The following is a 57306-nucleotide window of genomic DNA, read 5'->3' as shown; positions in this document are numbered from 1 at the left end:
CCCTCTGCCGGACCAGCCCAGGTTACGTAGATTCCACCCAGGTCTGGGTTTTTCAGCAGCATAGCATTGGCAATCTCTTCGGCGCGCGCAGGATCAGAAATGCCTTGTTCTGCAACGATTGTGATGTTCGGATAGTCGTTCTCAATCGTGGTCTTGAAAGCGTTGTCGCGCTGATTGGTCACATAATAATCTGCGTCGTGATAAATCCATCCAACTGTTCCTTCATTGCCCATGGCAGCCGCAAGCGCATCCGCCGCTTGTTTGCCCATCTGAAACAGGTCATCCGTCACGATTGCCGCATAGTCGTCCGGGTGCTTGTAGCCGGCCGGCAGGTTCGAGAGGAAACTTAGGGCAACTCCGGCCTCTTTTGCCTCTGCAAATGCTGCGGCAGAGGTCACCGGGTCCAGAGGAAGCGACAGAATGATATTGGGCGATTTGGCCATGACCGTCTCGATATCGCTACGTTGTTTTGCAGCATCAAATCCTGCGCTTGTCACGGCAACGACCTCGATCCCCAGACGCGCAAATTCATCGCTGGCACCTGCTGTTACCGCATTCACAAAGTCGGATTGGTCATGCCACAGCAAAGCAGCTGAATATCCAGCATCTTTCACCTTTTCGACATCATCATCAGCGACAACAACCATTGATGAAGGGGTGGCACTTTCCCCCGCTGGACCGATGGTTTCGGCGTATAAGCTGCCCGCCAGCGCGAACATCGCGGTAGCGGCAAATGTGCTTCTAACAAGTGACATGTTTGTCCTCCTCAGTTTGGATGCATTGCGAGCGTGTCCGACGCACCGAACTGCGCTATGAAAAGCGCAAAAGCCCGGACGGCGGCGAGGTATTCTTCGACCTCAATTCGTTCTTCAAAAGTATGCGCCACGGCGATATCACCCGGTGCGCAGTAAACGGTTGGACAGCCGATCTGTTCTGTTAAAAATGGCATCTCAGACCAGTAGGGCGCGCCGCCGATTTCTACATTTCGGGACAGAGTTTGCTGTACACAGCTTTGCAACAGGCGAACCGCCTCGGTATCGGGGTCGTTTTCAACTGGTGAGCCGCCCTTGGGATGATCACGACCGGCTGGGTAGTCGATGCACACCTCTATACCTGTAGGTAGGCGATCCAGGCCAAGCGCTGTTTCCAATGCTGCCACTGCATCATCAAGCATTTCGCCAGGTCTAAGTTTCCGGATCAGTGAGAGCCTGCATTCTCCGGGCACTGCGATAAACCCGCCGCCATTGATATGCGTCACCAGAACAGAAGAGGCACCGACAAGGTCATGACGCGGGCCCGCGTTCAGTTCTTTTTCATGATCCCAGATTTTCGACAGAAGCGTATGCGTTGCTTTCAATGCATCGACCCCCAATTCGGGTCGGCCGAAATACGCTGTTTTTCCAGTTATCGTGATCTCGGCGATAAAGAACCCGATCTGGGCAGAATAAATGTCCAAACTCGTTGGCTCGACATAGATCGCGAAATCAGGACGGGGGATTTCGTCGGACTTGATACGTCCAACCAGATCTTTCGCCCCGGCGCTAACGCCGCTGTCAGGTTCACCGCTTTCTTCGTCACCGATGAAGGCAAAGGTCAGACTGGCTGAAGGCATAACGCCAAGTTTTTGCAGCAGGCGATACCCGGCAATCGCAGCGCAAATCCCACCCTTGAGGTCGCTTGCCCCACGTGACCAGATGTGCCCGTCCTTTTCGGTCGCGCCGAATGGATTTTTGCGTGCATCGTCTTCCCAATATTCCTCCCAGCCCCGGACATGCACAGTATCCGTATGGCCCAAAATCATGAGGTTGGGTCCCTCCACAGAAGCAATTCCCCAGACATTTTCGCGTTCACCCGCGAAACAGCCCCGTCCGGTATTCAGGCCCAGGGCCATAAGTTGCTGGTCCAGAAAACGCGCAAAACGTGTTTCATTGCCCGTCACGCTTTCGATGGACAGGGCATTGCGCAACAGAGTTAGGTCTGCATCAGCATCCTGTTCTTGACGCAAGCGTTCTGAAAGAGCCTTAGCGGTCATGACATACTTGCCTTGAAGGTATCGAGCGCTGGAGGTGGTACGTTGATCTCGGCACCTTTCTGACCCTCGGCGAAAAGAGAGATATGTAAATGCGACAGGGCTATAGACACACCTCCGGCAAGGGCAGCATGCGGACCCAGCTTTGAGGGCTGGATCTCTATTTCACGGGGGTAGCACTGGGCGGCAAAGCGTCTGATCCGGTGCATCAACTCGTCACGCGCGCCGATAGAGCCCCCCATCACGATAAGGGACGGATCAAGGACCGCTACAATCGACGCCGAAGCCCGCGCGATCTGATAAGCGACATTGTCCAGCGTTTGCTCGGCTGCTTTGTCGCCGTTATTGGCAGCCTCAAAGATCGCAGGAACTGAGCAAGTTTTGCCCGTAAGCATCCTGTATTCGCCAATGATTGCATCGGTGGCGGTTACGCGTTCCAGCGCGCCTATAGTATGGCTTTCCTTTGCAATCGGATCGGCACCAAAGGGAAGAAAACCTATTTCGCCAGCTGCACCAGATGCGCCACGCAGCAAAACACCTCCGACGACGATTCCGGCACCAATTCCGGTTCCGACGGAAACGAAGACCAGATCATCCTGGTCGCTTCGATGATCCATCCAATGCTCACCCAGAGCGGCAAGGTTGACGTCATTTTCGACAAGGATTTCTATCCCAAGCCGTTCGTTCAAAGTGCCAGCAAGATCAATCTGATCCAGCCCGGTTATGTTAGGCGCCATCAGAACCGCGCCGCTCTTGCTGTCCGGCACGCCTGGGACACCGACGACAGCTATTTTCAATTCGCCTGACGGGCATTGGGGATCGTCTGCGGTTGCGCGAACCATACGGGCAACCTGATCGACTACTTGTCTGCCGCCGCTTTGTTCTGTCGGCTCTACGCGTTCGGCCAGAACGCGACCGGTCAGATCGCATAGTGCGACCCTGATCTTTGTTCCACCCAGATCGACGCTGGCGACCGTTGCCGCATCCGGAGCGATTTCATATACCACAGCGCGGCGTCCGACATGCCCCTCGGTCTGACCGACTGTCCGCACCCAGCCATCGCTTTCTAGGTTTCCGACAATTTCCGAGATTGTCTGTTTCGAAAGACCGGTCAGCTTCGACACGCTGGCGCGCGAAATGGGCCCATAGGTCGCAATCGCCTGAACGACCGCACTTTGAGACATTCGTCGAGAGATTTTCGTCTGCGTTGCCACGTCGATTCCATTTATTCGTTCTGTTACCGAACTAAATATGGAGTGCGATTTGAGTCAACCCCGTTTTTCTGCGCTAAAGCATGAAATACGAAAAATGAGCCTGCTGCGTCCGGGTCGAATTTTGGCTAAAGGCTTGGAAACCGTTCTGAAAATTGGTGCTGGGTCGGAAGGTTTGGGTAAGGGTGCCCGAACCAGAAAGAATCTGATTGCGGGCTAAGAAAACCGGCTTATCCCAAGATGGTCTCGATCTTTTCAAGGGTCGCAATATTTACAGCCACGCCTTGTGTGGCCGATGCGACGCGTTTTGCGCGTCGGCCATCGCCAGGCAAATGTGCATCGTCTTGCGATCGAATGGCGCCGACGAGTTCCTCGATGCCCTGAGCAAAGCCACCCGACGACGATGTCGCCACAGGGTCGATCGCAATGAAAAACTGTCCGGTCTTGGGCGGACCGCCAGCGGTTCCTGAAAAGGGCGAGGCGTTGATGCCCAGAGTGGCCCCTGTAAGAGCGGCCGCCATAACTTCGGTCAGAAGGGCCACACCGACGCCCTTGTACCCACCAGAAGGTGCCATGGAGCCCTTGAGGCCCACATTGGGATCAGTGGTCGGGTTGCCCTCGGCGTCCAATGCCCACCCAACGGGGATCGGCCTTCCTTCTCTGGCATGTTTCATGACCTCGCTCTTGGCGATTGTGCTGGCGCTTTGATCGATCAGCAGGGCGGGTTGCCCATCTGTACCGGGTACGGCAACGGAAAAGGGGTTGGTCCCTACAACCGGCTTTGCGCCACCCGATGGCGCGATCGAGGCTGGCGCGTTGGTAAAACCAAGCCCGACAAGCCCGGCCTGTGCCAGACGATAGGTGTGATAGCCCAGCACGCCGCAGTTATAGCTGTTGCAGATGCTCAGCACGGCAACGCCCTGTTCGCGCGCAGCGGTGATCAGCGTCTCATACCCGAGATCGATAGCTGAATGGGCAAATCCGGTTGCGGCATCTACGGTAACTACACCTGGCTTGGGCCGTGTCATGACCGGTTTGGCAAGACCGTCGACCTTGCCACATTGGACATGCTCACAATAGATCGGGATATAGGCCAGCCCATGGCTTGCCACGCCGTCCGCCTCGGTTGCCGCGGTCGCAACCGCCAGCGGGCGGGCGTTCTCCGGTGAAGTCCCCGCAGCAACAAGCGCGCGAAACGACAGGTCTTCGATTTCGTTCAGAGTAAGGGTCCGGGTCTCGGTCAAATCAGTACCTCATCAGTCATTATCAGAAAGCCCGGCCCCTGCACCCAGCAGGCGGGATTCCTCGGTTGCGGGGGCATAGGTGCGGTGGGCAAAGCGATTCAGCGTTGCCCAAGCCTGATCAGTCGGGGCGGCGCGGGTCTGATGTTGGCGGGGGCCTGTGCGCTGTTCCCCCAGCGAAACCACCACCCTGCGCGCCTGGGCGGGTAAGGTATCTGGGGTCGACACGGAATACCCATCACATGCCGCCAGATGCCCATCACAATCAAGCACCACACAGCCCTTGAGTTCACGTGCCGCATAGGCAGCAAAGGGCAGTAACAGGGCAGGGATTGCAATGTTGGCCATCTCAACCGGTCCGGCGCGCAGCTGTTCGGCACAATCCGACAGCAAGGTGCCAGTGGCCAGAGGGCACAAAGCGCCCTTGCCCTGCCATGGGCCCTGCATCGCATCTGGTCTGTGATCTGTCGGCGCCGCAGCCAAACTCAAATCCAGCAGGTGGGCCAGCTCTGCCGTCCCGTCCAGCCCATGCCCGCACAACCAGCGTGTGGCCTTGGCGGCCTCCTCTGCCAGGCCCCAGGCATACCCTGCCCCTCGGGCAGCGCGTTTAGAGGTGGCTTCGATCTCGTTCAGTGAATAGGTCATTGCGGCAACTCCGGATAAACCCACAGATCGGCATTTTCCGGCGTTAGCTCATCAGGATATGGTGCGCCGGAATACATGCAGATCCGCACCCAGCGGTCCGACCGGGGGTCAAAATGCGTTGCCCCAAAAAACGACAGCTTGGCCCGCAGCATGTCGATAGGCAGGACAGCGGCGCTAATCGTGTTGTCGTGGATTTCACCATAGGGGGCTACTCGGCTCATTTGAGCGCGGCGCAGGGTGTGGCGATGTTCAGGATGGCGCAGCAGAAACTCTGCAACGGAGGAGCGAGTATCCCATTCGGCAAGTGCCTTAAACGCCATCGCGGCGTCACGGGCCGGGGCAAGGGGCTGTTCGTAACCGGCTATCGGTTCCTCAAAGCGCTCACCCAGTCGCGGCTCCAGCTTCTCCTCGGAGACATACCAGGCCCGCGCACAGTTTTCCGCTGCGTTCCAATCCAGATCCAAGGCCCAGCCAAAACTGTTACTGATCAGATCGCGCGCAGCGCCTACCGACATTGATCCATCAATCACATGGGCACTTGAATTACTGTCGGCCATACAACAGCTCAGCCCATCGACCAATTCGCCATAGGGCTCAAGGATAAGCGAGGCGAGCAGTTCCTGGCCCTCCTCGCTCAGCGCGGATTGCGACCACAGGATCAACCGATCCCAGGGTTGGTTCTGCGTCAGATCATCCCTGTCCAGATACCCAGAGATAGCCTGCAGATCGTTGTTGAGCGCCGCCAGCTTATCGCGCTGGACCGGATGCTCAGACTGCCACCAGGACATCGAGAGTTTGCTACGATCATAGATGCCACGGAATTGACGGGCCTCATCTTCCGAGGCGCTCAAGAGCGACCGTACACGGGCGATGGCCTCCTCTCGCGCCATGATCCAGTTATTGAACAAGATCGGATGGTTGACGATGAACGGGGCCATGCCCAGACCTGTGGAATTGCCAATGCCGAGCCAACTGGCGATCTGCGGATCTAACTGCGCGGTTTGATCGCCGCCCTTCACTTGAGCCATATGCTGCACCAGATCGCGCACAAAGGTCCGGGTCAGGTAGACCGACAACATCTCGGTCTGGAACGGGCCGTTGACCTCGGGGCGACTGGCTGTTTTCTCGCGATCTGCAGCCCCAAACTTGCCGGAACCATACACGGCGGTTGTCCGCATCAGGTAGCCAACCTGATAAATCTGCTCCAGATCAGGTTGTTGACCAGCGGCCAGACGGTCGACCACATGTGCCCACAGGCGGACTGACCGGTTGGCGCGCGACAATGACAGTTCTGACTCGCTGACGCGACCGGCCTCTTGCACTGGTACGTTTTGCGACAGGCGGTGAATATCATCCGCCGTCGGAATGCCGTCAAATAGCGCGAAGGTGGCATCCCAGGCCTCGGCGATGACCCGGTCCGAGCGTTTTTCGGGCGGCAGATCATGGGCAAACGCCACAAGAGAATATGCGTGATCAGGGCCTTGCGCGGTATAGACCGCATGGCCGACGCCGTGTTCGTCAATCTCGAACGCAGGGCGGGAAAAACTCCAGTTTTCCTGCGCCATACGGCGGGTCAGTTGCCGCATAAAGCTGAGACGGCATTGATGCAGCGATCCCAGCCGCGACAGCCGCATGACCATCGCGGGATCACGTCTGACATTTTCAGTCTGCACGCGTGTATTCATAGTGTTACCCTTGTGGGACGAAGTTCTCGGCGAAGAACTGATACCAATTCCTGCCCATGATCCCGGCCACTTCGTCATCGTTCAGGCCGGTCGCGCGTAACCCTTGTTCGATGTTCCCAAAATCTCGGTTGTCCTGAAACCAGCCCGGCATGGGCGGAAAGCCTGGTGCCGAAGCGGATCCCTCGCCATAGTCGATTTCCTTGGTCCAGCGGCCAACCCGCATCCATTCCACAATGCTGTCGGGTTGATCCTGACACAGGTCTGTGCCGATCCCCAGATGCTGCGCGCCGTATTTGTCGACGGCGCGTGCGATCATCTCGCAAAAACTGTCCAGCGTGCAGTCGGATTTATCTTTCAGATGGTGAGGATAAACCGAAAAGCCAAGCATCCCGCCGTTTTCCGTCACCGCACGAATGACATCGTCGCGCTTGTTACGCAGCGCGGGCGACCAATCATACGGGTTCGCGTGTGTGATGGCTATGGGACGCTCGGACAATTCAGCGGCCTCGATGGTGGAACGGTCCGCCGAATGGCTCATGTCCACTACAAGACCTACGCGGTTCATCTCTTTGATCACCTGCTTGCCCATACGGGTGATGCCTGTGTCTTCGGCCTCATAACAGCCGGTCGCCAGCAAGGACTGGTTGTTATAGGTCAGCTGCATGAAACGGGCGCCAAGATCGTGCAGGATTTCGACTAGCCCGATATCGTCTTCGATGGGCGAGGGGTTCTGAAAGCCAAAGAACACAGCCGTCCGGCCCGTTTTACGAGCCGTATCGATATCGCTGGCCCAGCGCCCTTTCATGATCAGGTCCGGGTATTGTTCGAACCAGCGGTTCCATTTCTCGAAATTCAGTACCGTTTCGCGAAAGTTCTCGTGGTACGAGATGGTGACGTGGATCGCGTCCACGCCCCCGTCACGCAGTTGGCGGAAAATCTTTTCCGACCAGTTGGCATATTGTAGCCCGTCGATCCGCATCACACGGGGCCCGCGCTGATATAGGCGGTTTTGACCGTGGTATAGAACTCGGCCGCAGCCTTACCCTGTTCGCGCGGCCCGTAAGAGCTGTCGCCGCGGCCGCCAAAAGGCACGTGGTAATCGGTGCCTGCAGTGGGCAGGTTCACAGTCACAACACCAGTGCGCGCATTGCGACGGAAATGCGTGGCGCGGGCCAGCGATTTGGTCACGATGCCCGAGGTCAGGCCAAAGTTGGTGTCGTTGACGACGCTCAGCGCTTCGTCATAGCTGCCAACCTTGATGACACTGGTCAGGGGCGCGAACATTTCTTCGCGGTTGATGCGCATGTCGTTGTTGGTGTTCAGAAACACGCCCGGCGACATGTAGAACCCGTCATGAGGCATCTCCAGCCGGGTTCCGCCACAGGCCAGCTCGGCCCCTTCGGATTTGCCCAGATCAACATAGGCCAGGTTTTCGCTCAGCTGCTGTTGGCTGACGACGGGACCCATCTGCACGCCTTCCTCCAGCGCGTGGCCGACCTTCATCGCTTGCGCACCGGCCACCAGCTTTTCGACAAACGCGTCATGGATACCCGCATGCACAACAAGGCGCGAAGACGCCGTACATTTCTGTCCGGTGCCGCCAAACGCTCCTCCCAATGCCAGAGTAACGGCCAGATCCAGATCGGCATCGTCCATCACAGCCAGCGCGTTTTTTGATCCCATTTCCATCTGAACTTTGGTCAGGTTCTGGATGGCGGCTGCTGCGATACCCTTGCCGACCGGGACTGACCCGGTAAAGGAAATTGCATTGACCTTGGGGCTTTCGACCAGGCGTTGCCCGATGCTGCGCCCCGAACCCATGACCAGACTGAACAGACCTTTGGGGATGTCCTGACGTTCGATGATTTCGGTCAGTGCGACAGCGGATGCCGGGGTGATGTTGGCGGGTTTCCACACAACCGCGTTGCCATAGCACAGTGCTGGAGCAATCTTCCACGAGGCAGTCGCGGTAGGGAAGTTCCATGGGCTGATGATGGCGACAACGCCGACAGCTTCGCGGCGAACGTCTACTTCGATATCGGGGCGCACAGAATCTGCGTTCTCACCGATTTGACGCAGGCATTCAGCTGCGTAGTAGGTAAAGAACTGCCCGGCGCGGAACACTTCGCCTTTGCCTTCGGCCAGCGGCTTGCCTTCTTCGCGCGCCAAGAGCGTACCCAGTTCTTCGGCCCGGGCCATCATTTCATTGCCGATAGCGTTCAGAACGGCTTGCTTCCGTTCGATGCCATAGGCGGCCCATTCAGCCTGTGCAACACGGGCTTGATCCAGCGTCGCCTCAAGCTGGTCAGCGCTGGCCTGTGCAAACATGCCGACCAGATCGCTCAGGTCCGAAGGATTGCGGTTTTCGATTTCAGACTCACCTGCCAGCCATTCGCCAGCAATCAGATTCAGTTGTGTCACGTTACGCCCCAGTGCGATTTCATTTGACCTAGGATGGATTTTTTGGCGAACATCAGTCAAACTCAATTAAATGAAACAAATTGCAGAAAAACTGAAGTATGGCGATCAAGATTGAAACACTGCGCAGTTTTTGCACGGTTGTGCAGACTGGTAATCTGACCGAGGCCGCCGACCGTCTTGGACGAACGCAATCGGCGGTGTCGATGACGCTGAAGCAGCTTGAGGAGCACCTGGGTAAGAAGCTGTTCGAGGGAGAGCGCAAAAATCGACTGTCAGAAGTGGGTCGGCAGGTTCATGATTTGGCTTTGAAGCAGGTCAGACAGTTCGATCAAACAGTTCAGGATATCGAGGCAATAGCCAGCGCAGAGTACGGCCTGTTGCGGATCGTGTCTGTGCCGTCGGTGGCGGCTCTTGCCTTTCCCAAGGTGCTGAGTCACATGAATAGCCATTTCCCCGATATCAGGATCGAGCTCCGCGATACCGATACACAGCAGGTACTGGACGCGGTTGTGCAAGGAAAAGCGGATATCGGCATTGCATCCGGATATCTTGCGCTAAACGGGGTCACAGCCACGCCCTTGTTCGAAGACAGGTTTGGGGTGGTTTGCACGGCTGCTCACCCGCTGGCACAGCAATCGGAGATGCCAACCATCGAACAGGTGGCTTCGGTTCCCTTCATACGCAATGCTCTGTGCGATCTGGTTCAGTCCCCGCGGTTTCACGCGGCGATTTCGAAGGCCGGTGTGACCATTCAGAACACCCATTCACTGATCGCATTGGTGCGCACCGAGGAATGGGTGACGGTTTTGCCGCAAACCGTTGCACGGTCTCTTCCTGAGGCTATCGTCTTCCGTCCTATAGCTGATCTCGAAGATCAAAGGCAGGTGTATCTTTATGTCTCGCAACGCTCGCGCTTTCAAACGCTGACGGACGCGTTTGGGGACTTCATCCTGAAGCAGGATCTTGTACTGGGATCTGAGGACTGACTGGATAAAATCTGTGCCCCTGTCTGAGATGGCGCCGCTTAGGGGATATTGATGGCAGACAAGCCCACTCAAGAATCGGCTGCACCTATTTCAGGCGTCATATCGATCAAGATCAGAATAAACCGAAACTAATATTCGAGAAAGACGCATATATCGATTTGTGGCATGTTGTTCTTGATGGGTCATGTGTCGGCATGTTTGAATTTTCCTGTCAAACCGGCGCGCCCGGTAACTGGCTAAGAAAGGGGGATGGAACGTCATCCCGATGTCGTTTGACAGGCGTACCGCTGCCCAGAGGGTAAGAAGAACAGCGCCTCGAACGCCCAACACGGAGAAATAATATGAACAAACTCACTATGTTACTGGGAGGCGCGTCGATGATGGTCGCTGTGCCTGCTTTTGCTGCTGACATTGTGATCGGTGTGCCGAACTGGCCATCGGTAAATGCAACAGCGCACATTCTAAAGGTTGCGATCGAACAAAATCTGGGGCTAGAGGTCGAGCTTCAGAATGGCACCAACCCGATCGTGTTCGAGGCGATGGATTCCGGCGCCATGCACGTACACCCCGAAGTGTGGATGCCGAACCAGCAGAACCTGCATGACACCTATGTAACCGAAAAGGGTACAGTTACCTTCAATTCCAATGGCGTTGAGGCATTTCAGGGAATGTGTGTCGACAAGGCGACCGCTGATGCCAATGATATCCGGTCCATTGACGACCTGACCAATCCTGACATCGCGGCACTGTTCGACAGCAATGGCGACGGGCAGGGCGAAGTATGGATCGGTGCCCCCGGCTGGGCGTCGACCAATGTCGAGAAAATCCGGGCCAAATCATATGGCTATGACCAAGTCATGGAACTGACCGAGATAGACGAAACCGTCGCCTATGCGAACCTTGATAACGCGATCAAAGCGGGTGAGCCTTGGGTGGGTTTCTGCTATACGCCGCATTACGTGTTTGAACTGCATGATCTTCAGATCCTGGAAGAGCCAGCCTATGACGCGGCAAAATGGAATGTCCTGCAGCCCACGGATGATCCGGATTGGCTGGAGAAATCCGAAGCAGGTGTCGCCTGGGATTTGGCCTATCTGCACCTTCACTATGCCAAATCTCTTGAGGATGAGTACCCCGAGGTTGCTCGGCTGTTGTCCAACATGAAACTGGATACTGCCGCTGTCTCGGCCATGACTTATGCGCTTGTCATAGATGGCAAAGAGCCGCTCGCATATGCCGAAGAATGGGTCGGTGCGAACGAAGATGCGGTTCTGAACTGGATGTCAGAGTGATCGGTAACGCTCGGAACTGAATTACAGATAGGCCGCCGGGAATGCCTGGCGGCCTGTTTTGCATTGAAGGGGCAAGTATGACCGAAACAGTCGTTAAGCTGACAGATGTCTGGAAGATTTTCGGTGCGCGGGCAGAGGAGGCCATGACCGCAGTACGGGATGAAGGGATTGGAAAGCCTGAAGTTCTTGAAAGGTATAATTGTGTGGTCGGCGTACAGGGTGCGTCTTTCGAAGTCCCGCGCGGCGAAATCTTCTGCATTATGGGTCTTTCGGGATCCGGGAAATCCACGCTGGTGCGCCACGTGAACCGCTTGATCGAGCCGACCTCAGGCAAGATCGAGATTCTGGGCCAGGACGTATCCAAAATATCCGAGGCTGAGCTGCGCCGTATCCGCGCGCAGCAGATCGGGATGGTTTTCCAGCATATGGCGCTGATGCCGCACCGATCTGTCAGAGACAATGTGGCCTATCCTTTGGAAATTCGAAAAGTGTCCAAATCCAAGCGCTGGGCAGTCTCGGACCATGCGCTGGGTCTGGTGGACCTGACCGGGTACGAAGATCGCCTGCCCAAAGAATTGTCGGGCGGGATGCAGCAGCGTGTTGGAATTGCCCGCGCCCTGGCCTCTGATCCGGAAATCCTGTTAATGGACGAGCCCTTTTCTGCGCTCGATCCGCTGATCAGGCTGCAGTTGCAGGACCAGTTCAAAGCGCTGGTCGCCCAGTTGCAGAAAACCACATTGTTCATCACCCATGATCTGGACGAAGCTATCCGCATTGGCCACCGGATTGCGATCATGAAAGATGGTGTCATCGTTCAGATCGGCACACCGGAAGACATCGTGATGAATCCGGCTGATGACTATGTGCGCGAGTTTGTTCAGGGCATATCCAAACTGAAACTTGTCAAGGCGCATTCAATCATGGAGCCACTGGACAGCTATTCCGGCCCGACCGACGGCGCGCCGCGCGCGGATGAGGGGGCCGATCTGGATCAGTTGATCGACCTGGCTGTCGACACGGACCTGCCGGTGATCATCACCGATGCAGGACAGGACGTGGGCGTCGTGACCAAACCGCGCCTGCTGCGCGGAATTCAGGGGGGCAAAAATGACTGATGTAACCACCGAAGTGAAAGTCACCGCCGCCTCGGATATCGAGGTCGACCATGAGGCACTGGATCGGTCCATTCACGAGTTTGCTGGTCCGAATGGGGACTATTACGTCAAGGCGTTTCACAAGATCCATGATGCAACCAGCGCGGTTCCGAATACGTTCAATCTCTGGGCCGCGGTTCTGGGGCCATTTTGGTCGGCATCGCGGGCGATATGGGGGATGTTCTGGACCTTCCTGATCCTTGAAATCATCGCCTGGGTACAGATCGGGCGCGGTGCCTGGGGCAACCCGGGTGCTGATATGGCGGAACGTGCCGAACGTCAGCAAGCGCGCGCAGACGAGCTGTTGGCCCGGGCGGCTGACGCGACAGAAAAGGCCGATATCGACCGCTTTACCAAGCTGGCAGAGAACATCCAGAAAGCCGCCGATACCAGCTTTGGAAAAGCCGCGGCCGCGCAGTCTGAAGCGCTGAGCATCATGATCACCGGATTGCTGATGCTGCTGGTCTTCAAACTGGCACAGGGCTTCTATGCCGACCGCGTCTATGAAAAACAGTATTCAAAATGGCGGACCGATCCGGACAGTACCGAAAGTGGCCAGTCCAGGCGAAATATGGTGCTGGGTGCTGTGCTTGTTGCGGCGATTGGGCCGTTGATTGTCTACAAATTCACGGTCAATGCCTCGCTGGCCATGTTGGATGCATTCCCTGAAAAAGAAGTGTCCGCACTGATATTGGGTGAGGGCGGCGGGACCTTGTTTTCAAACCTTGCAAGCTGGATGGAGGCGCAGATAGATGCGGCCGCTCTTGCTGGCGGGGACGTATTCGATGGGATTGTCGCTGGGGTTCGGTCGGTTCTGGATGCCCTGACCATTGCGCTGATCGGGTCGCCTTGGCCGGTTGTGATGTTGGTGATATGTGTGACGGCTTGGCGGGCTGCAGGCCCCCGAGTGGCTATCTTCACGGCGTCTTCATTGGCCTATATCGCCTTGCTGGGATATTGGGATGTGGCGATGGAAACTGTGGCGCTGGTCGGTGCGGCGGTGCTGTTATGCGTTGTTTTTGGCATTCCACTGGGCATTTGGTTTGGCAAGTCCAGGCGTGCCTACCGCGCGGCAGAGCCCGTGCTGGACTTGATGCAGACTTTGCCGGCCTTCGTCTATCTGATCCCGATTATCGCCTTCTTTGGCACCGGCAACCCGCCCGGCATTCTGGCAACGATCATCTTTGGCATGCCGCCGGTCATCCGACTGACCGCGCTGGGCATGCGCGGAGTGCCCGACAGTATCAAAGAGGCTGCTGTGGCTTTTGGGGCCTCGAAATGGCAGCTGTTGAAGGATGTCGAGATACCTCTGGCCTTGCCGTCGATTATGACCGGGGTGAACCAGACCATCCTGATGTGCCTATCGATGGTGGTGATCATTTCGCTGATCGGTGGCGGAGGGCTGGGCAAGGAAATCCTTGAGGCGTTGCAATACGCAGCCAAGGGTCCCGGCCTGTTGGGCGGCTTTGCCATTTTGTTCCTTGCTATGGTCATGGACCGTATTGTTCAGGGCGCATTCCGGCGAGAAGACGAAAGAATCTGAACTTCTATGCCCTCGGCCCAGGCCGGGGGCATTTTTTTACCGGAGGATGAAATGGTCGACCGCTATGAGCAGTCCATGATGGACAATTTGTACTGGTGGGGCATACCGACGATGTTTCGCTGCCCCAATATCGGACCCGAGGGGCAGGATATTGCACTTGTTGGTGTGCCGCATTCGACCGGAAACGGGACAACCGAAAGGGATCAGCATCTGGGCCCGCGCGCCTTGCGGAATGTCTCGGCGGTACAGCGCAGGGTCCATTCGGTTTTTGAGATCGACCCCTGGAGCCGCGCCAAGATTGCCGATGTCGGCGATGTACCCTTTCCGCGCGCCAACGACAACGAAGACTGCATCGAACGCATTACCGCCTTTTACAAGGACATAGATGCGGCAGGTGCGCGCCCGGTATCCGTTGGCGGTGACCATTCCATTACCGGCGGGATCGTACAGGCGCTGGGATGTGGGAAGCTGGCCGGAGGAGAGCCGATTAGTTTTCTGCATCTGGATGCCCATACGGATGTGTTTACAAAGGTCGATCACTTTTTGGGTGCAAAGAAATCGGCAGCCCATTGGGGGGCTTATCTGGCCGATCAGGGGCAGGTTGATCCAGCCCGTTCGATGCAAATCGGCCTGCGAGGCCATCCGCGCAGCCTGGACTGGCTGCAGCCTTCTTACGACTATGGGTACAACATCGTCACCATGCGCGAATTCCGTCAGCGCGGGCTTGCAGATGTAGTGGCGCAGACCAAAGAGGTTCTAGGCGAACGACCGGTCTATATTACCTTCGATCTGGATTGCCTTGATCCGACAATCGCTCCGGCGGTTTCTAATCTGGAACCGGGCGAAAAGGGGTTCGATATTGATGAGGCCGTGGGTATCCTGCGTGCCGCGCGCGGTTTGAACATTGTCGGCGGTGACGTTGTTTGCATGATGCCGACTAAGGACAGCCCCAACAACATCACCGCCCTGACCGCGGCGGCGGTGATGTTCGAGATGATCTCGATGATTGCCGAAAACACCGGTTAGCGGCGGGCGTCTACGGCCTGTGCCAGAACACACAGTAGCTCGAACATCAGTGAGATGCCCAGCCAGGCCGTGCCCCCAGCGGCATCGAAGGGGGGCGCGACCTCAACCAGATCAGCGCCGACCAGATTGACGCCGCTTAACTGGCGGATCACCTGCTGCGCCTGAAAACTGTTCGGCCCGCCGATCTCTGGCGTGCCGGTACCGGGGGCATAGGTGGGGTCCACAAAGTCGATGTCATAGGTGCAATAGGTCTGACCTGTTCCGACGATCTCCCGCACCTCGGCCATGACATCGTCAATGCCGCGGTCGAACAGTTCTTCGATGCGGATGATGCGGATGCCCTGTGCCTCGGCCCAATCGATATCGTCTGTGTTATAGGCCGTCCCGCGTATGCCGACTTGGACAAAGCGCTTGGGGTCCACAAGGCCCTCTTCAACGGCACGACGAAACGGTGTGCCATGGGTGTATTTGTAGCCACCGAAATAGCTGTCGAACAGGTCGGTGTGGCTGTCGAATTGAATAAGGCCTAACGGCTCCGACTTGGCCAGAGCACGCAAGACGGGCAGGGTGGTCAGGTGGTCGCCGCCCGCGGTTAGCGGCGTTATGCCCCGTTCGGTCAGATCGTCATAGAAAGACGTGACTCGGTTCATGGTGTCTTCGATGTCCACCGGGTTCGGCGCGACATCACCCAGATCGGCGCAATTCACCATAGTAAAAGGGGCTACACCGGTGACCGGGTTCATTGCGCGGATCATGGTCGAATAGTCGCGCAACTGCCGAGGCCCATGCCGCGCGCCTGGGCGGTTTGTGGTGCCACCATCCCACGGGATCCCGATGATCCCAATATCAACTTCGTTGATCCGGTCGTCCTTGGGGGTCAGTTCGGGAAGGCGCATGAACGTGGGGACACCAGCGAAACGCGCAAGCTCCATTGCCGAGACCGGCTGAAAGAAGGGATTTGTCATGAGGGCCTCATCTGAGTGTATGTGCTGCAAGCCTACTGGCTAGAGTCGGTCGACGTAAGTCTAATAGAGAATGCGAAACCGTCTGCGGATTTCAGCGTCCTGTTCTTCGGTCAGGTATTGCGGATGATGTCGTGCCAGGATGTCCTTTGCGTGCCGGCGGGCAACCGTCCACGCATCCGCGGCGCCTTCGATCTGCCATGTCCGGGGTTCGTTCCGGTCAGCCAGCGCTGGATAGAAGTAGTCCCGTTCCATCGCAGCATAGGTGTGGGCGCTTCCCAGAAAATGACCGTCGCCCAGTACCGCATGACAAATGGCGTCGAATCCCAGGTTTTCGTCGGTCACTTCGATGCCGCGCAAAGCGCGATAGGTGTGAGAGTGCATTTCGTCGTCAAGGACGAACCCTTCGAAACTGACGCCCAGCAACGAAGCGGTCATGCCCGAGCTTTCGTAGATCAGATTGCCGCCAGCCAGCGCCGCAGCGAGCGAGGTCATTCCTTTCTCGGCCCCGTACTGTGCGTCGACAGCTTTGGCATCAGTCATCGAGGCGGCCACTCCCGAAGGCAGCCCCAGCGCGTTGGTGATCTGCGCCGACGCCGCGTTCAGGATGGCGGTCTCACCGCTGCCGCCTGCGAAAGAGCCGGTGCGCAAATCAACGATGAAAGGCCAGTTGGAAAACACCATCGGGAAGCCGGGTTTGATCGCATTGACCATAACAAGGCTGGCCAGCGTCTCGGCCAAAGATTGCGCCAGAAACCCGGCGAGTGTCGCGGGTGCTGTGGCGCCCGCCTGTGCGGCGGTAATGCAGGACATCGGGATATTATGTGCGATACATTCATAGACAACATCCACCGCATCCTCGCCATAGCGCAGCGGTGAAATCACAGGGCTGATATGGGCCTTCAGAAACGGCCGCTTGGCGAACTCACCCGGCCCGCCTGCAACGATGTCGAGCATTTCGACGATCGGGGCCACATGTTCGGCAAGGGTAAACGACGTGGCAATCGGTTTGGTGGTATTGCGAACCAGAGCGTAAACCGTGTTCAAGTCCAGATCGAAAACATCGGGCAGATCAGTCGCGACACAGCAGCGCGTGAACCAGCTGACATTGGCCAGCGTATCCTGAAGTCGCGTGAAATCATGCAGATCGGCCAGCGTGGAGGGGCGATAGTGACCGCTCTCCAGATCCAGCGTCTGCACCGCCGCACCGCCGGTGCCAAAGAACACACGATTTCCGCCCACTTCGATCGAGCGCGCTTCGTCCCGGCCATGAAACGAGAAAGTCTTGGCAGCGGACCCAATAGCGTCTTCAACCATGTTTCGAGGAAATAGCAGCCGCCCTTGCTGTCCGGATTGTGCACCGGCTGACCGCAGATCGTTGGCCAGCCTGTCCGGGACCTCGCCCATGCCCAGAGTTTCCAGCAGCCTTAAGGCGGTATTGTATATTTGTTTGACTTCGGACTGTGTCAAAGGTTGAAAGCGACCACCGGCTTGACCGGGGGGGCACGGATCTATGGCGGGCTCTGCTGCGCGTTGCGCAAGACGCGCATTTCGACCGCTTCTTTTACTGCCCTTTGACAACGCCCAATCCTTTTCCTGTCAGAATTCCCGGAACCGTAAAGGGCGATGCGGGGTCTCTGCAAAAGGGAAATGCGCCTTTCAGAATCCTCAATCGTAGTTTCGATTTTTCAGCACAAGCCATTCGTAAGCTGTTGCGAAGACCCGTTTTCAGCAAAACCTATTGGGGTTCAGAGGAGCAAAGCCAATGAAGTCGCGGACAAAAGTAGTGGTAATTGGTGGCGGGATCGCTGGGTGTTCAACGCTGTATCACCTGACGCAAGAGGGATGGACAGATGTTGTCCTGGTCGAGCGGGACGAGCTGACCTCGGGCACCACATGGCATTCCGCGGCGCAGGTGACGAATTTCGGAACAAACCAAACCATGGTTGGGCTGAAATCCCATTCGATCAAGCTGTACCATGACCTGGCTGCCAACCCGGACTATCCCATCAACTATCACCACGGCGATGGCGGGATCAGGCTGGCGAATACCGAAGCGCAGATGCAGGGATACCGCCATTTCGCGTCGATGGCCCGGGGGATGGATGTCCATTTCGAGGTTATTGATGCCGAAGAATGCGCTCGGCGGCACCCTCTGATCTCGACCGAAAACCTAATTGGCGGGCTGTGGGATCCTTTGGACGGGGATATTGATCCGGCTCAGCTGTGTCAGGCGTTGGCCCGGGCTGCACGTTTGGCCGGGGCCGAGGTGTACCGGAATACCCCGGTTGTCGGGTTGACCCAACACAAGGATGACACCTGGACGGTGCAGACCGAACACGGTGATATCGACTGTGACATCGTGGTGAATGCCTGCGGATATCGTGTGAACGAAGTGGGCGCCTTGATGGGGGTGCACCACCCCGTGGCCTCGATGGAGCATCAGTATTTTCTGACAGAAGATATTCCTGAAATCCGCGATGCCGGCCACCGAATGCCTTTGCTGCGATGTCCGATCAGCGATTTCTACTGTCGACAAGAAAAGAACGGCCTCTTGCTGGGGTTCTATGAACAGGGCTGCAAGACCTGGGGCATGGACGGGATCGATCCAAATTTTGTCAATGCACTGTGCCCGGACGATCTGGACCGTGTCTCGGATGTGCTGGAGGGCGCTTTTGCCCGGATGCCTGCTCTGTTGGAGGCCGGGATTCACACCGTCGTCAACGGGCCGATCACCTACACGATTGATGGTGCGCCGCTTGTCGGGCCGATCCCGGGCAAGCGCAACGCCTACTGTATCATCGGCCTGCGGGCGGGGTTAGGTGAGGGCGGTGGCCACGGCTGGTTGCTGGCCCAGCAGATTGTGCATGGAGAGGCCTGTTATGACACCTGGTGCCTGGATCCGCGCCGGTTCACAGACCACGCGAATGTGGAGCTGACGGCACTGAAGGCAGTTGAGGATTATCAAAACGAATTTCGCTTTCATCTCCCGCATGAACACCGCTCCGCGGGGAGGCCTGCTAAGACCACTGCTTTGACCCCGGTTCTGGCGGCCGAGGGCGCCGAATTCACTGTCGTCAATGGATGGGAAAGGGTGGATTACATCAAGCCTGACCCCAGCTTTGAACCGACCCTCAGTTTCGATTTTGACGAAACCTATGATCTGGTCGGGGCCGAGGTGGCAAATGTTCAGTCCAATGTCGGATTGTCCGAGGTGAATGGTTTCAACCGTATCGAGATTACCGGCGCGGATCGGCATGCCTTTCTGGATCGTCTGTTTTGCGGTGCTGTCACGCGCCGCGACGGCAGGGTTGGGCTGGGCTATCTTTTGAACCATCACGGGATGGTCAAAGCCGAAGCGACTGTGGCGAACCTGCCCGCCAGCGATCGCGGCCCTGCCCGGGTCTGGTATGGCTCGGCGGCGGCAAGTGAATTCCACGATATGGATTGGCTAAAGCAGAACCGCCACCACGATGAAGACGTGCATTTACGCAGTCTGACCAACGACTGCACCATTCTGATCCTTGCCGGCCCGAAATCACGTGATGTGCTGGCGTCCTGCGCGCGCGGTGATTGGTCCCCGGCAGCTTTTCCATGGCTGAGCGTCAGGGAGTGCTTTGTTGGCTTCGCTCCGGCAACGGTAATGGCGGTGAGTTTTTCTGGCGAACTTGCATATGAAATCCACGTTCCCAACCCTTCGCTTTATAGCGCATATCTGGCGCTGCGGCGGGCTGGAGAGCGCTTCGGCCTCAAGCTGTTTGGCGCTCGGGCGATCGACTCCATGCGGATGGAAAAGACGTTCCTGCACTGGAAGGCTGATTTGATCACCGAGTTTGATCCTTTTGAAACAGGTCTGAATCGGTTTGTGAGGTTGGAAAAGGGCGACTTCATCGGGCGCGATGCCCTGCTGAACCGTGATGCTGATGGGCCGCGCAGAAAACTCGTGCCGCTCCGGTTGGAAACCGAACAGGGATCTGCCCATGCCGGGGCTTCGCTGATGCTGGGTGACACGATTGTCGGAACAATCACCTCGGGCGAGTGGGGGCACCGCACCGGCCTCAATCTTGCCCATGGATTTGTCGATCCGTCACTTGCAGAAATCGGGTGCAAGATTGAGTTGGATCACTGTGGAATACGGGTCAACGCAACGGTGATCGCACCTTCGCCCTATGACCCGGACCATAGCAGGCTCCGGGCTTGACGCAGAACGGGCTGCAAGTTCATCATTGCAATGAGGGGCGTTCTTTGTTTCGCTAGTTTTGATGTAATCGAAACAACGGACTGTAAATGTGCCAAAGTCGCTAAGCCTCCGCTGGCTGGAAGTTTTTCAGTTGGTCGCAAAGTCAGGATCGATCCAACAGGTCGCATCGGAAACCGGTTTGTCCATCAGCACAGTTTCCAATCACCTACGAAGCCTTGAGACCGCGTTGGGCATTGATTTGGTGGATCACGGGCGTCGTCCAATGGGTCTGACACCTGCCGGTGAAGTCTATGCGCGCCATGTCCGCGATGGGCTGATCGTTTTGAAAAAGGCCGAGGCGGAGATCCGGTCGGGTAACTGGCGCCATGCGACGGATTTGAGGCTGGCACTGATTGATGATTTCGACAATCAAATCTCGCCAGACTTGTTTCGGTTTCTTGCGCATGCTTTGCCGCGCTGCAGTTTTCGGCATTTCACACGCCCCAGCCATGAGATCATTGCCAAGTTACAGGAACACAAGCTGGATGCAGGGGTGGCGACCCGACCGTTCGAACGGACCGAGGGCCTGATCGAATACCCGTTGATGCGCGACCCTTTTATCGTTGTTTTGCCCGGAGCGTTCAGTGGCATGCCCGAGGAGATGTTTTCATCAAACGCAGAATTGCCGTTGCTGCGCTATTCGCGTGATTACGTGATCGGCAAGCAAATTGAGATACAGCTCAGGCGAGGTAAATTTGATCTGCCCAACAGGTTCGAACTGGAATGCAATCAGTCAATCATAGGATTGGTCGCTGAAGGCACCGGTTGGACCATCACCACGGCCGCAAGTTTTCATAGGGCCCACAGATTTCACGACCAAGTTCGGGTGGTGCCATTTCCTGGCCGAAACTTTGTAAGAACAGTGTCTTTATTCACGACCGACGTATACCCCGAGACCACTTCGAAGCTAATCCAGAGAGCGATGGGAAAGCTCATCCGTCAACATTTTACCGACCCGATGTGCGCAAGTCACGCCTGGTTGAAAGGTGAGTTTCGCACCATGGAAAACGAGGCCGCCTGAAGTCAGCCGGGTCGCCCCAGCGATTGGCGTTCGACCAAATTGGTTCGCAACTGTACATTGCAACTTTCGGTGGGCTTTTCGATCAATCCAACCAGTTCCAGCGCAGCCCGTCGACCCATTTCCCGATGTGGGACATGCACGGTCGTCAAGCCTGGATCGGTGATCTGCGCCAGTTCGATATCGTCGAACCCTGTGACGGAGACGTCCTGAGGAACTCTAAGCCCCATCTCCTTGGCCCGGCGCGACGCACCGATAGCCAGAACATCGTTCCCGCACAGCACCGCTGTTGGTCGATCTTGCCGAGACATCAGACGGGAAAACGCCTCTGCCCCGTTTTCGATTTCATATGGCGTTTCTACGATCGTCAGCTGGTCATTTGGGATGTTGTTGCGGCGCATTGCTTCTTGCACCCCTTCGATCCTCAGTCGGGCACGGTCGTTTCCGGTGCTGACACCAGAAATCATACCCAGGGTTCGGTGACCCAGCTTGATCACTTGATTTGCCAGTTCGGCCATGGCCGCACGGTTGTCAAATCCGACCGAAGGGACTGGTGCGTCTGCCTGAAACGACCAGGCTATCAGAACCGGAATCCTGCGCTTTGCGAGATAGTCATAGATCCGCGAGTCTCGATCATGCCCGATCAGCAGCAACCCATCCGCCCCCCGTGCGACCAGGTTGCGTATCTGCTCTTCTTCGATCTCAGGCTGATAGGCCGAACTAGAGACAAGCAGGGTATAGCCATGCTGGCGCAGCTCTTCCTGAAAGGCCTGAAGTCCACGCGCAAAGATCGCGTTTTCCATGGTGGGAATGATGGCGCCGATGGTGTGCGACCGTCTGGCAGCCATAACACGTGCGGCAAAATTCGGCGTGTATCCCAAAGCGTCAACGGCAGACTGAACCCGATCACGCGTAGCCTGCACCACCAGGTTCGGAGAATTGAGGCAACGTGATACCGTGGCGGTCGATACGCCCGCGAGTTTCGCAACATCCTCCAGGGTCGGTGCAGTTTTTGCCTTTGGCATTGTCAAACCTGAAATTTGATTTTGCAAATATGTGTAAGCTCTGCGCCGTTCAGGTGAAAGCGAAATGTAACCGCTTACAGAGATTGATTGCTTTGTCGCAGGCAAACCGGTGCCGGCTTGGCTCAGGAAAATACCAACCCGTCGCGATTTTGTGGTTGGATATTCAGAATGTAGAAACTTCAAGTATAAAATATTTTTACTTGAAGGGATGCGCCACCTGGTCTAGCGTTTCAGGTAAAGCTGCGAATGGGGGGAAGGTAACGATGCGTGTTGCATGTCTCGGCGGCGGGCCGGCTGGCCTCTATTTCGGGATTTCAATGAAGCTCCGCGATCCGGATGCCGAAGTGGTTGTTATCGAGCGAAACCGCCCGGATGACACCTTTGGCTGGGGCGTCGTGTTGTCAGATGAGACGCTGGATAATCTTGCAGCCAATGACGCAGCCAGCGCGGCGGTGATACGTAAACACTTTGCCTATTGGGATGACGTAGCACTTGTGCATAAAGGTCAGCGCACCGTGTCCAGCGGCCACGGATTTTGCGGGATCGGACGCAAGCAACTGCTGCTCATTTTGCAAGACCGAGCGCGCGAGCTTGGTGTCGAGATGCGCTTTGAGACCGAGGCGGCATCAGCCTCGGACTATATGATGAACTTCGACGTCGTTGTGGCTTCGGACGGGCTGAACTCCAAATCACGGGCCGAGTTCGCAGATGTTTTTCGACCCGATATAGACCAACGACGGTGTCAGTTCGTCTGGCTGGGTACGCATCAGAAGTTTGACGACGCCTTCACCTTTATTTTTGAGGAAACGCCAAAGGGCTGGGTCTGGGCACATGCCTATCAGTTCGACCGGGATACGGCGACTTTCATCGTGGAATGCTCGCAACAGACCTTCGATGCTTTTGGGTTTGGTGAGATGACCAAGCAAGAGTCCATCGCTTTGTGCGAAGACATTTTCAAAGATCATTTGGGCGGCCATCCCTTGATGAGCAATGCCAGTCATATCCGCGGCTCGGCCTGGCTGCGGTTTCCTAGGGTCTTGTGCGAAAAATGGAGTTACAAAAACCTGGTATTGCTGGGAGATGCCGCAGCGACTGCACATTTTTCCATTGGCTCGGGAACAAAGCTGGCACTGGAAAGCGCTATAGCGCTGGCTGACTTCCTCCATAAAGAAGATACGCTTGAAGCGGCTTTCGCGCGGTATGAGGACGAGCGTCGTCTTGAAGTGTTGCGCCTGCAATCGGCAGCGCGGAACTCGGTCGAATGGTTCGAGAATGTCGAACGTTACCTCGATCAGGATTCGGTTCAGTTGAATTACGCGATGCTGACACGGTCTCAGCGGATCAGCCACGAGAACCTGCGCCAACGCGATGCCAACTGGCTGGGGCATGCCGAGGCATGGTTCATGCAACAGTCTGGGGGCGCGGTTGATGGTCCGGCCCGGCCCCCGATGTTTGCGCCATTTCGCCTGCGGGGGATGCAGTTGAAGAACCGGATCGTGGTGTCACCCATGGCGCAGTACAAGGCGGTTGATGGGTGCCCGGTTGACTGGCACCTGATCCATTACGGTGAAAGGGCCAAAGGTGGCGCCGGGCTGGTATACACCGAAATGACCTGTGTCAGCGCCGAAGGCCGGATCACCCCAGGATGCCCGGGGCTTTATGAGCCCGAACACGAGGCCGCATGGGCTCGACTCACCGAATTTGTCCATGCGGAAACCGACGCCAAAATATGCTGTCAAATCGGCCATTCGGGCCGCAAAGGTTCAACCTGCATCGGGTGGGAAGGAATGGACCAGCCGCTGAAGGAAGGAAACTGGCCTTTGATATCAGCTTCGGCGATCCCTTGGTCCGACGGTAACGCTGTGCCCAGCGCGATGGATCGTGCAGATATGGATAGGGTCACGTCCCAATTTGTGACCGCAACCCGGATGGCAGATCGTGCTGGGTTTGACATGATCGAACTGCATGCGGCGCATGGCTACCTCATCTCGTCCTTTATCTCTCCTTTGTCGAACACGCGCGACGACATGTATGGGGGCAGTCTTGAAAACCGTATGCGTTATCCGCTTGAAGTTTTTTCAGCTATGCGGTCGATCTGGCCCAAAGATAAGCCGATGGCGGTGCGCATTTCTGCCAATGACTGGGTCGGACCTACTGGTGTGACGCCGCAACAAGCTGTGGATATAGCGGCGATGTTCGATGCGGCGGGTGCAGATATAGTGGATGTTTCCGCCGGGCAGACTTCGACCGATGCCAACCCGGTTTACGGCCGTATGTTCCAGACCCCTTTCGCGGACCGCATTAGAAACGAATGCGGCATCAGTACTATGGCGGTGGGGAACATCTATGAAGCCGATCACGTAAATTCGATTCTCATGGCCGGTCGTGCGGATCTGGTGTGCCTTGCCCGGCCTCATCTGGACGATCCGTACTGGACCTTGCACGCGGCTACGGCGTTGGGGGACCGGCAGGAAACTTGGCCCCGCCCCTATGAAGCCGGGCGGGATCAGGCTTGGCGCCTGGCAGATCGCATGGCGGAAACGGCGGGTGAAGTATGAAACATGTCGTCATAACCGGCGGCGGCACCGGCGTTGGTGCGGCTATAGCCCAAGATTTCGCGAATGGCGGAGCAGTCGTTACCATTTTGGGCCGTACAGAGGCCAAGCTGCAGCAGCAAGCTTTGCCGTATGTCCTTTGTGATGTGACCGATGACAAGCAGGTCCTAGCTGCTATTGAAACAGCACGGGCAGAACGCGGCCCAATTTCAATAGCGATTGCGAATGCCGGCGCGGCCCATTCGCTTCCGTTTCATCGGATGACAGCCGATGATCTGCGGACCCTGACGGATGTGAATCTGGTGGGTGTTTTCAATCTTTGGCAGGCGGCTTTGCCTGACATGCAAGCCGCAGGAGCGGGCCGTCTGATTGCCATCGCGTCCACCGCCGGATTGAAGGGCTATCCTTATGTTTCCGGCTATTGTGCGACAAAACATGCGGTGGTCGGGCTGACGCGGTCTCTGGCGGTCGAACTTGCGGCGACGGGCATCACCGTCAATGCGGTTTGCCCGGGGTTTGTGGAAACGCCGATGTTGGATCGCTCGATTGCGAACATCGTCGAGAAGACGGGAATGAGCGCAGAAAATGCGGTGAAAAGCCTGAAAAAGATAAACCCACAGGGTCGTTTCATCCAGGTCGAAGACGTAGCAGGTGCCGTGAGGTGGTTGTGCTCGGATGCGGCAAATTCAGTCAATGGCCACGCGCTTAGCCTGTCCGGAGGCGAGATATGAACCCAAACCCGCTTCAAGCACCATTGGAAGATCCATCCAAAGAGAGGTTGCGGTTATGGCTGCGGCTGCTCAAGACCACGCGTGGCATCGAGGCGGCACTAAGAGAGAACCTCAGAGTAGAGTTTGACACGACACTGCCGCGTTTTGACGTGATGGCAGCCCTGTCGCGGTTCGAAGATGGGCTGAAGATGAGCGAAATCTCGGGTGCGCTGCGCGTTTCGAACGGGAATGTGACCGGAATCGTGGATCGGCTGGCTGATGACGGCCTGCTAGTGCGCGTACCTGTGCCTGGGGATCGTCGTGCCCATCGCGTACGCATGACACAAAAAGGATGCGAGGAATTCGCACGTCAGGCCGCGGCGCATGAGGCTTGGATATCCGATATGCTTGGCCAGTTTTCCGCCGAGGACGCCCGCACTCTGACAACCGAACTCACTATTTCGGAGGAAATCGATGGCCAGTGACGTCAAACATTTTCGCTGCGAAATCCGGAACCGGGTTGCAACGATTGCACTGAACCGACCAGAGCGTAAGAACCCTTTGACCTTCGACAGCTATGCCGAACTACGTGATTGGTTCAGGGATCTGGTCTATTCAGAAGAGGTAGATGCAGTGGTGTTCGCCTCAAATGGTGGCAATTTCAGCTCGGGCGGCGATGTGCACGATATCATCGGTCCGCTAACGCGCATGAAGATGAAGGACCTGTTGCTCTTCACGCGAATGACCGGAGATCTCGTCAAGGCGATTGTGAATTGTGGTAAGCCGGTGATTGCTGCCGTGGACGGTATTTGCGTGGGGGCCGGGGCCATCATCGCTATGGCTGCGGATTTGCGTATCGCCACCCCGCAGGCCAAATGTGCATTCCTGTTCACGCGGGTGGGGCTGGCAGGGTGCGATATGGGGGCCTGCGCCATCCTGCCCCGTATCATCGGGCAGGGGCGTACGGCCGAACTGCTCTATACCGGACGCAGCATGACCGCTGATGAGGGGCTTTCCTGGGGGTTCTACAATGCAGTGGTTGATCCATCCGAGCTTGACGCTACCGCGCAATCTCTGGCTGACCGTATCGTGGCAGGCCCCAATTTTGCGCATATGATGACCAAGACCATGCTGGCGCAGGAGTGGTCTATGTCGATCGAACAGGCAATCGAAGCAGAGGCGCAGGCCCAGGCGATCTGTATGCAAACCGGAGATTTTGAACGCGCCTACAAGGCCTTTGTTGCAAAAAACAAACCAGTATTCGAGGGCGATTGATGGCAGATCAGAGCTTTCTTTCGTGGCCATTCTTTGACCCTCATCACCGGGGCTGGGCGGATCGGGTGCAAGAGGTCGCTCGGGGACTGACTATTGACCATGGCGACCCGGACCAGGCTTGTCGCGATCTGGTCCGCCAGCTGGGCGACGCAGGGCTGCTGCAGCCTACTTCGGACGAAAGCGGCCATTTGGATGTCAGGACGCTGTGCCTCAGCCGTGAAACACTTGCCCGCCATGATGGGTTGGCCGATTTCGCCTTTGCAATGCAGGGGCTTGGAACCGGTGCGATCTCGTTGTTCGGCTCAAAAGGCCAAAAGGCGCATTGGCTGCCGCAAACGCGCTCTGGTCAGGCTATCGCGGCCTTTGCATTGACTGAACCTCAATCGGGGTCGGATGTGGCAAATTCGACAATGACGGCTATCCGTGATGGCAACGACTTTGTCCTGAATGGTGAAAAGACATGGATATCGAACGGGGGTATCGCAGATGTCTACACCCTGTTCGCCCGTACTGGCGAGGCACCCGGGGCCAAAGGGTTGTCAGCTTTTATCATCACTCCTGATCTGAAGGGTTTCGAAGTTGTCGGGCGCCTGGACACAATCGCGCCACACCCATTGGCGACTTTGCGTTTCAATGATGTGCGTGTGCCGGCTAGCGCGATGATCGGTCAAGCTGGCGCAGGATTTCGTATTGCAATGTCTGTGCTGGACCTGTTCCGCCCGACGGTGGCCGCCGCTGCGCTGGGATTTGCACGACGCGCGCTGGATGAGGCGCTGACACGGGTATCGGAACGGCAGGTGCAAGGCGCCCCGTTGTTTGATTTGCAGATGGTGCAGGGGCACATCGCCGAGATGGCATTAGATGTCGATGCTTCGGCGCTTTTGATCTATCGGGCAGCGTGGGCCAAGGACAGCGGAGCGGCGCGCATCACACGTGAGGCGGCGATGGCCAAGCTGTTTGCTACCGATCAGGCGCAGTTGATTATCGACAAGGCGGTTCAGTTGTTTGGTGGCGACGGGGTGCGTTCTGGGATGGCGGTAGAATCTCTGTACCGAGAAATCCGTGCCTTGCGCATCTACGAGGGCGCCTCGGACGTTCAAAAAGTAATTATTGCACGTCAGACGATGGCCGCGCACATGGAGGGAAGGTGATGCTTGGACCGTCTGCACATACCGACACGTTCAGCCGCGATAACCTGCCCCCCCAGGATCAGTGGCCCGACTTCCTGTTGGCGGGTTTTGCATATTCCGATCATGTGAATGCAGCATATGAGCTGACCGATGCCATGGTTGCCAAGGGCTTTGGTGATCATACCGCTTTGATCGGCAATGGTCGGCAACGAACATATAAAGAGCTCAGCGACTGGACCAACAGGCTGGCACATGTATTGGTCGATGACTTGGGGGTCGAGCCGGGAAACCGGGTGCTGATCCGATCGGCTAACAATCCGGCAATGGTTGCGTGCTGGCTTGCCGCAACCAAGGTGGGAGCGGTTGTCGTCAATACTATGCCGATGTTGCGCGCTGCAGAACTGATGAAAACTGTCGATAAGGCGGAAATCCAGTTTGCATTATGTGATACCCGGCTGATCGACGAAATGCAGTCCTGCGCCAGTGATAGCCGGTTCCTGCAGCGGGTTGTCGGGTTCGACGGAACTTCAAACCACGATGCCGAGCTTGATCGTCTAGCACTTGAAAAACCGGTACAGTTCGATTGCGTTAAAACCGGGCGCGACGACGTGGCCTTGTTGGGTTTCACCTCCGGCTCGACAGGTGAGCCCAAGGCCACCATGCATTTTCACAGAGATATTCTGATCATTGCCGACAGCTATGCGCGTGAGGTGTTGCAGGTCGTTCCGGAGGACGTTTTTGTTGGTTCTCCACCTTTGGCCTTCACATTCGGGTTGGGTGGTCTGGCGGTGTTTCCGTTGCGGTTCGGCGCGACTGCAACCCTGTTAGAACAAGCCTCGCCTGCGGGCATGATCGAGATAATCGAAAAATACAAAGCGACTGTCTGTTTCACTGCGCCAACCGCCTATCGGGTCATGCTGCAGGCGATGGATGACGGTGTAGATCTGTCTAGTCTGCGTGCGGCTGTGTCGGCGGGCGAGACCTTACCGCAGCCAATCTATGACGAGTGGATTTCCAAGACAGGCAAACCAATGCTCGACGGGATCGGCGCGACCGAGATGTTGCACATCTTTATTTCAAACCGGTTTGACGATCACCGCCCAGCCAGTACCGGCAGGCCGGTTACCGGATATGAGGCCAAAGTACTAAACCCAGACGGAACTGAAGCTGCAGTTGGGGATATCGGACGCCTGGCTGTTCGTGGTCCGACAGGGTGCCGGTATCTGAATGATAAGCGGCAGGCGGGTTATGTGACAGATGGGTGGAATATCACTGGTGACAGCTTTTATCGGGACGCAGAGGGGTATTTTCATTTTTCTGCGCGCAATGACGACATGATTATCTCGGCCGGATACAACATAGCCGGACCCGAAGTCGAAGCCGCACTTCTGGCGCATGAAGCCGTTGCGGAATGCGCGGTGATCGGCGTCCCAGATGCTGAGAGGGGTCATATTGTCCAAGCACATGTTATTCTGGCTTCAGGTACGGCTGATGACGCTATGCGCGAAGCCCTTCAGGCTCATGTGAAATCTATGATTGCCCCGTATAAATACCCGCGCTCGATCCGGTTCTGCGATGGTTTGCCCAAAACCGCGACCGGAAAAATCCAGCGTTTCCGCCTGAAATCATGATCAATGTATGTAGAATATAGCGGGCAGAAAGAATGTAAGAAAAAGACCGAATTGCCAAAGGCATAGACCGAACGTTGAGAATAATGACATAAATCGCGTTCATAGGGCCAACGAAGGGAGAAGACGATGAAGAGACTATTGGCGGCTGCAGCGATCACCGCGCTGTGCGCGACGGGTGTTACAGCGGAAGTTAAGGTGGGGATGATCACAACGCTTTCAGGCGGCGGGGCCGGTTTGGGCATCGACGTACGGGATGGGTTCATGCTTGCGATTGCTCAATCGGGGCGGAATGATATCGAGGTGGTGATCGAAGACGACCAGCGCAAACCGGATATCGCGGTACAGCTGTCAGACAAGATGATCCAATCCGAACGTGTAGATGTGATGACCGGTATCATCTGGTCAAACCTGGCGATGGCGGTTGTGCCAGCCGCCGTGAACCAGGACGTTTTCTATCTGTCACCCAATGCGGGCCCGTCACCTCTGGCGGGGAAGGGCTGTCACCAGAACTATTTCAACGTCGCCTGGCAGAACGACAACCTGCACGAGGCCGCGGGCGCATACGCCAATGGTGCGGGTTACAAGAGCAGCTTCATACTTGCTCCGAATTACCCGGCGGGTGTCGACGCGCTGACTGGCTATAAACGCTTTTTCGAAGGTGATCTGGCCGGTGAGATCTATACCGAGCTTGGCCAGACTGATTATGCAGCTGAAATCGCGCAAATCCGCGCAAGCGATGCGGATAGCGTCTTTTTCTTCCTGCCCGGCGGGATGGGGATTTCGTTTCTGAAGCAATATGCCGACAGCGGGATCGATCTTCCAGTTGTTGGCCCAGCCTTCAGCTTTGATCAGGGCATTCTGCAGGCGGTAGGCGATGCGGCGCTGGGCGTGGTGAACACTTCGCAGTGGAACAAGGATATCGACAACCCGACCAACGCTGCCTTTGTTGAAAGCTTTCAGGCAGAATACGGACGTCTGCCCTCGCTTTACGCCAGTCAGGGATTCGATACCGCTAACCTGTTGCTTGCCGCGCTTGACAAGGCTGACCCGTCAGATGCGGATGCCTTCCGCGAAGCGCTGAGGGCGGCGGATTTCAACAGCACACGAGGGGATTTCAGCTTTGGCCCGAACCATCATCCGGTTCAGACCATCTATGCGCGCGAAGTGATCAAAGAAGGTGATGTATTTACCAATAAGATCCTTGGCGTAGCTCTTGAAAACCACTCTGATGCCTACGCGGCCGAATGCAAAATGTAACTGAATTTCTGCCTGCCCCTAAAAGTGGGGCGGGCAGATCACCGGAGTTTCCATGTCCTCGATCCTGATTATCGAGCAGATCCTGAACGGGCTGCAGTTCGGCGTCATGTTGTTTTTGATGGCTGCTGGCCTGACGCTGATCTTCGGGGTGATGGGCCTGATCAACCTGGCCCATGGCTCTTTGTACATGGTGGGTGCATTTGCCGCTGCAGCAGTTGCAGGGGCGACCGGGTCATTTCTGCTTGCTCTGATTGCTGCTCTGGCTGCGGCCGCACTGGCAGGGGTGATCGTAGAAATGCTCGTTATCCGGCGGCTTTATCAGGCACCACATTTGGATCAGGTTCTGGCCACCTTTGCTCTGATCCTGATCTTTTCCGAAGGGACAAGGTGGGTCTTTGGGTCTTTCCCATTGTTTTTGGATATTCCAGCGGCACTTTCGGGTCCGATCACGCTGCAGGGCGGGATCGAATATCCCCTCTATCGCCTAACCCTGATCGGGATTGGTCTTGCTGTTGCAGTAGGTTTGTGGACCCTGATCGAACGCACGCGTTTGGGTGTGCAGATACGGGCCGGTAAGAACGACCGGGAAATGATTGCCGCACTGGGCGTCGACATCTCGAAACTTTACACGTTGGTCTTTGCATTAGGTGCGGCGCTGGCGGGGCTTGCCGGTGCTTTGGTTGGGGCAATTCAGTCGGTACAGGTGGGCATGGGTGAACCTGTTCTGATCCTGGCCTTCGTGGTTATCGTAATCGGTGGCATAGGCTCAGTTCGGGGGGCGTTCATCGGGGCGCTATTGGTTGGGCTAACCGACACGCTGGGCGGGGTTTTCCTGCCCGAGCTGTTCAAACTATTCATGGAACCGGGAGCCGCTCAGAAAAGCGGCTCGGCTCTGGCATCAATGGGAATCTATGTCCTGATGGGACTGGTCCTGATCTGGCGCCCAACAGGTCTGTTCGGAGCCCGCGCATGAGAATGAATGAAAGATACATCAATGGCCTGATGATCGCCGGCCTGCTGGCGCTGCCCCTTTGGGCGCTGGCCGCGGACCAGCCCTTCACAATCACGCTTGTGACGCGGGCGGTGATCTTGGCGCTTGCAGCGGTTGGTCTGAATGTCATCCTGGGAATTGGGGGGTTGGTCAGCTTTGGCCATGCTGTTTTCTTCGGGATCGGCGGCTATGCGATGGGCATTCTGACCTATCACGCGCAGACCTACACGGCACTGGATCTGGGCTTGATTTCTATCGAAGGCAGTAAATCCATGCCCGTGATCTGGATAGTTGCGATGCTTACTTCGGGCATTGCTGCCTTTTTCGTCGGTCTTCTGTCCCTAAGAACGTCAGGCGTTTATTTCATCATGATTACGCTGGCCTTCGGACAGATGTTTTACTACTTCGCAATTTCTTGGGCGCAATACGGGGGCGAAGACGGATTATCCATCTATGTTCGCAACGGTTTTCCCGGCCTCAACACATTGGATCCGATCCAGTTTTACGGCATCTGTTTCGCGCTGCTATGTCTCGTCCTGTTCCTGTTTGCGCGGATGCAAGCCGCGCCATTCGGGCTGGCTCTTAATGCGACACGGCAATCTACGGCGCGAGTCGAGACTGTGGGATTGAACCCCATGCGGCTGAAACTTCTGGCCTTTGTTCTGTCCGGCGCTGTCACTGGTCTGGCCGGGGCGCTGTTTGCCGATCTCAACCGGTTCGTTTCGCCGTCTATGTTCAGTTGGCAGCTTTCGGGCGAATTGATTGTGCTGATAATCATCGGAGGTGTCGGACGCCTGATGGGTCCGGTAATTGGGGCTTGCGTGTTTGTCGCGCTCGAGCATTTTCTGGGTGAACTAACCGATTTCTGGCATGTATATTTGGGTATTGTTCTGCTGTGCATCGTTCTGTTTGGTCGCGGTGGCCTGATTGGGCTGCTAACCGGGAAAGAGGGGGCAAATGTCTGATCCGGTCCTTGCCACCGAGAGTCTGAACAAAAGCTTTGGTGCGTTAAAGGCTACGGATAACGTCTCGATTGATCTCAGGCCAGGAGAGATCCACGCCATCATTGGTCCGAATGGAGCGGGAAAATCCACGTTGATCCAGCAGATCTGCGGAGGTTTGCAACCGGATTCGGGGCGTGTTTTGCTGTGCGGACAGGATGTGTCGGACCTTGGCACGCAAAAGCGGGCAAGGGCAGGGATGGGGCGGACGTTCCAGATATCGGAACTGTGCATGGAAGATACGGTTCTGGAAAACGTCGTGTTGAGCGCCATGGGTGCGGAAAACCTCGTATGGCGGTTCTGGAAACCTGCCTTGAAACGGCCAGAGCTGCTCGAAAGGGCCGAGGCTGCGCTGGAAAGGGTGGGCCTGGGCGATGAACGCGAAACGCGTTGCGCAAATCTCAGCCATGGTCAACGCCGCCAGCTTGAAGTCGCCGTGGCTTTGACTTTGTCACCTAGGGTCTTTGTCATGGATGAACCGATGGCCGGGCTTGGCGCTGGAGGGTCCAAACGGTTGACCGGATTTCTTGACGGTCTGCGGGAAGAGGCGCCCATACTGCTTGTCGAACATGATATGGACGCCGTTTTTGCGCTGGCTGACCGGATCAGCGTATTGGTCTATGGCAAGGTGATCGCAACCGGGACGGCAGATGAAATCCGCGCAAGCCGTGAGGTGCGCGATGCCTATCTGGGGGATGAGGCATGACTTTGTTGCGGGTAGAAAACCTGACCGCGACATACGGTGTCAGTCAGGCGTTATTTGGGGTCGATCTTTCTCTGGCGCAGGGCGAGGTTACAGCCCTTATGGGGCGAAATGGGATGGGCAAGACCACGACTGTCAAAGCCATTTGCCGGATGATCCGGTCCGAGGGCACTCTGTCGCTGAACAATCAGAATCTGCACGCTTTGCCCAGCTATAAGGTCGCGCGTCTTGGTGTCGGGCTGGTACCCGAGGGGCGCCGGTGCTTTGCCGACCTGACGGTGCGCGAGAATCTGATCGCCGCTGCCAGACCCGGTGACTGGACATTGCAGAAGGTGGCTGAACTGTTCCCACGGTTAGAGGAACGTCAGGGCCAAGGGGCAGCCTCACTATCCGGCGGAGAACAACAGATGCTGGCTATCGGGCGCGCCCTGATGACAAATCCGCAGCTCTTGATCCTCGATGAAGCAACCGAAGGGCTGGCTCCGATCGTGCGGCAGGAAATCTGGTCGGTCTTGCATCGCCTGAAACAGGAAACCAATGTTTCGATCCTGTTGATCGACAAGTCTCTGAAAGAGTTGGCGCTGGTGTCTGACCGCGCGGTCATTCTTGAGCGCGGTAAAACAGTCTGGTCTGGCGCGATGGTGGACCTCGGTCATGACATCACAGAAAAATATGTGGGGGTCTGATGACTTTTGAATTCCACCAAAAGGTTCTGTTCAAACATTGCGACCCGGCGGGGATTGTCTTTTTCCCGCGCTATTTCGAGATGATCAATGATTGCGTTGAGACCTATTTCGATCAGGTGCTATGCAAACCGTTTGAAGAGATTCATCCTGTTGGCGCAGTGCCTACCGCACAGATACAAACCCGATTTTCAGCGCCCAGCCGTCACGGTGACCATTTGATATTCCGGATGAAGATCACAAAGATCGGACGCAGTTCAGCCGAATACTCGGTCGTGGCCAGTTGTGCGCAAGAGGAGCGACTGACAAGCGTAGCAACGCTTGTTCATGTAGATTCAAAGGGCGGTCCAACGGCCTGGCCCGCAGACATCCGTAAAAATCTCGAGGCATTCAGGGACGACGCGCTATGAGCCACAAGACAATTCACCCCGATGGCTGGTTGCCTGCCAAAGGATATGCCAATGGCGTTTTAACCAAAGATGGAACGTTACATATCGGCGGGCAAATAGGATGGGACGCGAACAAGAAATTTGTCAGCGGCGGGTTCATCGGACAGATGAAACAGGCGCTGAAGAATATCGTTGATATTGTCGAGGCCGCTGGTGGCTCGGCCGGCGATGTGACCCGCCTGACCTGGTTCGTAACTGACAAACGCGAATATCTGTCCCTGCAAGCCGAAGTTGGTGCCGCCTATCGTGAGGTTTTCGGCAGGCATTTTCCTGCGATGTCAATGATCATCGTGGCGGGTTTGGTCGAAGACGAGGCCTTGTTGGAAATTGAAGCGACAGCACATTTATCCTGAAGGCAAGCGACATTGAAACGGGCCCAGCGGAATGAATATGAGCGATTTTCACCATAGGAGGTGAGAATTCTGCCAAACTTCTTTTCTGAAATCACAGGGCCGCCGAAGCGAGTAGCAGCGGCCTAAATCGCGCTGGATTTAGTACTCGTACCAGAGTGAAAAGGCCAACGTGCAGGGCGTAACCAAGTCATTTGGGCGACCGATTGAATGGTGAGGGGAGACAAAGACAAACTTCCGCCGCTATTTCGTCAGATCAATCACAAATTCATCTTTCAAACAGATCCTCAACAAAACATGAGGGTCGACGCAGTGAATAGAGTCACAAGGCATCTAAGTCTCGAAAGACGGCGGTTGTCGCTGATTGCGGCTCTGGCTTTTGCCTCAGGTTTCGCTCTTTACTCACATATAGATGCAACGCGTTTCGGATTGCCCGTCCCGGTTGTTGTCGGCCTGATCTATATGGCTGTCATTGTATGCACGACGGCTCTATCCACCTATTTCCTTCCAGGCTTGCGCCGCGTCACGGATACGGTGGCGATGACGCGTCTGGCATTTGCTCTTTGGGTGGCCGGAACCCAAAGCCATGAGATCGCAGCCTCGCCCACAATCAGCGCCGCCGTTGTGGTAGGGGGCGCGATCTTCGTGTTGCAAACGGGTTCATTGGTTCAAAAGCTGGCCGGTAATCGACCGGATTTCGGCTTTGTCCCTTACATCGTTGGAAACACGCGCCTGTTTCTGGACTGGTTGGATAACGTAGGCGAATATCAGGGTGCCCGGGTCCAGCCTGTATTTGCCGGAAAGACGCCTCGAACGGTGGTCTGATGGCAAAACTCAGGTTTATTTGGTCAGCGTTGCACAGGCCGTCTGGGCCCATCTAAGGGCCAGAGGCGAAAGATGCGGCCCGACCTGTCTGAGAACCTTGGCATGATAGTCATTGATCCAGTCAATTTCTGACTGGTTCAGCATATCTGGCATCAACATATCCGTCTGGATCGGGATCCAGGTCATGTTCGAGAACTCCAGAAATCCGTCATCTGCCTCGACAATCTCGAACAGGTTTTCGATGCGAATGCCGAACCTGCCGGCCTCGTAATATCCCGGCTCGATCGACATAACCATGCCAGGCATCAGGTCGACCGGGTTGTAAGGTTTGCCAATGCGCTGCGGATGTTCATGGACAGACAACCGGTGGCCAATTCCATGACCCGTACCGTGGTCATAATCCAATCCCAGATCCCACAGCGGGCGGCGACAGATTGCATCAATGTGATGGCCCTGTGTGCCTGCAGGAAAGCGCAGCGTGGCCAGAGCGTGAAAGGCCTTGAACACTGCGGTATAGGCCCGGTCATATCCATCAGGCCGCTGAGGCCCGAACGAAAAGCTGCGCGTGGCATCCGTTGTGCCGGTGTCGTACTGCCCCCCGGAATCCAGCAGGTATGTGCCCCGCGGTTGGATCGGAACGGTATTGTTGGCCTCGGTCGCGTAATGGCACATCGCGGCATTGCCATCGGCGGCCGAGATTGTGTTGAAGCTTTCGTGGATGAACCCATCCTGAGCGCGGCGGAAGGCCAATACCCGCTGTTCTGCTTTACGCTCGGTCACCGGTTCAGCCTGTTTCTGTACCTGAGCCGCCAGCCAGGCGCAGAATTCGGTCCAGGCGATCCCGTCCCGGATATGGCAAGCGCGCAACCCTTCCAGTTCCGTTGTATTCTTGCGGGCTTTGGTTTTGCTTAACAATCCGTTGATCGGCACGCCCTTCGCTCCGGTACGCTCCAGCACTTGTTTGACCGCCGTCGGCGAAAAATCAGGATCGAAAATCACGGCCTGGCCGGGCGCTGTGAGATCACTGAGTGTAGACAGAAAACCATCCGGCGCCTGAACCGAAACATTTTCCGGCATGTGGTCAGTGACATCGGCATCCAGTTTTTGGTCAGACACGAACCAGTGCACTTGGCCCGAGCTTTGCAACAGAAGGAAAGAGTTGGGAACAGGGTTGAAAGCCACGTCTGAGCCACGCACATTAAGCAGCCAGGCGATGTTGTCGGGCTGAGTTTCCACCAGCAAGTCGGCCTCTCGACGTGTTAGCTCAGTGGCCAGATCCGAGATCTTTTCACCCGCCGCCCGGCCCGAAAACTGAAGTGGAAATGGCTCGATCTGTCCTTGGGGGGCAGCGGGTTGGTCGGTCCAGATTGCATCGACCGGATTTGAAGGTGTCGCCACCATCGCGGCACCGCTGCCTTCCAGCCCGCGCTCAAATCGGTCAAACCAGACCGGCGGTAGGTGCATCGAGTCAAAGCCGATTTTCCATCCTTTCTGTGCAACGGCGGCCAGCCAGTATTCGGGCGGCTCGTTAAACAGATGATGGTGCGAGAAAACAGCCTCGGCACACTGGTTTGCAGCCTGTACCACATAGCGGCCATCTACAAATAAGGCGACAGTTTCGGGTGTGACGATGGCCATGCCTGCCGAGCCGCTGAAGCCAGTTACAAAGGCGAGGCGTTCATCATGAGGGGCAACATATTCGCCCTGATGTGCGTCGTAGCGGGGCACGATAAAGGCATCCAGACCTTGTGCTTTAAGCTCTGCGCGCAAGGCCGAAACAATCGCGGATCGGTCGGTTCCGGGGGCATCAAGCATCGGCATTTATCTCTTCAACATGGTGACAGGCGACCTCGCCACGATTTTCAAAAGGCAGCAGGGCAGGCACTTTGGCTTTGCATATGTTGCTGGCGTGAGGGCACCGGACATGGAATGGGCACCCTGAGGGCATGTTCAGCGGTGAAGGCAGCTCTCCCTCAAGCCGCTTGACGGTGCCCCGGTTGTCGGGGTTCAGCGAAGGCGCGGCTGAAAGCAGAGCTTGGCTGTAAGGGTGGGAGGGGGCGGAAAACAAGGTTTCGCTGTCGCCGATTTCAACGATCCGCCCAAGGTAGATTACCGCGACCCGGTTTGAAACATGACGGACAAGCCGCAGGTCATGGGCCACAAACAGGATTGTCAGATCAAGTTCCCGCTGCAGGTCCAGCAACAGGTTTACCACCTGCGCCTGAACCGAAACATCTAGTGCCGAAACCAGTTCGTCCGCAATCAGAACTTCGGGTTCGACCGCCAATGCGCGCGCAATGGCGATCCGCTGACGCTGACCTCCGGAGAATTCGTGCGGCAGCTTGTCTTGCGCGTCCTTCGGAAGGCGGACCAGATCAAGCAACTCGGCCACACGGTCGGGAATTTCTGCTTCTGGGCGCATGTTGTGAACGCTCAGGGCTTCGGCCAGAATTTGCCCTGTCGTCATCCGGGGATTGAGCGATGAATAGGGGTCCTGGAACATCATCTGAACCCGGCGGTTATAGGTGCGGTCAGCTTTGATTTCGCCGTCGAATATGTCCTGACCTTCAAAGTGGATTGAACCGTCGCTGGGCTTATGAAGGCGCACGATACACCGGGCTAGTGTGGACTTTCCACACCCGGACTCTCCGACGACGCCCAGAGTTTCGCCGCGGGTCAGATCTAGGCTGACACCATTCAGCGCCCGTACTTCGCGACCAGGACGCCGCGAAATGACATCGCCGATGCTGCGGCCCATTGGGAACCGCAGATGCAGGTCACGGATTTGCATCAGGGCGGTCATGCGGCGTTCCCTTGGGTTTTGGTTATCGGGTTGAAACAGGCGACCTGTCTATGTTCGGTGATCAGGGTCATCGCTGGGCGCTCTTGCGTGCAGGCGTCTATGCAGGCGGCACAGCGCAGTGCAAACGCGCATCCGGCAGGCAGGGCATCCAGTGCGGGCGGCACTCCGGGAACAGAATATAGCGGCGTGCGAGGAGCGATGTTTTCGGGCACAGACCGCATCAGACCCACAGTGTAGGGGTGATGCGGTGACCGCAGCACATCGCGGACCGGCCCTTGTTCGACGATCCGTCCCGCATACATAACGGCCACGTTGTCGCAAGTCTGGGCAACCACGCCAAGATCATGGGTGACCAGCACAACCCCCATATCCATATCCTGCGCCAGTCGCAGGATCAGATCGAGGATCTGGGCCTGAATGGTCACGTCCAGAGCTGTGGTGGGTTCATCCGCCAGCAACAGTTTGGGTTCTGCGGCAAGCGCTATTGCGATCATGACCCGCTGGCGCATTCCGCCGGAAAATTGGTGAGGATAATCCTTCAAGCGTTGCGCTGCCGAGGGGATGCCGACAAGGTCCAGCATTTCGATTGCCCGATCCAAGCGCGCGGCCCGGGGCAGGTCGGTATGGGCGCGCAGGGTCTCTTCCAGTTGCAGTCCGACTGTCAGCAGCGGGTTCAGCGAGGTCATCGGTTCCTGAAAAATCATCGCGATTTCGCGACCCTGAAACCGACGAAGAGCCCTGTCTGACATGGATATCAGATCACTTCCATTCCAGCGCACCTGGCCGGTCACGTCGCCATAGCGGCGCGCCAGCCCCATGATCGAGCGCAACGTGACGCTCTTGCCCGACCCGCTTTCGCCGACCAGCCCCAAAACCTCACCCCGGTTTACGCCGAAACTGACATCGCGCAGCGCAGGCAACGCGCGACCGTTCTTGTGAAAGGTTGTGCTTAGCCCGGTTACTTCTAGAAGTTTCGTTTGGTCCTGCATCGCTATCCCCGCGGTCTCAGCAGATCGGCAAGCCCATCGCCCAAAAGCGAAAAGCCAAGGCCGGTCAGAACGATGGCGATGCCGGGCATCAGGCTCAGCCACCAGGCGGTCGAGATAAAGTTGCGCCCTTCGGCGATCAGCACACCCCATTCGGCTTGCGGTGGTTGCGCCCCCAACCCCAGATAGCCAAGGGATGACCCCAGCAAGATCACCAGCGCCATGTCAGTCATCCAATAGACAATAACCGGTGTTATCGCGTTTGGCAGCAGGTGGCGGAAGATGATGCGGCTGTCGGAATATCCCATCACCACCCCGGCCGAGGCATAGTCATTCCCCATTTGAGCGATTACCTCGGCCCGCATCAGGCGCGCATAATAGACCCAGTAAACAACTGAAATCGCGATATACATGTTGATCAGGCCCGGCCCTAGAACCGCAACCACGGCAATGACAAGAACCAGGAAAGGAAAGGTGATTACAGCGTCAACGATGCGGCCAAAGATCATGTCCGCGATGCCGCGATAGTACCCGACCAGCGCGCCAACCGTTATACCGGTGACCAATGCGAATACAGTCCCGAAAATTGCCATCTGCATGTTGACCTGATAGGCCCAGATGACGCGGGATAGGCTGTCGCGCCCTAACAGATCTGTGCCGAACGGATGTGCCCAGGATGGTGGTTGGCGCAGGGCCTGATAGTCGATTGCGCTTGGGTCATAGGGCGCGAATACGCCGGGAAACAGGGCAAGCAGCACCGAAAACCCGATGATGATGCACCCGGCCACGAACCCAGGCTTGCGCAAGGCCCGCTGCATGAAGGTGGGGCGCTGCGAGGTGCTGTTGAATGTCGCGTCACTCATTGCAGGCGCATCCTTGGGTCAAGGCGACTCTGAAACAGGTCGGTCATCAGGAAAACCACGGAAACCAGAACAGCAAATGTCAGGGTCAGCCCCTGAATCAGGGGGTAGTCGCGGGCGAAGATAGCCTCGAGCATCAGGCGCCCCATTCCGGGCACGGCGAATACGGTTTCGGTGACCAATGTCCCGCTCATCAGATTGCCAATGGACAGGCCCAGCAGGGTTACCGTCGAAATCAGCGCATTGCGCAGGACGTGGCGACCCAGAACCAAACGAGGCGGCAGGCCTTTGGCACGCGCGAACTGGACATATTCGGCGTCCAGAACCTCGATAATCGCGCTGCGCAGGTTCCGCATGATGATGGCCGAGGTGTAAAGCGCTACGGTCACTGAAGGCAGGAACAGGTGATAGAGCCGCTCGGTAAAGGTGTCGCCATATCCTCCGACCGGAAACAGGCGCAGCTGTGCTGCCAGAAAGGTCAACAGAACGAGGCCAATATAGAACACCGGCATCGACAGCCCGATCTGAAAGACGGTGCGGATCACCGCATCAGGCCAGCGGCCCCGGTTGAGCGCAGCAACAAAGGCCAGCGGACCGGCAATCAGCAGCGACAAAACCACCGAATACACAGTCAGGAAGACAGTGATAGGAAGCCGGTCAGAAATCACATTGATCACATCCGAGCGCATCAGGATGGACCGACCCAGATCGCCCTGCACGGTGTTGGCAAGGAACAGCCAGAATTGCACCAGCATAGGTTCGGTCAACCCAAGCCGTTCACGGATGGCCTGGATGTCGGCGTCCGAGGCACGATCACCGGCCATCGCAATGGCAGGGTCCCCCGGTAGCAATCGAACAAGAAGAAAAATAATAATCATGACCAGGAAAAAGGTCGGGATCATCATCAGGAGTCGTTTGAAGATATAGGACAGGCTGGACAAAGCGAGCTCCGCAAATTTGTCCCGCCGCCTGAAAGCGGCGGGACCAGGGGTCTTACCTTAGCGACTGACGGTTGCTTGATCGAAGATATTGTTGCCCAGAGGGGTCTGGACATAGCCTTCGACAGCTGAGCCAACTGCAACGGCAAAGGGGGTCTCATACATGAACAGCAGAGGGGCTGCTTCGGCATAGAGCTCTTGCATTCGGGCGAATTTCGCTTTGCGCGCCTCGGCGTCCATTTCACCGGCGGCTTCGTCGAACAGGGTATTAAACTCGGCGTTTTCCCAGCCGGTTCCTACTGCCTTGGCCGTGGGTGTGTGGCCCAGCCAGCCCACCACCTGACTGGGATCATTTACATCGTTGACCCAGCCATAGGTGTGAATGTCAAACTCACCTGATCGGTTCTTTGCGCCGCGTGTTGCGCCGTCCACTTGCTCGACCACAAGATCGACGCCCAGAGGAGCCCACATCTGCTGAAGCGCCGCAAAGATGGTTGCATCGTCCGCAGAACCTGCCAGCGTGGTAAAGGTGATTTCGGTTCCATCGGCAAACCCGGCCTCGGCCAACAATGCCTTGGCCTTGTCCACGTCATAGCCATAGAGCGGGGTCATGTCGGCGGCATATTGGGTAGCCTTGGCCATCAACGGCGAGCTCATCGGTTGACCCGCGCCATGCAGTACCAGCCCGATCAACGCTTCTTTGTTGGTGCCATAGTTCAGCGCCTGCCGGACGCGGGCGTCGGCCAGTGGGTTGGCAGAACCATCGGCTCGGCTATCGCGCGTATTGATTGGCGAATAGATGATCCGCGTCGACGGATAGAGGTTCATGTTGATGTTGGAATCCTGCTCCAGCTCGGCCACACGGCTGAATGGTATGAATTCTGCGGCATCAACTTCTCCGGCCTGCAAACTCAGGATGCGGGTAGCGTCATCCGGGATGATCTCAAAATGTACGGCATCCAGATACGGCAGAGCTTTGCCGTCTGCGCCCATGCGCCAATAGTTTTCATTGGCGCAGAAATCCATCGATGCACCTTGTTCAAAGCCACACAGATAGAAGGGGCCAGAGCCTACTCCGGCGGCTGTGGCGGCAAATATCGCAGCGGATTTTTCCTGATCTGTTGCACCTTCTGCGGCCTCAAAGGCCGCTTTGGACACGATTGCCGTGTTGAATGTGGCCAGCATGGACAGGATGGTTGGATCCGGGCTGCCAAGGGCAACCGTGATCGCGTTTCCATCTGCGGTAACCGCGTCGATCGAACCCAGCAAGCCAGCCCAGGGGCTCAGGTCGGGATTGCGCGCTCGGTCGAGGGAAAAGACTACGTCGTCACCTGACATGGGCGTACCGTTTGCGAATTTGATCCCCTCGCGCAGGGTCAGCGAAACCGTTTTACCATCGTCAGAGACTGTATAGGTCTCAGCAAGGCCGGGTTCGACGGAATTGCCGTCGGCACTGCTCCGCAGCAGGGTGTCGAACAGGCTGCCGACCATCCAGATATCAGGGTTGCGATCCGCATAGATCGGATCAATCAGGCGCGACCCGTCATAGCGTGCAAAGTTGAGTGTGCCGCCTCTTTCCTGTGCCAAAGCAGGCATGGCCAGGGTAGCGGCAACGGTTAGTCCCAAAACCGTCTTCAATTTCATAATCAGTCCTCCCGCAGAATGAATTCATGCTCGGGGCGACCATATCCGATTCTTAACAATACTAAAGCTTTTTTTAGTGGTGGGTGAAAAATGGCCAAATGTATTTAGGCTGACCTCTGTTCGGTTGGTCAATTTAACTTGCCACAAAGCCGGAATCATTGATCGGAGAGGTTGTTACCCAAAGCTCTACGGCTTCTACGTCCCCCAATACGACCGAGAAATGACGGGTAGATGTGTCGTGGTGAACGACGTCACCTGGCGACATAATGAAAACCTTGTCACCAAGGTGATATTCAAGCCGTCCCGAGATCAGATAGCAAAACGCCTCGCCCTCATGCCGCATCTTTTCGGAAACGTGCCCCGGGGGGCGATGAACGATCTGTGGGTTGAACAATGCACCGGTAAAACCAGGGCCCAGCTTCTCATAAAACCTGCCCCGCATACCCAGGGAATATGTCTGGCGGTTGTCCTTTGCCACATATTCGCTGAACACCTCGGGTACGCTGAGCAGCTTTTCGATGCTGGTTTGAAGTGCAGCGGCAATCGCCATCAGCGAGGTCAGCGAGGGTGAGCTCAGGCCGCGCTCGACCTGAGACAGAAAGCCCGTTGTCAGATCAGAGGTCTGTGCGACCTTGTCCAAAGTCAGGCCCATCGCCTTGCGCCGCCTGCGAATTGCCTGCCCCAGCTCGGTCGGCGTGCCCTTCGGCTTTGATTTGTCGCGCGCGTTTGCTGCGTTCATTCCCTGTCTCCCGGAATCGTGGGTTGCCGCGCATTCAACCGGATCGCAGAGGAAATATCAAAATTTTTTTTAGCAGAGGTAAATTTATTTGGGAAGATCTGGATATAAACCTTCAAACCCCTCAATTTTTCCAACGGCTTAGTATCTAGCGAAACAGAATCAGAGTTTGATAGCGTGACGCCGATCCGCCGAGATCATGTCGCGGATGTTCTGGACGATTTGTTCCGCATGGGCGCTCGCCAATCGGTCGGCCTCGGTAATGTCCTGGGCCGCAATAGCTGCGATTATGTCGTCATGTTCCAGGGAATACCGATCCGGTAACCGATCCCCAAAGGACGAATAATAGGGCCGCATGATCCGTTGCCCTTCGTTCAGCAATCTGCGCGTCAGGCTTTCGTAATATGGGTTGCGCCCTGCTTTGGCGATTGCATTATGAAGCTCTGCGTTTTTTGCGATCATGGTCAGAACGTCATTTTTGGCAGCTGCATCCGAAAATTCCTGCTGCCGCATGCGAATGTCGCACAGATCCTGGTCCGTTCGGTATTCGGCGGCCAGCCGGGTTGTAACGCGGTACATCAGGGTCATCGCATCAAAGAATGTGTGAAGATTCAAAAAGTCTATGGGCGCCACTATGCTCGCGCGGTTCGGCAGTGTCGCCACCAACCCTTCCGATGTCAGCCTGACAAGGGCTTCACGGATCGGGGTGCGCGACATCGAGAACCGCTCGCTCAGCTTGGCCTCGTCTATGGCGCTGCCGGGCGCAAGGGCGAGGTCGATGATTTCGTCCCGCAGTGTTTCATAGACGAACTGAACGCCTGATCCACGTTTGCGGCCGGCTTCGACCGGCTTTCGTTTTTCCATGTCAGAGCATTCCCTAGCCGCTGGATCGCGGTCCATCTGCGTTCGCACATCAATTTTGCCACACGTACCGGTGCTAAGTCGAGTGTTAATCCCAGCCAAAAACCAGTTGTTTTTCACGTATTTTGGGGCCTTATTCCTTCTTGTCGAAAATTTGTCGACAAATAAAATATTTAAAGTAGACTGACGGCAAGATTACACGAATCCCTAACCCGGTGGGGCATTCCACCGGCCCGGCAATAAAATACGGAGACCCAAATCGTGAACCCGAATGTCTTTTCCGGATGCATCCCGGCCCTGATGACGCCCTGTCGCGCGGATCGCAGTCCTGACTTTGAGGCGCTTGTGCGTAAAGGTCATGAGCTGATCGAGACGGGCATGTCCGCGGTTGTCTATTGTGGCTCGATGGGTGATTGGCCCCTTTTGACCGATGCGCAGCGTATGCAGGGCGTCGAGGCGTTGGTCGGGGCTGGTATCCCGGTGATCGTGGGAACAGGCGCGATCAATTCGGCCTTGGCAATCCAGCATGCCGCACACGCGCAGAAAGTGGGCGCCAGCGGATTGATGGTCATTCCACGTGTACTGTCACGCGGCGCGTCCATGACTGCGCAGCGGCACCACTTCAAAGGCATTCTGGCCGCGGCACCGGATCTTCCCGCAGTGATCTACAACAGCCCTTATTACGGATTTACCACCCGTGCGGATCTGTTCTTTGATCTGCGCAAGGACCACCCGAACCTGAACGGTTACAAGGAATTCGGCGGCGCCGAAGATCTGCGCTATGCCTCCGAAAACATCACCAGCGGTGATGACAATGTTTCCCTGATGGTCGGCGTGGATACCGCGGTGTTCCACGGGATCGTGAATTGTGGCGCAACCGGCGCCATCACTGGGATCGGGAATGTGCTGCCCGATGAGATTCTGCATCTGGTGGATTTGTGTCAGGCGGCGGCCAAGGGCAATGCCAACGCGCGTGCCCGGGCGTTGGAGCTTGAGGCGGCTTTGGGCGTTTTGTCGTCCTTCGACGAAGGCACCGATCTTGTGCTCTACTACAAACACTTAATGGTTATGACGGGTCATCCCGAATACACGCATCATTTCAACGAAACAGATGCCCTTACTGACAGCCAGCGCGGCTATGTTGAACAACAGTTCAGACTGTTCCGTACCTGGTACGAGAACTGGAGCAGTCAGGCCGGTTCTTCGGCGCAAAATGCAGCGTGAGGATTGGGTATGTCGTTGAATAATGGATATGTTTTTCGCGGTCAGCACTTGATTGGCGGTCAGTGGGTTGGAGCTGATGAAAGCTTTGCCTCCAGCCCCGTCTCGGGTGAGGGGAGCAACTTTGCTGCGGGTACGCCTGAGTTGGTTGATCAGGCCTGTACCCTGGCCGAGGCCGCCTTTGGAGATTACGCCAATCGCAGCCGAGCGGATCGGGCCAGATTCCTGAATGCTATCGCGGATGAGGTCGAGGCCCGTGCCGAGGCCATCACCAGCATTGGCAGTGCAGAAACCGGTCTGCCCGAGATGCGTCTTCAAGGCGAGCGGGGACGCACGGTTGGTCAGTTGCGCATGTTTGCCGAATTCGTCCAGGATGGTGCGTATCTAGAGCGCCGCCATGATCTGGCGATGCCGGATCGCCAACCCGCCCCACGTCCTGACATCAAGATGATGCAGCGCCCGGTTGGCCCGGTGGCTGTTTTTGGCGCCTCGAACTTCCCCTTGGCATTTTCGGTTGCCGGAGGTGACACCGCATCGGCACTGGCCGCAGGTTGCCCGGTCGTGGTCAAAGGCCACCCCGCCCATCCGGGCACCGGCGAAATCGTCGCTGATGCCATCCACGCGGCGGCCAGGGCGACCGGTATGCCCGACGGCGTATTCTCATTGGTGCAAGGTGGGGACCGCAGCATCGGAGAAGCATTGGTAAAGCATCCGGCAATCCGTGCCGTGGGCTTTACCGGTGGGCTGGCCGGAGGCAGGGCGCTGTTTGACCTCTGCGCAAGCCGCCCAGACCCGATCCCGTTCTTTGGTGAATTGGGCTCGGTCAATCCGATGTTTGTTCTTCCAAACGCTATGGTCGCCAGAGGTGAAGAGATCGGCAAAGCCTGGGCGGGGTCGATGACCATGGGGGCAGGGCAGTTTTGCACCAATCCGGGCGTTGCCGTGATGATCACAGGCGATGATGCTGACCAATTTATCGATGCTGCTGCGAGTGCCCTGAGTACAGTGCCGTCACAGACCATGCTGACCGATGGGATTGCCGAGGCATTTCGATCCGGCCAATCGCATTTGGCCGAACATCCCGCTGTGCGCACGATCCATCAAGGTTCCACGGCAGGCCGTTCAGCTGAACCGGCGCTCTTCGAAACCGATGCCGAAGCGTTTCTGGCTGATCCCAGCCTCAGCGAAGAAGTGTTTGGGCCCGCATCGCTGATTGTGCGCGTCGGCTCGGAAAAAGAGATGGTTGCCTTGTCAGCCCAGCTGGACGGGCAACTTACGGCCACGATCCAGATGGATGACAGCGACACCGCGCTGGCGCAGCAACTCTTCCCGATCCTGGAGCGCAAGGCCGGGCGGTTGCTGTTCAACGGCTTCCCAACCGGGGTCGAGGTGGTGGGGTCCATGGTCCACGGGGGGCCTTATCCTGCCAGCACGAATTTCGGCGCAACAAGCGTCGGCACAATGGCCATCCGCCGTTGGCTGCGACCCGTAGCATATCAGAACATGCCCGCCGCACTCAGCCCCGAAGATCTGGAAGGCTCGACGCAATAAGCGGTGAACCACAGGGCTGAGGCTGGAAATTTCCTCGGTCATATCAAAGGCTTTGGCCCCGGTGAACGGGGCCGGGCAGGGACACCAAGATCGGCTGTTCCGTATCATCCGCAACACTCTGCCATAGAAGCAGATCACCGGAAATTCCGCGTCATTCGACGTGCAAAATCGGGCTTTGGCCCATAACAGGAGGACAAGATGAAACTCTTCTCGAACTTTGCCGCCCTGGCGGTAACAGCCACGCTTGCAATGCCCGCAAGCGCCGCAGAAATTGAATGGAAGATGACCGCAGCGATTGGTGAAGGTTCATTCTTTTACCAGAACTTCATGGAACGATTTGCGGCTAATGTGGACACACTGACCGCGGGGCGCATGCATGTCCAACCTTTTGGCGCGGGCGTTCTGGCCCCGGCCTTCAAGGCGTATGAAGTAGTTCAGGACGGCATCGTCGAAGCCGGACATTCCACGCCGTCTTATCTGGTAAACCAGGACCCGACCAATGCCGTTTTCGCCAGCTTCCCCGGTGGAATGTCCGGCGAGGCGACCCTGCACTGGATCTATGAAGGCGGCGGTGAGCAGATGCTGCAGGATTTCCGCCGCGAAGAAATGGGTCTGCACACGCTGGTCGTTGGGGTCGGTACGTCCGAAGTTATGGCGCATTCGAACGTCAAGATCGAAACAACCAACGATCTGAAGGGCGTCAAATACCGGACCTCGGGCGCATGGGCCGCTGTTCTACAGGACAGCTTTGGCGGCGTTCCGACGGTTGTCCCGGGAAATGAAATCTACACTTTGCTGCAGCGTAAGGGTGTGGACGCGGTCGAATGGTCGACACCAGGAGGCAATATCTCTGAAGGTTTCCACGAGGTTGCGCCCTATATGATCATGCCCGGCGTGCATCAGCCGTCCTTTCTGTGGGAAGTCTTCGTCAAACAGGAAACTTGGGATGCTCTGCCCGAGGATATCAAGCTTCAGGTTACCGCAGCGGCCAAGCTGACAACATACGAAAGCTTCACACATTTCGGTCACGCGGACATTCAAGCCATGGCTGCCTTCCGCGATACCAAAGTTGAAATCATCAACATGGTACCAGCGGAATCCGAAAAGATCCGCGCCGCCGGGCGCGATTGGGCCCGTAGCCAGGCTGCCAAAAAAGCCGAAGACGGAAGCGCCCGGATGCAAGAGGTTCTGGACAGCTACCTCACCTATCAAGCGAACTGGGCCGAGAATTCGGGTTATTTGGTTCGCGACAGCGCCGAATAGGCTCTGCCCTGACATTGGTTGGATGACCGGATATTCGTGCCGGTCATCCGTTTCCGGGGACATACATGACCACTATTCTCAGAGTCATCGACGCGATTGCCGGGGCGCTGGCCCTGCTGGGTCGATGCGTAATTTTTGCCCTGATCGTGGCAATGCTGTACGAGGTTGTTGCTCGCTATGCGTTTGGTGCGCCGACGCTTTGGGCGTTTGATATCTCGTACATGCTGAACGGTTCGGTTTTTCTGCTTGGGGCGGCTTATGCCCTGCGCTGTGACGTGCATGTCAGGATCGACTTTCTGTCTCAGCGTATGCCGATGCGGGCGCAGCAGCTGTTGAACGGTGCTGTCTTTCTGTTGGTCATGACACCGATCACGACCATCTTTGCCTGGGTTGCAAGCAAAAAAGCCTGGAAAGCTCTGATCACCGGAGAGGTCGAAAGCGTCAGCCCTTGGGCGCCGGTTGTCTGGCCGTTTTACACGGTCATCGCCGTTGGTCTGGCGGCCTTGGCGCTGCAATTCCTGGCTGAGGCGATCAAGTTGCTTTCGGGGCGCAAGAACCCTGGTGAGGCACCGGGCGAACTGGACGGCATGGAAGAAAACCAATGACACCATTACTGATGTTTGCAGCCCTTTTTGTGTTGGTCTTTGCCGGAGTGCCGGTGGCCTTTTCGCTCATCATCATCTCCGTCGCCTTTGGCTACATGGTGTTTGGCGAGCTGATCTTTTTGCAGCTTTATGGTCCGCTGCTTCATACGGCTTCGAATTTCGTACTGGCAGCAATCCCTCTGTTCATTTTCATGGGGGCGATACTTGAGCGTTCGGGGATCGCGAAACGTCTGTTCTTTGCACTGCAGTTGTGGCTGGGCGGCTTGCCCGGTGGATTGGCGCTGTCGACGATTGCAATGTGCGCAGTTTTCGCCGCCGCATCCGGCGTTGTAGGCGCGGTCGAGATAGTTGTGGGGTTGATGGCCATCCCAGCCATGACCAAAGCGGGTTATCGTAATGACCTCATCGCGGGAACAATCTGTGCAGGGGGCTCACTGGGGACAATAATTCCACCCTCGGTCATTGTGGTCGTCTATGCGTCGATTGCGCAGCTGTCGATTGGCAAGCTGTTTGCCGCATCTATCCTGCCCGGCTTGCTGATGGTGGTATTCTTCGTGCTTTATATTTTGGTGCGCAGCATGGTCCGACCTGCTGACGCTCCTCCGTTGCCACAGGCAGAGCGCGCGATGCCAACCGGCCGTAAGATGAAGGTGACGTTGACGGCATTGTTGCCCCCGCTGGCATTGATTGTCCTGGTGCTGGGCTCGCTTCTGGCCGGTGTTGCCTCGGCCACCGAAGCTGCCGCAGTCGGGGCCGCCGGTACGATCCTGCTGGCTTTGATGTTTCGGGAACTAAACCTGAAACTGATGTCCGAGGCACTGAATGTGACCCTGCGCATCACCGCTATGATCATGTTGATCGTGGCCGGAGGAACGATGTTCACCAGCATCTTTGCGGTCACCGGAGGCGGACAGCTGGTGCGCGATACCGTTGCCGGGATCGGGTATGGCAATGCCGGTATCATCGCATTCTTTTTGTTGGTGGTCTTTTTCGCGGGCTTTGTACTGGACTGGGTGTCGATCGTTCTGATTTTCATTCCGATCTTTGCCCCGATCGTGAAATCCGCCGGAATTGATCCGATCTGGTTTGCCATGATGGTTCTAGTGGTGATTCAGACTTCGTATCTGACACCGCCAATGGCACCGTCGATTTTCTATCTTCGATCAATCGCTCCGCGTGACATGAGCTATGGGCAGATGTATCGCGGCGTGTTGCCCTTTGTAGGGGCGCAAATGCTGGTTCTTGTGGTCATCATCCTGATCCCCGAAGTGGCGACATGGTTGCCAGAGATATTGGTCGGTCTTTGACATAGATCTTGGTCTTACCCCTTCAGATGCCTGGCCCCGGTTCAAGGGGCTGGGTCATCGCCCTAGTTGTTTCGAAAGATCTTTCGGTTCCGGTAACTTGTCCGCATTCTGCGCCGCCCATTGATGCATCTCATACAGCAGTGGAAGCAGGCTTTGACCCAGAGGTGTGAGGCTGTATTCGACATGCGGCAGTATGGTCTTGAAGTCTTTGCGAGAGACAAAGCCCGTCGTCTGCAACTCGGTCAGCTGGCGCGTTAACGTTCGATGTGTGATGCGCCCGAGGTTTCGCTGAAGCTGGTTGAACCGGCAGTCCCCCTGCGAAAGCCAGTAGATGATCAACAGCTTCCATCGACCTGAGATCGCCGAGATCAATGCTTCGATCTGACAATGATCCTCTAACTCATCATGTTTCAAGGCAGTATCCTAGATGACCGTACTTGTTCGTGTGAACCTGCAATTTTAGATAGTGGTCAGAACGTTATGCCGCAACGGGGGGACCCTATGGCGAAGAAGAAAATTGTGATCATTGGCGGGGGCTATGTCGGGTTTGAAGTTGCCCGGGAACTGGACGCTTGCGCGGACGTCACCCTGATTGAGCAACGCGAAGCGTTCGTGCATCCGCCTGCAGCGATCCGCGCGCTGGTTGAACCCGCCTTGCTGGACCAGATCATCCTGCCATACGACAATCTGCTGCAATCGGGTAAGGTCGTGCGCGGGCGCGCCGTTTCGGTTTCTGAAACCGAGGTCACTTTAGAATCTGGAGCTGTCTTTCCGGCGGACTATATCCTGATCGCCACCGGATCATCCTATGCAGCGCCGTTCAAGCCGTCGGGTGGCAGCATTGCGGATTTTCAGCAAGCGAGCAAAGACGTCAGCGCGCAACTGGCCAAGGCGAATTCAGTTGTGATCGTAGGGGCAGGCGCTGTCGGTACAGAGCTTGCGGGCGAAACAGCCTCGGCACATCCGGGTAAATCCATCACCCTGGTTTCGTCGGATGATACCTTGTTTCCCAAGTACCCGGCCAAGCTAGGCGCGCAGCTCAAAGGTAAGTTGGAACGGCTGGGCGTCACTGTCATTCTCGGCCAGAGGGCGCAGGATTTACGCCATTTGGATCGGCCCTACGAAGGATCCGTGAGCTTGACCGACGGTAGAGTGATTGCGGCAGATCTTATATTTCCGGTGGTTGGATCGAAACCCCAATCGTCTTTGGTTCAAAGCCTTCCGGGCGTGTCGGCTGATGCATTGGGTAGGGTCAAAACCGACAAATGGTTGCGACCGTCAAGCTATCCGAATGTCTTCGTCGGCGGTGACATTGCCGACATTGGCGACGGAATGACAATCGTAGCAACGGCACGGCAGAATCCGTGGCTGATCAAAACGCTTAAGAAAGTAATCGAGGGCGCACCCGTTGAAAGTCAAAAACCCTACGCGCCCTGGAAAAAAGCACCCATTCTGGTTCCCCTTGGCCCAGTCATCGGCAGCAGTTGGCTTTTTGCGACAGTGGGTGACTGGATCACACGCAAGATAAAGGGGAAAGATATTTTCATTCCCAAATATCGAAAGGCTTTTGGGATTTCGAGCTCCGGAAAATAGTTCCTCCTGAACATTGCGATTTGCTAACGTTCAGGTATCCCGCACAGATGATGTCTGTGATAATCGTGTTGGCCTGCCTCTAGTCGTGTGCGAGGTTGCGACTGGCTTGTACCTGCTGAATATCTTTCGGCCATGTGGAACGGATATAGGCCAGAACATCCCAAATACCGTCATCAGTCAAAGTGCCTTCGAAACCTGGCATGCCACTGTTGAAATTCTTGACGCCGCGTGCGGCCAGTGTCTTTGCACCGCCGAATTTGGTGTAGTCAAACAAAAGCAGGCTATCATGGTGCCATGTGTGCCCGGTCACGTCATGTGGTGGAGCAGGCAACACACCGTCTTCACCCGGTGTTTGCCAGTTGGGTTGGCCTTCCAGGTTAACGCCGTGGCACGCGGCGCATTGATCTACGTAGAGCCTCTGTCCATTCGCCACGTCTCTGTCTGTAAACGTATGATCCGCGGCAACGCTGGAATAAATGCTGCATAGGACCAAAATAAATAAGTGCCTGGTCATCTCCACCTACCTCAATTCGGAAGCGTCAGAACGGTTGTTAGTGTAGCCGTAGTTGTCAGCACCGCCAGAACGATCAGCGCCTCAACTTCGATGGATCGGGCGAGGTGCTGCGCTGCCTTGGTATCTCCGTCCAGCATTGCCGGAACAAATCGAAGCTTGTTCGCGGCGGCTAGGATCAATAGCAGCCCTACAAATAGTACTTTGAGCAACAGGGCCTGCCCATAACCAGTGGAAATGAGCGCTCGGATATCACCAACAAGCAACCAAGCCATCCAGAAACCTGCGACGATCAATGCGGGTACCATCAGTGCCGCAGCTTGGCCAAACCTATGCCCAAGTGCAGCAGCAGCTGCAATTTGCTCAGGTTGAAGAGCCATACTCCGCAGCGGGCTGAAGATGCCTACCCAGAAAGCTACACAGAGCAGGTGTGCTAGTAACAAGAGTTGGGTACCAAAATTCTCTAGATCCGATAGGTGCCCGATCTGTGCAAAGGACCACAGAGCCATCGTGCCACCCACAAGTGCGATCCCTAAACCAAAGCGCGGAACAGACAATCCGACAAGGATCATTGCTGCGCCTATCACTTGATAAACAAATACATCGCCTACGGATGTCTGCCAGAGTAATCCAAGCATCTCGGGGTCGACCAGCCCATCCGCTCCGCCCGTCAAGAGGGCTCCACGAAGCATGAACCCCAGTGCCGTCGCAATGAGAGCAAGCCATGCCAAGGCCATGGATTGGCGTTTCATCGCCAGGCTTATCGGTGTGACCAAGCTGGAATAGAGACACTTAACGACCACAAGGCCAGTGGCCCCCGCAAAGCCGATATAGAGTGCTAGCTTTGCGAGGATTGCAGCAATTCCCCAGATGTCTGGCATGCTCATTCCACAGTAAAGGTAAACGCGCCCTGCATCGCATGACCGTCCTCACCTAAACCGCGCCACTCGATGACATAGGTGCCCGCGCCATTGCCTGGCAGTGGAATTTTGAACTTCTGAGCAAATCTTGCCTGGTCGCCCATATCCAGTCGTACTGCCCCGTGTTCTTCGTGTTCCATCTCTATCCGGGTCAGCCGGATGTCTTTCGAGAAATTGAGGCCAATTTCAGCGGGCACAGTCGTTACTGTGGTTCCGTCTGCAGGTGTTGTTTCTGTGACCTTGGAATGCGCCAGCGCAAAATTGGGGAGTGCAGCCAGGAGTATAAGCAATACAATCTTCTTCATGGGGCTATCCTCAATTTATTCCGTTGGCGCGCTGGATTTCACGAATGTAGGCGATCACCATAGCGACGTCACCTCGCGTCAAGCCGTCGACGGGCGGCATGTCTCCAAACTGCCAATGGTGACTTCTTACACCCTGTGAAACCGCCCTCTGAAACGCTTCATCAGCGTGGTGACTAGGTTCGTATATCTTGTGGATCAGTGGCGGTCCTGCGCCGTCAATTCCGACCGCATTGACACCGTGGCAAGTGGCACAGGAGGCATCAAAGACCCGCTGGCCGATTGCTGCTTTGCCCTCAATAGGTGGCATCTGAATTGCGACTAGGCCGTCTCTTGAAACTGTCGCCTGGGGGCTGGCTTCTTCGATTGGGTCTGAACGAAAAACTATGAAAGCGGCAACAGCCGAGACGACGCAAGCGCCGATTAACAAGTGACTTTTCTTCATGGGTTGAACCTGACTTTGTGGAGGCTGGAAGTGCTGCGGCACATCGCAAACAGCCGCAAGGGCCGGTCACTTAGGCGCGCGCGGATCTTGGCAGCTTCAAAGGTCAGGGGGTCTGTAGGGGCTATCTGGTTCAGTCAACTTGGATTGGGATCCAATCTGGAACTCTCGGTCAAGCTGATATTGATTCCACACGACTTGGCTGTTCTGCGAGATCAGTACGACGGCTTGGCAAAGCAAGGGGTTACACTCTCCGGTACCGGCATTATCCGTGTCGTGATGGCTGCTTTGGGCCGAGATGTCAGGGATGCTTTTTACCGCGGCGGAGTGTTCCGCCGATTGCATATGGTCCCCGCAGTGAAGCCCGACGCAGGCATGAGACTCGCCACCAAATCCGGCCAGAATGACCAGAAGACTCGTCAATAGCGCAAATGTGTATCGTCGGATGACCATGATTCCGGACGCTAATGCAGCGGAACACACAAGACAACGCCTGCAGCTTCATTATGCGCCACGCCGTTCTAAAGGAAATTACAACGCTGATTTTCGTGAAGGGGCATTCCCCGCTCTTGTCCGGCGCGCGATTCTCATCAGATGCAGAGAGTCCGGGTCTATTTTGATTTCTATCAGTTGGGCCAAGCAACTGATTAGCGGCCAAACGGCAACACAGGTCGCAACAGTGTCAACGCCGACGATCGGATAGTAGAGGAACTTACTCTGGGATTCAGTGGTCGCATCAGTCTTCTGGAAGGTTAGTCACATCGTATTTGCTTTGTGCATTGGCCGTTGTTCGATTTGCTGCATTTCAATCCGTCGAATAGTCGAGGTCTTCTCGCCACTCTCGCAGCAAATACTCCAAGTCGGAAATATGGTTTCCCAAGACCTGCTCATCGACGCGTGAGTTTGTGTATTGATCCAGATGTTGTAACTGCCCTTGCTGGCGAGAGCATCGGTCTGGCCGGCTACCGGCGATATTCTGGCGAAACTCATGTCTGACGCGCTGCGGTGTCTGGCTGGGGTGGGCAGCGCTGGTTGCGAACGTAGCATCGCGCGCGGGTGGGGAATGTCTCTTTTGGGCCGACATTATCTTTATTGGGAAAAGTTGGTCCTCAGTATATGCGCCGTTTCGTAACGTCGTTCATGGGCTTGCAAAGCTGATAGCCAGCGCTTCTACCGCGTCCCCGTAGGTTGGGTATAGACCGGCGCGTTGTTCAAAGGCGTAGGCCTGAAAATAGTCCCAAAATAAGGTCACTTCCGTGCCAAAATAGTCTTTGAGCAAAGGAGTATTGCAAAGGTCGGCACGTAAACAAAATTCAACCTCGCTGAAAAACACAACTACTGTGTCGATCTGCGCTTCGATTTCTTTGAGTGTATCTGCATCGCCTGTTTTGAGATTTTCCAATAGGTTCGCACCGATCTGCTTACGGGCCAGTTGCCGTGCTCGCTCGGGCAAGTCCGCGGGTACTTCGCCCGCAGCTTTGATTGCGGGGATCAGAACGTTGCCTAGTTGGGTGTATGTTTCGCGTGCACCGGTTTTCTGCCAGTCCGACATCAACTCGATGGAGCGCTCCTTTTTTGTGTCGAGGTAGCCCTGATAGAAGTTCAACGCCGAGACCCCGGCGGAGGCGGCAATAGCGATCAGTGACAAAAGGCGAAAGGTGCTCTCAATTCGTTCCCATGCGGTTTTAGGCGCGGGGGCCGTGTCGGCGGTGGCAATGCGGCGGCCAAGCGGGCCGTCGTCTCCTGGTTCGACATCCTCGTCCGCCTGTACAGGTTCAAGAACACCGGAAAGTTCGGCTGCGCCCGGGTCCAGATCATTGGAACGCGTACGCCTAATCGACCGTTTGTCAGTTGGAGCAGTCAACGCGGACCTCAAATGTCAGTGTTTTGTCCTTTTCGAATTGCGCGGTTTCGACCTCGCGCGCAAGACAATCAAGCGCCGGTTCGGGTATTAGAAACGCCTGGTCCAGCTGCACCGGCCCCCCTCCATCGGTTTGCACGTCAGGAAGCGCAGTTGCACTGCGATCTAAACCACATGCGGACAAATCAACAAGGTGCACCTCTGAGTTGTTCTGTGATGCCGCCAAGCGTTCGTCGTTCAGCCGCTTGAGATAGCATTTCGCGAGCAGTTCGTTCAAAGTGACCTTTTCGGCGCAAAACCCGCAATCCGCAAAAACCGGCGGTGCCACGAGGGCACACGCGATGCAAATGGAGGCCGCTGATGTCAGGTTCTTCATTGTGTGTGTCCACTCAGGAGTCTTGACAGACAAGGATAAGCGCGACTCAGTTGTTTTGTGAACCCGTTTTGAGGCGTGCGTATAAGATGAGTTCGGGTCGGTACTCAAAGTGCATTCCATCGAAGTGGTGCCATTTGCCTCCCCAGATAAACCCAAAGCGTTCCATTTGCTGAACGAGCGCAACTGGGTATTGATTTTCGTAGGCCCCGGCGTTGCCTTCAGGAGCGCCTGACCAGCGCCAATAGCCGCCAAGCTGCGTGTTGAAGTCGACCGCGATACCAAAGCTGTGCGCGCTTAGCCGTGGCGTGCCAGCGATACGGCGCCAGTTAAAGCTTCCGCCGACTTGGGTGAAATATGGGTCAAAATCCTCACCACTGGCAGCCATCGCATCGAACGCAGCTTGTAATTGATGTGCAGCGCAGTGGTGGCTGTTCAAGGCAAAACGGGCGCGGCGCTTCGGCCCCTGGTATTCTGCGCGCCAGAGCCGG

55 protein-coding genes (2 of these 55 cut by a window edge) are annotated in these 57306 nt (G+C 56.4%); 28 read left to right on the top strand and 27 right to left on the bottom strand.

Going from position 1 to position 57306, the window contains the following annotated elements; translation table 11 throughout:
* The 8 genes from AC2FH6_RS09835 to AC2FH6_RS09800 form a co-directional block, all read right to left on the bottom strand.
* Positions 1-755, bottom strand: partial view of a substrate-binding domain-containing protein gene (locus tag AC2FH6_RS09835; protein WP_496692975.1) — the 5' portion only. Its footprint begins 295 nt before the window's first position; the window shows 755 of its 1050 coding nt (coding positions 1-755); the start codon lies at positions 753-755; its stop codon lies beyond the left edge, outside the window.
* A gap of 11 nt (positions 756-766) precedes the next feature.
* Entirely contained in the window at positions 767-2032 is a 1266-nt protein-coding gene (locus AC2FH6_RS09830; protein ID WP_496702315.1) for a M20 family metallopeptidase, read from the bottom strand.
* A complete protein-coding gene (locus tag AC2FH6_RS09825) occupies positions 2029-3213 on the bottom strand; it encodes an ROK family transcriptional regulator (protein ID WP_496692977.1) in 1185 nt (394 codons plus the stop codon). Before AC2FH6_RS09825 ends, AC2FH6_RS09830 begins: the two co-directional genes overlap by 4 nt.
* 257 nt (positions 3214-3470) lie before the next feature.
* On the bottom strand, positions 3471-4484 hold the full coding sequence (locus tag AC2FH6_RS09820) for an Ldh family oxidoreductase (protein ID WP_271949976.1): 1014 nt from the start codon (positions 4482-4484) through the stop codon (positions 3471-3473).
* A gap of 12 nt (positions 4485-4496) precedes the next feature.
* Positions 4497-5126 carry a DUF3726 domain-containing protein gene (locus tag AC2FH6_RS09815; protein ID WP_496702314.1) on the bottom strand — a complete coding sequence of 210 codons (630 nt, stop codon included), beginning with the start codon at positions 5124-5126 and terminating at the stop codon, positions 4497-4499.
* Positions 5123-6811 carry a hypothetical protein gene (locus AC2FH6_RS09810; RefSeq protein ID WP_142637757.1) on the bottom strand — a complete coding sequence of 563 codons (1689 nt, stop codon included), beginning with the start codon at positions 6809-6811 and terminating at the stop codon, positions 5123-5125. Before AC2FH6_RS09810 ends, AC2FH6_RS09815 begins: the two co-directional genes overlap by 4 nt.
* A gap of 4 nt (positions 6812-6815) precedes the next feature.
* Positions 6816-7790: a membrane dipeptidase gene (locus AC2FH6_RS09805; protein WP_496702313.1), complete on the bottom strand. Its 975-nt coding sequence runs from the start codon at positions 7788-7790 to the stop codon at positions 6816-6818.
* Positions 7790-9232 carry an aldehyde dehydrogenase family protein gene (locus tag AC2FH6_RS09800; RefSeq protein ID WP_496692979.1) on the bottom strand — a complete coding sequence of 481 codons (1443 nt, stop codon included), beginning with the start codon at positions 9230-9232 and terminating at the stop codon, positions 7790-7792. Before AC2FH6_RS09800 ends, AC2FH6_RS09805 begins: the two co-directional genes overlap by 1 nt.
* Before the next feature lie 98 nt (positions 9233-9330).
* Between AC2FH6_RS09800 and AC2FH6_RS09795 the strand changes: the two genes are divergently transcribed.
* The 5 genes from AC2FH6_RS09795 to AC2FH6_RS09775 all read left to right on the top strand — a co-directional run bounded on the left by AC2FH6_RS09795 (position 9331) and on the right by AC2FH6_RS09775 (position 15233).
* Positions 9331-10218, top strand: a complete 888-nt coding sequence (locus AC2FH6_RS09795; RefSeq protein ID WP_142637763.1) for a LysR family transcriptional regulator — start codon at positions 9331-9333, stop codon at positions 10216-10218.
* Between the two features lie 341 nt (positions 10219-10559).
* Positions 10560-11510, top strand: a complete 951-nt coding sequence (locus tag AC2FH6_RS09790) for an ABC transporter substrate-binding protein (protein ID WP_142637765.1) — start codon at positions 10560-10562, stop codon at positions 11508-11510.
* Positions 11511-11587: 77 nt separating this feature from the next.
* On the top strand, positions 11588-12625 hold the full coding sequence (locus AC2FH6_RS09785; RefSeq protein ID WP_142637767.1) for a quaternary amine ABC transporter ATP-binding protein: 1038 nt from the start codon (positions 11588-11590) through the stop codon (positions 12623-12625).
* On the top strand, positions 12618-14207 hold the full coding sequence (locus AC2FH6_RS09780) for an ABC transporter permease (RefSeq protein ID WP_496702312.1): 1590 nt from the start codon (positions 12618-12620) through the stop codon (positions 14205-14207). The genes AC2FH6_RS09785 and AC2FH6_RS09780 overlap by 8 nt, the downstream gene beginning before the upstream one ends.
* A 51-nt stretch (positions 14208-14258) precedes the next feature.
* Positions 14259-15233, top strand: coding sequence for an arginase family protein (locus AC2FH6_RS09775; RefSeq protein WP_496701259.1), 975 nt, complete (start codon positions 14259-14261; stop codon positions 15231-15233).
* Here AC2FH6_RS09775 and AC2FH6_RS09770 read toward each other — a convergent pair.
* Both AC2FH6_RS09770 and AC2FH6_RS09765 read right to left on the bottom strand, forming a co-directional pair.
* Positions 15230-16198, bottom strand: a complete 969-nt coding sequence (locus AC2FH6_RS09770; protein WP_496702310.1) for an agmatinase — start codon at positions 16196-16198, stop codon at positions 15230-15232. The two genes, AC2FH6_RS09775 and AC2FH6_RS09770, sit on opposite strands and share 4 nt — an antisense overlap.
* Positions 16199-16258: 60 nt before the next feature.
* On the bottom strand, positions 16259-17776 hold the full coding sequence (locus AC2FH6_RS09765) for a trimethylamine methyltransferase family protein (protein WP_496702308.1): 1518 nt from the start codon (positions 17774-17776) through the stop codon (positions 16259-16261).
* Between the two features lie 184 nt (positions 17777-17960).
* On the opposite strand from AC2FH6_RS09765, the gene AC2FH6_RS09760 reads away from it, so the two are divergent.
* A complete protein-coding gene (locus AC2FH6_RS09760; protein WP_496702307.1) occupies positions 17961-20396 on the top strand; it encodes a GcvT family protein in 2436 nt (811 codons plus the stop codon).
* A gap of 88 nt (positions 20397-20484) precedes the next feature.
* Positions 20485-21456 carry a LysR family transcriptional regulator gene (locus AC2FH6_RS09755; protein ID WP_271949993.1) on the top strand — a complete coding sequence of 324 codons (972 nt, stop codon included), beginning with the start codon at positions 20485-20487 and terminating at the stop codon, positions 21454-21456.
* A gap of 2 nt (positions 21457-21458) precedes the next feature.
* On the opposite strand, the gene AC2FH6_RS09750 is transcribed toward AC2FH6_RS09755, so the two are convergent.
* Positions 21459-22478 carry a LacI family DNA-binding transcriptional regulator gene (locus AC2FH6_RS09750; protein ID WP_496702305.1) on the bottom strand — a complete coding sequence of 340 codons (1020 nt, stop codon included), beginning with the start codon at positions 22476-22478 and terminating at the stop codon, positions 21459-21461.
* A 263-nt stretch (positions 22479-22741) separates the two neighbouring features.
* Between AC2FH6_RS09750 and AC2FH6_RS09745 the strand changes: the two genes are divergently transcribed.
* The 14 genes from AC2FH6_RS09745 (at position 22742) to AC2FH6_RS09680 (ending at position 36038) form a co-directional block, all read left to right on the top strand.
* Entirely contained in the window at positions 22742-25036 is a 2295-nt protein-coding gene (locus AC2FH6_RS09745; RefSeq protein WP_496702303.1) for a bifunctional salicylyl-CoA 5-hydroxylase/oxidoreductase, read from the top strand.
* Positions 25033-25764: an SDR family NAD(P)-dependent oxidoreductase gene (locus AC2FH6_RS09740; RefSeq protein WP_496702301.1), complete on the top strand. Its 732-nt coding sequence runs from the start codon at positions 25033-25035 to the stop codon at positions 25762-25764. The genes AC2FH6_RS09745 and AC2FH6_RS09740 overlap by 4 nt, the downstream gene beginning before the upstream one ends.
* A complete protein-coding gene (locus tag AC2FH6_RS09735; RefSeq protein WP_142637787.1) occupies positions 25761-26228 on the top strand; it encodes a MarR family winged helix-turn-helix transcriptional regulator in 468 nt (155 codons plus the stop codon). Before AC2FH6_RS09740 ends, AC2FH6_RS09735 begins: the two co-directional genes overlap by 4 nt.
* Positions 26218-27018 carry an enoyl-CoA hydratase family protein gene (locus tag AC2FH6_RS09730; protein ID WP_496702299.1) on the top strand — a complete coding sequence of 267 codons (801 nt, stop codon included), beginning with the start codon at positions 26218-26220 and terminating at the stop codon, positions 27016-27018. Before AC2FH6_RS09735 ends, AC2FH6_RS09730 begins: the two co-directional genes overlap by 11 nt.
* The gene (locus AC2FH6_RS09725; protein WP_496690011.1) at positions 27018-28169 is read left to right on the top strand and encodes an acyl-CoA dehydrogenase family protein; all 1152 of its coding nucleotides are present in this window, start codon (positions 27018-27020) and stop codon (positions 28167-28169) included. Before AC2FH6_RS09730 ends, AC2FH6_RS09725 begins: the two co-directional genes overlap by 1 nt.
* On the top strand, positions 28169-29779 hold the full coding sequence (locus tag AC2FH6_RS09720; protein ID WP_496678005.1) for an AMP-binding protein: 1611 nt from the start codon (positions 28169-28171) through the stop codon (positions 29777-29779). Before AC2FH6_RS09725 ends, AC2FH6_RS09720 begins: the two co-directional genes overlap by 1 nt.
* A gap of 126 nt (positions 29780-29905) precedes the next feature.
* Positions 29906-31036 (top strand): ABC transporter substrate-binding protein, encoded by a 1131-nt coding sequence (locus AC2FH6_RS09715; RefSeq protein ID WP_496701247.1) that lies wholly within the window; start codon positions 29906-29908, stop codon positions 31034-31036.
* A gap of 52 nt (positions 31037-31088) precedes the next feature.
* Positions 31089-32009, top strand: a complete 921-nt coding sequence (locus AC2FH6_RS09710) for a branched-chain amino acid ABC transporter permease (RefSeq protein ID WP_496702297.1) — start codon at positions 31089-31091, stop codon at positions 32007-32009.
* Between the two features lie 2 nt (positions 32010-32011).
* Positions 32012-32992, top strand: a complete 981-nt coding sequence (locus AC2FH6_RS09705) for a branched-chain amino acid ABC transporter permease (protein WP_496702457.1) — start codon at positions 32012-32014, stop codon at positions 32990-32992.
* Positions 32985-33734, top strand: a complete 750-nt coding sequence (locus AC2FH6_RS09700; protein WP_282027717.1) for an ABC transporter ATP-binding protein — start codon at positions 32985-32987, stop codon at positions 33732-33734. Before AC2FH6_RS09705 ends, AC2FH6_RS09700 begins: the two co-directional genes overlap by 8 nt.
* Positions 33731-34417: an ABC transporter ATP-binding protein gene (locus AC2FH6_RS09695; RefSeq protein ID WP_496702295.1), complete on the top strand. Its 687-nt coding sequence runs from the start codon at positions 33731-33733 to the stop codon at positions 34415-34417. The genes AC2FH6_RS09700 and AC2FH6_RS09695 overlap by 4 nt, the downstream gene beginning before the upstream one ends.
* Positions 34417-34824, top strand: a complete 408-nt coding sequence (locus AC2FH6_RS09690; protein ID WP_496701245.1) for an acyl-CoA thioesterase — start codon at positions 34417-34419, stop codon at positions 34822-34824. Before AC2FH6_RS09695 ends, AC2FH6_RS09690 begins: the two co-directional genes overlap by 1 nt.
* Positions 34821-35216: a RidA family protein gene (locus AC2FH6_RS09685; protein WP_496701243.1), complete on the top strand. Its 396-nt coding sequence runs from the start codon at positions 34821-34823 to the stop codon at positions 35214-35216. The genes AC2FH6_RS09690 and AC2FH6_RS09685 overlap by 4 nt, the downstream gene beginning before the upstream one ends.
* 309 nt (positions 35217-35525) lie before the next feature.
* A complete protein-coding gene (locus AC2FH6_RS09680) occupies positions 35526-36038 on the top strand; it encodes a hypothetical protein (RefSeq protein WP_496702293.1) in 513 nt (170 codons plus the stop codon).
* A gap of 15 nt (positions 36039-36053) precedes the next feature.
* On the opposite strand, the gene AC2FH6_RS09675 is transcribed toward AC2FH6_RS09680, so the two are convergent.
* The 8 genes from AC2FH6_RS09675 to AC2FH6_RS09640 form a co-directional block, all read right to left on the bottom strand.
* Positions 36054-37859 carry an aminopeptidase P family protein gene (locus AC2FH6_RS09675; RefSeq protein ID WP_496702291.1) on the bottom strand — a complete coding sequence of 602 codons (1806 nt, stop codon included), beginning with the start codon at positions 37857-37859 and terminating at the stop codon, positions 36054-36056.
* The gene (locus AC2FH6_RS09670) at positions 37846-38841 is read right to left on the bottom strand and encodes an ABC transporter ATP-binding protein (protein ID WP_496692993.1); all 996 of its coding nucleotides are present in this window, start codon (positions 38839-38841) and stop codon (positions 37846-37848) included. Before AC2FH6_RS09670 ends, AC2FH6_RS09675 begins: the two co-directional genes overlap by 14 nt.
* Positions 38838-39830, bottom strand: a complete 993-nt coding sequence (locus tag AC2FH6_RS09665; protein ID WP_496696734.1) for an ABC transporter ATP-binding protein — start codon at positions 39828-39830, stop codon at positions 38838-38840. The genes AC2FH6_RS09670 and AC2FH6_RS09665 overlap by 4 nt, the downstream gene beginning before the upstream one ends.
* A 2-nt stretch (positions 39831-39832) precedes the next feature.
* On the bottom strand, positions 39833-40690 hold the full coding sequence (locus AC2FH6_RS09660; RefSeq protein WP_496701234.1) for an ABC transporter permease: 858 nt from the start codon (positions 40688-40690) through the stop codon (positions 39833-39835).
* The gene (locus AC2FH6_RS09655; RefSeq protein ID WP_496702288.1) at positions 40687-41628 is read right to left on the bottom strand and encodes an ABC transporter permease; all 942 of its coding nucleotides are present in this window, start codon (positions 41626-41628) and stop codon (positions 40687-40689) included. The genes AC2FH6_RS09660 and AC2FH6_RS09655 overlap by 4 nt, the downstream gene beginning before the upstream one ends.
* A gap of 57 nt (positions 41629-41685) precedes the next feature.
* Complete coding sequence (locus AC2FH6_RS09650) at positions 41686-43269, bottom strand: ABC transporter substrate-binding protein (RefSeq protein ID WP_496692995.1); 1584 nt, start codon at positions 43267-43269, stop codon at positions 41686-41688.
* A gap of 133 nt (positions 43270-43402) precedes the next feature.
* A complete protein-coding gene (locus AC2FH6_RS09645; RefSeq protein WP_281973159.1) occupies positions 43403-44008 on the bottom strand; it encodes a helix-turn-helix domain-containing protein in 606 nt (201 codons plus the stop codon).
* Between the two features lie 159 nt (positions 44009-44167).
* The gene (locus AC2FH6_RS09640) at positions 44168-44869 is read right to left on the bottom strand and encodes a GntR family transcriptional regulator (RefSeq protein WP_496702286.1); all 702 of its coding nucleotides are present in this window, start codon (positions 44867-44869) and stop codon (positions 44168-44170) included.
* A gap of 258 nt (positions 44870-45127) precedes the next feature.
* On the opposite strand from AC2FH6_RS09640, the gene AC2FH6_RS09635 reads away from it, so the two are divergent.
* From AC2FH6_RS09635 to AC2FH6_RS09615, 5 genes are all read left to right on the top strand, one after another.
* The gene (locus tag AC2FH6_RS09635) at positions 45128-46090 is read left to right on the top strand and encodes a dihydrodipicolinate synthase family protein (RefSeq protein ID WP_496701231.1); all 963 of its coding nucleotides are present in this window, start codon (positions 45128-45130) and stop codon (positions 46088-46090) included.
* A 9-nt stretch (positions 46091-46099) separates the two neighbouring features.
* Positions 46100-47638 carry an aldehyde dehydrogenase (NADP(+)) gene (locus AC2FH6_RS09630; RefSeq protein ID WP_496702284.1) on the top strand — a complete coding sequence of 513 codons (1539 nt, stop codon included), beginning with the start codon at positions 46100-46102 and terminating at the stop codon, positions 47636-47638.
* A gap of 198 nt (positions 47639-47836) precedes the next feature.
* Positions 47837-48901, top strand: a complete 1065-nt coding sequence (gene dctP, locus AC2FH6_RS09625) for a TRAP transporter substrate-binding protein DctP (protein ID WP_496694008.1) — start codon at positions 47837-47839, stop codon at positions 48899-48901.
* Between the two features lie 65 nt (positions 48902-48966).
* Positions 48967-49506 carry a TRAP transporter small permease subunit gene (locus AC2FH6_RS09620; protein ID WP_142637832.1) on the top strand — a complete coding sequence of 180 codons (540 nt, stop codon included), beginning with the start codon at positions 48967-48969 and terminating at the stop codon, positions 49504-49506.
* Positions 49503-50813 carry a TRAP transporter large permease gene (locus AC2FH6_RS09615; RefSeq protein WP_496702282.1) on the top strand — a complete coding sequence of 437 codons (1311 nt, stop codon included), beginning with the start codon at positions 49503-49505 and terminating at the stop codon, positions 50811-50813. Before AC2FH6_RS09620 ends, AC2FH6_RS09615 begins: the two co-directional genes overlap by 4 nt.
* A 54-nt stretch (positions 50814-50867) precedes the next feature.
* Here the strand turns inward: AC2FH6_RS09615 and AC2FH6_RS09610 are convergent, their stop codons facing one another.
* Positions 50868-51227 (bottom strand): winged helix-turn-helix transcriptional regulator, encoded by a 360-nt coding sequence (locus AC2FH6_RS09610; RefSeq protein WP_496702280.1) that lies wholly within the window; start codon positions 51225-51227, stop codon positions 50868-50870.
* An 87-nt stretch (positions 51228-51314) separates the two neighbouring features.
* Between AC2FH6_RS09610 and AC2FH6_RS09605 the strand changes: the two genes are divergently transcribed.
* Positions 51315-52406 carry an NAD(P)/FAD-dependent oxidoreductase gene (locus AC2FH6_RS09605; protein ID WP_496702278.1) on the top strand — a complete coding sequence of 364 codons (1092 nt, stop codon included), beginning with the start codon at positions 51315-51317 and terminating at the stop codon, positions 52404-52406.
* A gap of 79 nt (positions 52407-52485) precedes the next feature.
* Here the strand turns inward: AC2FH6_RS09605 and AC2FH6_RS09600 are convergent, their stop codons facing one another.
* The 4 genes from AC2FH6_RS09600 to AC2FH6_RS09585 all read right to left on the bottom strand — a co-directional run bounded on the left by AC2FH6_RS09600 (position 52486) and on the right by AC2FH6_RS09585 (position 54584).
* A complete protein-coding gene (locus tag AC2FH6_RS09600; protein ID WP_425595598.1) occupies positions 52486-52839 on the bottom strand; it encodes a c-type cytochrome in 354 nt (117 codons plus the stop codon).
* A gap of 92 nt (positions 52840-52931) precedes the next feature.
* A complete protein-coding gene (locus AC2FH6_RS09595) occupies positions 52932-53798 on the bottom strand; it encodes a CopD family protein (protein ID WP_496702276.1) in 867 nt (288 codons plus the stop codon).
* Positions 53799-53800: 2 nt separating this feature from the next.
* Positions 53801-54142: a copper resistance CopC family protein gene (locus AC2FH6_RS09590; RefSeq protein WP_496702274.1), complete on the bottom strand. Its 342-nt coding sequence runs from the start codon at positions 54140-54142 to the stop codon at positions 53801-53803.
* 10 nt (positions 54143-54152) lie between these two features.
* On the bottom strand, positions 54153-54584 hold the full coding sequence (locus tag AC2FH6_RS09585; RefSeq protein WP_496702272.1) for a c-type cytochrome: 432 nt from the start codon (positions 54582-54584) through the stop codon (positions 54153-54155).
* Here AC2FH6_RS09585 and AC2FH6_RS09580 point away from each other — a divergent pair.
* Entirely contained in the window at positions 54570-55007 is a 438-nt protein-coding gene (locus AC2FH6_RS09580; protein WP_496702464.1) for a hypothetical protein, read from the top strand. The two genes, AC2FH6_RS09585 and AC2FH6_RS09580, sit on opposite strands and share 15 nt — an antisense overlap.
* A gap of 712 nt (positions 55008-55719) precedes the next feature.
* Here the strand turns inward: AC2FH6_RS09580 and AC2FH6_RS09575 are convergent.
* The 3 genes in view from AC2FH6_RS09575 to AC2FH6_RS09565 are tightly spaced (at most 46 nt apart) and all read right to left on the bottom strand, a layout consistent with a single transcriptional unit that may run on beyond the window.
* On the bottom strand, positions 55720-56445 hold the full coding sequence (locus AC2FH6_RS09575) for a hypothetical protein (protein WP_496701225.1): 726 nt from the start codon (positions 56443-56445) through the stop codon (positions 55720-55722).
* Positions 56429-56818: a hypothetical protein gene (locus tag AC2FH6_RS09570; RefSeq protein ID WP_496693006.1), complete on the bottom strand. Its 390-nt coding sequence runs from the start codon at positions 56816-56818 to the stop codon at positions 56429-56431. The genes AC2FH6_RS09575 and AC2FH6_RS09570 overlap by 17 nt, the downstream gene beginning before the upstream one ends.
* Positions 56819-56864: 46 nt before the next feature.
* A protein-coding gene (locus tag AC2FH6_RS09565; RefSeq protein WP_496702270.1) for a M15 family metallopeptidase crosses the window boundary here: on the bottom strand, positions 56865-57306 show its 3' portion. The gene runs 401 nt beyond the window's last position; only the last 442 of its 843 coding nucleotides appear in the window; its start codon lies off the right edge, out of view — the gene reads right to left on this strand; its stop codon occupies positions 56865-56867.

Source organism: Ruegeria sp. CDSC045, from assembly GCF_059610725.1.
The sequence above is the reverse complement of the archived record's forward strand: the minus strand, read 5'-3'. Positions and strand labels throughout refer to the sequence as shown.

Bases quoted from the DNA above. Each gene is read 5' to 3' on its own strand.
- AC2FH6_RS09725 (WP_496690011.1), top strand. From the start codon at position 27,018: ATGGCAGATCAGAGCTTTCTTTCGTGGCCATTCTTTGACCCTCATCAC.
- dctP (WP_496694008.1), top strand. From the start codon at position 47,837: ATGAAACTCTTCTCGAACTTTGCCGCCCTGGCGGTAACAGCCACGCTT.
- AC2FH6_RS09710 (WP_496702297.1), top strand. From the start codon at position 31,089: ATGTCCTCGATCCTGATTATCGAGCAGATCCTGAACGGGCTGCAGTTC.
- AC2FH6_RS09780 (WP_496702312.1), top strand. From the start codon at position 12,618: ATGACTGATGTAACCACCGAAGTGAAAGTCACCGCCGCCTCGGATATC.
- AC2FH6_RS09775 (WP_496701259.1), top strand. From the start codon at position 14,259: ATGGTCGACCGCTATGAGCAGTCCATGATGGACAATTTGTACTGGTGG.
- AC2FH6_RS09825 (WP_496692977.1), bottom strand. From the start codon at position 3,213: ATGTCTCAAAGTGCGGTCGTTCAGGCGATTGCGACCTATGGGCCCATT.
- AC2FH6_RS09645 (WP_281973159.1), bottom strand. From the start codon at position 44,008: ATGAACGCAGCAAACGCGCGCGACAAATCAAAGCCGAAGGGCACGCCG.
- AC2FH6_RS09770 (WP_496702310.1), bottom strand. From the start codon at position 16,198: ATGACAAATCCCTTCTTTCAGCCGGTCTCGGCAATGGAGCTTGCGCGT.
- AC2FH6_RS09695 (WP_496702295.1), top strand. From the start codon at position 33,731: ATGACTTTGTTGCGGGTAGAAAACCTGACCGCGACATACGGTGTCAGT.
- AC2FH6_RS09685 (WP_496701243.1), top strand. From the start codon at position 34,821: ATGAGCCACAAGACAATTCACCCCGATGGCTGGTTGCCTGCCAAAGGA.
- AC2FH6_RS09730 (WP_496702299.1), top strand. From the start codon at position 26,218: ATGGCCAGTGACGTCAAACATTTTCGCTGCGAAATCCGGAACCGGGTT.
- AC2FH6_RS09585 (WP_496702272.1), bottom strand. From the start codon at position 54,584: ATGAAGAAAAGTCACTTGTTAATCGGCGCTTGCGTCGTCTCGGCTGTT.
- AC2FH6_RS09740 (WP_496702301.1), top strand. From the start codon at position 25,033: ATGAAACATGTCGTCATAACCGGCGGCGGCACCGGCGTTGGTGCGGCT.
- AC2FH6_RS09700 (WP_282027717.1), top strand. From the start codon at position 32,985: ATGTCTGATCCGGTCCTTGCCACCGAGAGTCTGAACAAAAGCTTTGGT.
- AC2FH6_RS09595 (WP_496702276.1), bottom strand. From the start codon at position 53,798: ATGCCAGACATCTGGGGAATTGCTGCAATCCTCGCAAAGCTAGCACTC.
- AC2FH6_RS09670 (WP_496692993.1), bottom strand. From the start codon at position 38,841: ATGACCGCCCTGATGCAAATCCGTGACCTGCATCTGCGGTTCCCAATG.
- AC2FH6_RS09690 (WP_496701245.1), top strand. From the start codon at position 34,417: ATGACTTTTGAATTCCACCAAAAGGTTCTGTTCAAACATTGCGACCCG.
- AC2FH6_RS09605 (WP_496702278.1), top strand. From the start codon at position 51,315: ATGGCGAAGAAGAAAATTGTGATCATTGGCGGGGGCTATGTCGGGTTT.
- AC2FH6_RS09815 (WP_496702314.1), bottom strand. From the start codon at position 5,126: ATGACCTATTCACTGAACGAGATCGAAGCCACCTCTAAACGCGCTGCC.
- AC2FH6_RS09660 (WP_496701234.1), bottom strand. From the start codon at position 40,690: ATGAGTGACGCGACATTCAACAGCACCTCGCAGCGCCCCACCTTCATG.
- AC2FH6_RS09665 (WP_496696734.1), bottom strand. From the start codon at position 39,830: ATGCAGGACCAAACGAAACTTCTAGAAGTAACCGGGCTAAGCACAACC.
- AC2FH6_RS09745 (WP_496702303.1), top strand. From the start codon at position 22,742: ATGCGTGTTGCATGTCTCGGCGGCGGGCCGGCTGGCCTCTATTTCGGG.
- AC2FH6_RS09785 (WP_142637767.1), top strand. From the start codon at position 11,588: ATGACCGAAACAGTCGTTAAGCTGACAGATGTCTGGAAGATTTTCGGT.
- AC2FH6_RS09675 (WP_496702291.1), bottom strand. From the start codon at position 37,859: ATGCCGATGCTTGATGCCCCCGGAACCGACCGATCCGCGATTGTTTCG.
- AC2FH6_RS09750 (WP_496702305.1), bottom strand. From the start codon at position 22,478: ATGCCAAAGGCAAAAACTGCACCGACCCTGGAGGATGTTGCGAAACTC.
- AC2FH6_RS09650 (WP_496692995.1), bottom strand. From the start codon at position 43,269: ATGAAATTGAAGACGGTTTTGGGACTAACCGTTGCCGCTACCCTGGCC.
- AC2FH6_RS09735 (WP_142637787.1), top strand. From the start codon at position 25,761: ATGAACCCAAACCCGCTTCAAGCACCATTGGAAGATCCATCCAAAGAG.
- AC2FH6_RS09795 (WP_142637763.1), top strand. From the start codon at position 9,331: ATGGCGATCAAGATTGAAACACTGCGCAGTTTTTGCACGGTTGTGCAG.
- AC2FH6_RS09715 (WP_496701247.1), top strand. From the start codon at position 29,906: ATGAAGAGACTATTGGCGGCTGCAGCGATCACCGCGCTGTGCGCGACG.
- AC2FH6_RS09810 (WP_142637757.1), bottom strand. From the start codon at position 6,811: ATGAATACACGCGTGCAGACTGAAAATGTCAGACGTGATCCCGCGATG.
- AC2FH6_RS09570 (WP_496693006.1), bottom strand. From the start codon at position 56,818: ATGAAGAACCTGACATCAGCGGCCTCCATTTGCATCGCGTGTGCCCTC.
- AC2FH6_RS09720 (WP_496678005.1), top strand. From the start codon at position 28,169: ATGCTTGGACCGTCTGCACATACCGACACGTTCAGCCGCGATAACCTG.
- AC2FH6_RS09615 (WP_496702282.1), top strand. From the start codon at position 49,503: ATGACACCATTACTGATGTTTGCAGCCCTTTTTGTGTTGGTCTTTGCC.
- AC2FH6_RS09630 (WP_496702284.1), top strand. From the start codon at position 46,100: ATGTCGTTGAATAATGGATATGTTTTTCGCGGTCAGCACTTGATTGGC.
- AC2FH6_RS09640 (WP_496702286.1), bottom strand. From the start codon at position 44,869: ATGGAAAAACGAAAGCCGGTCGAAGCCGGCCGCAAACGTGGATCAGGC.
- AC2FH6_RS09790 (WP_142637765.1), top strand. From the start codon at position 10,560: ATGAACAAACTCACTATGTTACTGGGAGGCGCGTCGATGATGGTCGCT.
- AC2FH6_RS09590 (WP_496702274.1), bottom strand. From the start codon at position 54,142: ATGAAGAAGATTGTATTGCTTATACTCCTGGCTGCACTCCCCAATTTT.
- AC2FH6_RS09705 (WP_496702457.1), top strand. From the start codon at position 32,012: ATGAATGAAAGATACATCAATGGCCTGATGATCGCCGGCCTGCTGGCG.
- AC2FH6_RS09805 (WP_496702313.1), bottom strand. From the start codon at position 7,790: ATGCGGATCGACGGGCTACAATATGCCAACTGGTCGGAAAAGATTTTC.
- AC2FH6_RS09620 (WP_142637832.1), top strand. From the start codon at position 48,967: ATGACCACTATTCTCAGAGTCATCGACGCGATTGCCGGGGCGCTGGCC.
- AC2FH6_RS09760 (WP_496702307.1), top strand. From the start codon at position 17,961: ATGAAGTCGCGGACAAAAGTAGTGGTAATTGGTGGCGGGATCGCTGGG.
- AC2FH6_RS09830 (WP_496702315.1), bottom strand. From the start codon at position 2,032: ATGACCGCTAAGGCTCTTTCAGAACGCTTGCGTCAAGAACAGGATGCT.